Origin of the sequence: Companilactobacillus mishanensis (genome assembly GCF_003946505.1) — a bacterium.
Taxonomy (GTDB): Bacteria; Bacillota; Bacilli; order Lactobacillales; family Lactobacillaceae; genus Companilactobacillus; species Companilactobacillus mishanensis.
The window spans coordinates 57,672-115,342 of record NZ_RHON01000006.1; the positions used below are offsets into that span (position 1 = coordinate 57,672).

56 protein-coding genes are annotated in these 57,671 nt (G+C 37.4%); 30 read left to right on the plus strand and 26 right to left on the minus strand.

The features are described from left to right. Positions 1-84: 84 nt before the first annotated feature. A complete protein-coding gene (locus EKM63_RS08055) occupies positions 85-1,314 on the minus strand; it encodes an RNA-guided endonuclease InsQ/TnpB family protein (protein ID WP_125705616.1) in 1,230 nt (409 codons plus the stop codon). 194 nt (positions 1,315-1,508) lie between these two features. Between EKM63_RS08055 and EKM63_RS08060 the strand changes: the two genes are divergently transcribed. Beyond that, on the plus strand, positions 1,509-2,096 hold the full coding sequence (locus EKM63_RS08060) for a hypothetical protein (RefSeq protein ID WP_125705488.1): 588 nt from the start codon (positions 1,509-1,511) through the stop codon (positions 2,094-2,096). 99 nt (positions 2,097-2,195) lie between these two features. Further along, positions 2,196-2,849, plus strand: a complete 654-nt coding sequence (lepB, locus tag EKM63_RS08065) for a signal peptidase I (RefSeq protein WP_225418279.1) — start codon at positions 2,196-2,198, stop codon at positions 2,847-2,849. Between the two features lie 332 nt (positions 2,850-3,181). On the opposite strand, the gene EKM63_RS08070 is transcribed toward lepB, so the two are convergent. Together EKM63_RS08070 and EKM63_RS08075 are read right to left on the minus strand one after the other, a co-directional pair. Continuing rightward, a complete protein-coding gene (locus tag EKM63_RS08070) occupies positions 3,182-3,616 on the minus strand; it encodes a hypothetical protein (protein WP_125705490.1) in 435 nt (144 codons plus the stop codon). Between the two features lie 11 nt (positions 3,617-3,627). Next, positions 3,628-3,849, minus strand: coding sequence for a helix-turn-helix transcriptional regulator (locus EKM63_RS08075; protein WP_125705492.1), 222 nt, complete (start codon positions 3,847-3,849; stop codon positions 3,628-3,630). Positions 3,850-3,984: 135 nt separating this feature from the next. On the opposite strand from EKM63_RS08075, the gene EKM63_RS08080 reads away from it, so the two are divergent. The 3 genes from EKM63_RS08080 to EKM63_RS08090 all read left to right on the plus strand — a co-directional run bounded on the left by EKM63_RS08080 (position 3,985) and on the right by EKM63_RS08090 (position 9,034). After that, a complete protein-coding gene (locus EKM63_RS08080) occupies positions 3,985-6,138 on the plus strand; it encodes a M13 family metallopeptidase (RefSeq protein ID WP_125705494.1) in 2,154 nt (717 codons plus the stop codon). 106 nt (positions 6,139-6,244) lie between these two features. Then, positions 6,245-8,407: a M13 family metallopeptidase gene (locus EKM63_RS08085; protein ID WP_125705496.1), complete on the plus strand. Its 2,163-nt coding sequence runs from the start codon at positions 6,245-6,247 to the stop codon at positions 8,405-8,407. Between the two features lie 12 nt (positions 8,408-8,419). Continuing rightward, on the plus strand, positions 8,420-9,034 hold the full coding sequence (locus EKM63_RS08090; RefSeq protein ID WP_125705498.1) for a stage II sporulation protein M: 615 nt from the start codon (positions 8,420-8,422) through the stop codon (positions 9,032-9,034). Between the two features lie 28 nt (positions 9,035-9,062). Here the strand turns inward: EKM63_RS08090 and EKM63_RS11330 are convergent, their stop codons facing one another. Continuing rightward, complete coding sequence (locus EKM63_RS11330; RefSeq protein WP_153383829.1) at positions 9,063-9,215, minus strand: hypothetical protein; 153 nt, start codon at positions 9,213-9,215, stop codon at positions 9,063-9,065. A 503-nt stretch (positions 9,216-9,718) separates the two neighbouring features. Here EKM63_RS11330 and EKM63_RS08095 point away from each other — a divergent pair. The 7 genes from EKM63_RS08095 (at position 9,719) to EKM63_RS11335 (ending at position 16,309) form a co-directional block, all read left to right on the plus strand. Beyond that, on the plus strand, positions 9,719-11,008 hold the full coding sequence (locus EKM63_RS08095) for a cation:dicarboxylate symporter family transporter (RefSeq protein ID WP_191988657.1): 1,290 nt from the start codon (positions 9,719-9,721) through the stop codon (positions 11,006-11,008). 56 nt (positions 11,009-11,064) lie between these two features. Next, positions 11,065-11,514, plus strand: a complete 450-nt coding sequence (locus EKM63_RS08100; protein ID WP_125705503.1) for an ASCH domain-containing protein — start codon at positions 11,065-11,067, stop codon at positions 11,512-11,514. A gap of 637 nt (positions 11,515-12,151) precedes the next feature. Then, complete coding sequence (locus EKM63_RS08105; RefSeq protein ID WP_125705505.1) at positions 12,152-13,216, plus strand: C39 family peptidase; 1,065 nt, start codon at positions 12,152-12,154, stop codon at positions 13,214-13,216. A 25-nt stretch (positions 13,217-13,241) separates the two neighbouring features. Beyond that, the gene (locus EKM63_RS08110) at positions 13,242-14,666 is read left to right on the plus strand and encodes an NlpC/P60 family protein (protein ID WP_125705510.1); all 1,425 of its coding nucleotides are present in this window, start codon (positions 13,242-13,244) and stop codon (positions 14,664-14,666) included. A gap of 171 nt (positions 14,667-14,837) precedes the next feature. After that, positions 14,838-15,320 (plus strand): hypothetical protein, encoded by a 483-nt coding sequence (locus EKM63_RS08115; protein ID WP_125705512.1) that lies wholly within the window; start codon positions 14,838-14,840, stop codon positions 15,318-15,320. Next, positions 15,317-15,799, plus strand: a complete 483-nt coding sequence (locus EKM63_RS08120; protein ID WP_125705514.1) for a hypothetical protein — start codon at positions 15,317-15,319, stop codon at positions 15,797-15,799. The genes EKM63_RS08115 and EKM63_RS08120 overlap by 4 nt, the downstream gene beginning before the upstream one ends. A 333-nt stretch (positions 15,800-16,132) precedes the next feature. Continuing rightward, on the plus strand, positions 16,133-16,309 hold the full coding sequence (locus EKM63_RS11335; RefSeq protein WP_153494334.1) for a hypothetical protein: 177 nt from the start codon (positions 16,133-16,135) through the stop codon (positions 16,307-16,309). 70 nt (positions 16,310-16,379) lie between these two features. Here EKM63_RS11335 and EKM63_RS08125 read toward each other — a convergent pair whose 3' ends face one another. Next, a complete protein-coding gene (locus EKM63_RS08125) occupies positions 16,380-17,021 on the minus strand; it encodes an endonuclease III domain-containing protein (protein ID WP_125705516.1) in 642 nt (213 codons plus the stop codon). 57 nt (positions 17,022-17,078) lie between these two features. Here EKM63_RS08125 and EKM63_RS08130 point away from each other — a divergent pair, with 57 nt between their 5' ends. The 4 genes from EKM63_RS08130 to EKM63_RS08145 all read left to right on the plus strand — a co-directional run bounded on the left by EKM63_RS08130 (position 17,079) and on the right by EKM63_RS08145 (position 20,026). After that, entirely contained in the window at positions 17,079-17,414 is a 336-nt protein-coding gene (locus EKM63_RS08130; protein ID WP_125705518.1) for an iron chaperone, read from the plus strand. Between the two features lie 149 nt (positions 17,415-17,563). Further along, positions 17,564-17,827, plus strand: a complete 264-nt coding sequence (locus EKM63_RS08135; protein WP_125705520.1) for a hypothetical protein — start codon at positions 17,564-17,566, stop codon at positions 17,825-17,827. 163 nt (positions 17,828-17,990) lie between these two features. Further along, entirely contained in the window at positions 17,991-19,589 is a 1,599-nt protein-coding gene (locus tag EKM63_RS08140) for an Nramp family divalent metal transporter (protein ID WP_125705522.1), read from the plus strand. Then, the gene (locus EKM63_RS08145; protein ID WP_125705524.1) at positions 19,586-20,026 is read left to right on the plus strand and encodes a universal stress protein; all 441 of its coding nucleotides are present in this window, start codon (positions 19,586-19,588) and stop codon (positions 20,024-20,026) included. The genes EKM63_RS08140 and EKM63_RS08145 overlap by 4 nt, the downstream gene beginning before the upstream one ends. A gap of 194 nt (positions 20,027-20,220) precedes the next feature. Here EKM63_RS08145 and EKM63_RS08150 read toward each other — a convergent pair whose 3' ends face one another. From EKM63_RS08150 to EKM63_RS08160, 3 genes are all read right to left on the minus strand, one after another. Then, positions 20,221-21,087: a LysR family transcriptional regulator gene (locus tag EKM63_RS08150; protein WP_125705526.1), complete on the minus strand. Its 867-nt coding sequence runs from the start codon at positions 21,085-21,087 to the stop codon at positions 20,221-20,223. Between the two features lie 578 nt (positions 21,088-21,665). Next, positions 21,666-22,937 (minus strand): threonine ammonia-lyase IlvA, encoded by a 1,272-nt coding sequence (ilvA, locus tag EKM63_RS08155; RefSeq protein ID WP_125705528.1) that lies wholly within the window; start codon positions 22,935-22,937, stop codon positions 21,666-21,668. Between the two features lie 91 nt (positions 22,938-23,028). After that, positions 23,029-23,712, minus strand: coding sequence for an isocitrate lyase/phosphoenolpyruvate mutase family protein (locus EKM63_RS08160; protein WP_125705530.1), 684 nt, complete (start codon positions 23,710-23,712; stop codon positions 23,029-23,031). Between the two features lie 415 nt (positions 23,713-24,127). On the opposite strand from EKM63_RS08160, the gene ilvB reads away from it, so the two are divergent. From ilvB to EKM63_RS08190, 6 genes are all read left to right on the plus strand, one after another. Continuing rightward, the gene (gene ilvB, locus EKM63_RS08165; protein WP_125705532.1) at positions 24,128-25,834 is read left to right on the plus strand and encodes a biosynthetic-type acetolactate synthase large subunit; all 1,707 of its coding nucleotides are present in this window, start codon (positions 24,128-24,130) and stop codon (positions 25,832-25,834) included. 33 nt (positions 25,835-25,867) lie between these two features. Further along, on the plus strand, positions 25,868-26,890 hold the full coding sequence (ilvC, locus tag EKM63_RS08170; protein ID WP_125705534.1) for a ketol-acid reductoisomerase: 1,023 nt from the start codon (positions 25,868-25,870) through the stop codon (positions 26,888-26,890). Positions 26,891-26,989: 99 nt separating this feature from the next. Next, positions 26,990-27,772: an ABC transporter ATP-binding protein gene (locus EKM63_RS08175; RefSeq protein WP_125705536.1), complete on the plus strand. Its 783-nt coding sequence runs from the start codon at positions 26,990-26,992 to the stop codon at positions 27,770-27,772. 30 nt (positions 27,773-27,802) lie between these two features. Further along, positions 27,803-29,575 carry a dihydroxy-acid dehydratase gene (gene ilvD / locus EKM63_RS08180; RefSeq protein WP_125705538.1) on the plus strand — a complete coding sequence of 591 codons (1,773 nt, stop codon included), beginning with the start codon at positions 27,803-27,805 and terminating at the stop codon, positions 29,573-29,575. A 2-nt stretch (positions 29,576-29,577) separates the two neighbouring features. After that, positions 29,578-29,922 carry a metal-sulfur cluster assembly factor gene (locus EKM63_RS08185; RefSeq protein ID WP_125705540.1) on the plus strand — a complete coding sequence of 115 codons (345 nt, stop codon included), beginning with the start codon at positions 29,578-29,580 and terminating at the stop codon, positions 29,920-29,922. A 29-nt stretch (positions 29,923-29,951) separates the two neighbouring features. Further along, a complete protein-coding gene (locus tag EKM63_RS08190; RefSeq protein WP_125705541.1) occupies positions 29,952-30,932 on the plus strand; it encodes a bile acid:sodium symporter family protein in 981 nt (326 codons plus the stop codon). A gap of 34 nt (positions 30,933-30,966) precedes the next feature. Here the strand turns inward: EKM63_RS08190 and cls are convergent, their stop codons facing one another. From cls to EKM63_RS08245, 12 genes are all read right to left on the minus strand, one after another. Continuing rightward, complete coding sequence (gene cls / locus EKM63_RS08195; RefSeq protein WP_125705543.1) at positions 30,967-32,433, minus strand: cardiolipin synthase; 1,467 nt, start codon at positions 32,431-32,433, stop codon at positions 30,967-30,969. 102 nt (positions 32,434-32,535) lie between these two features. Continuing rightward, positions 32,536-33,315 (minus strand): tryptophan synthase subunit alpha, encoded by a 780-nt coding sequence (gene trpA / locus EKM63_RS08200; RefSeq protein WP_125705545.1) that lies wholly within the window; start codon positions 33,313-33,315, stop codon positions 32,536-32,538. Continuing rightward, positions 33,308-34,516 (minus strand): tryptophan synthase subunit beta, encoded by a 1,209-nt coding sequence (trpB, locus tag EKM63_RS08205; RefSeq protein WP_125705621.1) that lies wholly within the window; start codon positions 34,514-34,516, stop codon positions 33,308-33,310. Before trpB ends, trpA begins: the two co-directional genes overlap by 8 nt. An 18-nt stretch (positions 34,517-34,534) precedes the next feature. Then, positions 34,535-35,116 (minus strand): phosphoribosylanthranilate isomerase, encoded by a 582-nt coding sequence (locus EKM63_RS08210; protein ID WP_125705547.1) that lies wholly within the window; start codon positions 35,114-35,116, stop codon positions 34,535-34,537. 1 nt (position 35,117) lies between these two features. Beyond that, positions 35,118-35,897, minus strand: coding sequence for an indole-3-glycerol phosphate synthase TrpC (gene trpC / locus EKM63_RS08215; protein ID WP_125705549.1), 780 nt, complete (start codon positions 35,895-35,897; stop codon positions 35,118-35,120). Continuing rightward, entirely contained in the window at positions 35,894-36,913 is a 1,020-nt protein-coding gene (gene trpD / locus EKM63_RS08220; protein WP_125705551.1) for an anthranilate phosphoribosyltransferase, read from the minus strand. Before trpD ends, trpC begins: the two co-directional genes overlap by 4 nt. 496 nt (positions 36,914-37,409) lie before the next feature. Beyond that, complete coding sequence (locus EKM63_RS08225; protein WP_125705553.1) at positions 37,410-37,988, minus strand: anthranilate synthase component II; 579 nt, start codon at positions 37,986-37,988, stop codon at positions 37,410-37,412. Further along, a complete protein-coding gene (locus tag EKM63_RS08230; protein WP_125705554.1) occupies positions 37,985-39,448 on the minus strand; it encodes an anthranilate synthase component I family protein in 1,464 nt (487 codons plus the stop codon). The genes EKM63_RS08225 and EKM63_RS08230 overlap by 4 nt, the downstream gene beginning before the upstream one ends. Before the next feature lie 200 nt (positions 39,449-39,648). Continuing rightward, positions 39,649-39,786, minus strand: coding sequence for a hypothetical protein (locus tag EKM63_RS11340; protein ID WP_153494330.1), 138 nt, complete (start codon positions 39,784-39,786; stop codon positions 39,649-39,651). Positions 39,787-39,908: 122 nt separating this feature from the next. Further along, the gene (locus tag EKM63_RS08235) at positions 39,909-40,613 is read right to left on the minus strand and encodes a zinc metallopeptidase (protein WP_125705556.1); all 705 of its coding nucleotides are present in this window, start codon (positions 40,611-40,613) and stop codon (positions 39,909-39,911) included. Positions 40,614-40,615: 2 nt separating this feature from the next. After that, the gene (locus tag EKM63_RS08240) at positions 40,616-41,059 is read right to left on the minus strand and encodes a hypothetical protein (RefSeq protein WP_125705558.1); all 444 of its coding nucleotides are present in this window, start codon (positions 41,057-41,059) and stop codon (positions 40,616-40,618) included. A gap of 122 nt (positions 41,060-41,181) precedes the next feature. Further along, entirely contained in the window at positions 41,182-41,934 is a 753-nt protein-coding gene (locus EKM63_RS08245; RefSeq protein ID WP_125705560.1) for an alpha/beta hydrolase, read from the minus strand. A 74-nt stretch (positions 41,935-42,008) separates the two neighbouring features. Here EKM63_RS08245 and EKM63_RS08250 point away from each other — a divergent pair, with 74 nt between their 5' ends. The 4 genes from EKM63_RS08250 to EKM63_RS08265 all read left to right on the plus strand — a co-directional run bounded on the left by EKM63_RS08250 (position 42,009) and on the right by EKM63_RS08265 (position 45,464). Beyond that, a complete protein-coding gene (locus tag EKM63_RS08250) occupies positions 42,009-42,698 on the plus strand; it encodes a ribonuclease H family protein (RefSeq protein ID WP_153494329.1) in 690 nt (229 codons plus the stop codon). Between the two features lie 159 nt (positions 42,699-42,857). Beyond that, positions 42,858-43,229 carry a cupredoxin domain-containing protein gene (locus tag EKM63_RS08255; protein WP_153383004.1) on the plus strand — a complete coding sequence of 124 codons (372 nt, stop codon included), beginning with the start codon at positions 42,858-42,860 and terminating at the stop codon, positions 43,227-43,229. A 37-nt stretch (positions 43,230-43,266) separates the two neighbouring features. Then, positions 43,267-43,539 carry a cupredoxin domain-containing protein gene (locus tag EKM63_RS08260; RefSeq protein ID WP_125705566.1) on the plus strand — a complete coding sequence of 91 codons (273 nt, stop codon included), beginning with the start codon at positions 43,267-43,269 and terminating at the stop codon, positions 43,537-43,539. After that, positions 43,539-45,464 carry a copper-translocating P-type ATPase gene (locus EKM63_RS08265; RefSeq protein ID WP_125705567.1) on the plus strand — a complete coding sequence of 642 codons (1,926 nt, stop codon included), beginning with the start codon at positions 43,539-43,541 and terminating at the stop codon, positions 45,462-45,464. Before EKM63_RS08260 ends, EKM63_RS08265 begins: the two co-directional genes overlap by 1 nt. A 368-nt stretch (positions 45,465-45,832) precedes the next feature. Here EKM63_RS08265 and EKM63_RS08270 read toward each other — a convergent pair whose 3' ends face one another. Next, a complete protein-coding gene (locus EKM63_RS08270; protein ID WP_377768710.1) occupies positions 45,833-46,750 on the minus strand; it encodes a DUF1002 domain-containing protein in 918 nt (305 codons plus the stop codon). Between the two features lie 211 nt (positions 46,751-46,961). Here EKM63_RS08270 and EKM63_RS08275 point away from each other — a divergent pair, with 211 nt between their 5' ends. The 3 genes from EKM63_RS08275 (at position 46,962) to EKM63_RS08285 (ending at position 50,108) form a co-directional block, all read left to right on the plus strand. After that, positions 46,962-48,020, plus strand: coding sequence for a D-alanine--D-alanine ligase (locus EKM63_RS08275; RefSeq protein ID WP_125705623.1), 1,059 nt, complete (start codon positions 46,962-46,964; stop codon positions 48,018-48,020). Between the two features lie 98 nt (positions 48,021-48,118). Then, positions 48,119-49,276 carry an N-acetylglucosamine-6-phosphate deacetylase gene (nagA, locus tag EKM63_RS08280; RefSeq protein WP_125705571.1) on the plus strand — a complete coding sequence of 386 codons (1,158 nt, stop codon included), beginning with the start codon at positions 48,119-48,121 and terminating at the stop codon, positions 49,274-49,276. 91 nt (positions 49,277-49,367) lie between these two features. Further along, positions 49,368-50,108, plus strand: a complete 741-nt coding sequence (locus tag EKM63_RS08285) for a glycerophosphodiester phosphodiesterase family protein (RefSeq protein ID WP_125705573.1) — start codon at positions 49,368-49,370, stop codon at positions 50,106-50,108. A 124-nt stretch (positions 50,109-50,232) separates the two neighbouring features. Here EKM63_RS08285 and EKM63_RS08290 read toward each other — a convergent pair whose 3' ends face one another. From EKM63_RS08290 to EKM63_RS08310, 5 genes are all read right to left on the minus strand, one after another. Beyond that, entirely contained in the window at positions 50,233-50,568 is a 336-nt protein-coding gene (locus tag EKM63_RS08290; protein ID WP_125705575.1) for a hypothetical protein, read from the minus strand. Between the two features lie 99 nt (positions 50,569-50,667). Next, entirely contained in the window at positions 50,668-52,017 is a 1,350-nt protein-coding gene (locus EKM63_RS08295; protein WP_125705577.1) for an LPXTG cell wall anchor domain-containing protein, read from the minus strand. Positions 52,018-52,363: 346 nt separating this feature from the next. Next, positions 52,364-53,713, minus strand: a complete 1,350-nt coding sequence (locus EKM63_RS08300; protein ID WP_125705579.1) for a zinc ribbon domain-containing protein — start codon at positions 53,711-53,713, stop codon at positions 52,364-52,366. 284 nt (positions 53,714-53,997) lie between these two features. Beyond that, positions 53,998-55,947 (minus strand): ABC transporter ATP-binding protein/permease, encoded by a 1,950-nt coding sequence (locus EKM63_RS08305; protein ID WP_125705581.1) that lies wholly within the window; start codon positions 55,945-55,947, stop codon positions 53,998-54,000. Positions 55,948-56,008: 61 nt separating this feature from the next. Next, positions 56,009-56,761, minus strand: coding sequence for a tyrosine-protein phosphatase (locus EKM63_RS08310; RefSeq protein WP_125705583.1), 753 nt, complete (start codon positions 56,759-56,761; stop codon positions 56,009-56,011). Positions 56,762-56,823: 62 nt separating this feature from the next. Here EKM63_RS08310 and EKM63_RS08315 point away from each other — a divergent pair, with 62 nt between their 5' ends. Next, positions 56,824-57,588, plus strand: a complete 765-nt coding sequence (locus EKM63_RS08315; RefSeq protein ID WP_125705586.1) for a glycosyltransferase family 2 protein — start codon at positions 56,824-56,826, stop codon at positions 57,586-57,588. Positions 57,589-57,671: the final 83 nt, after the last annotated feature.

The following is a 57,671-nucleotide window of genomic DNA, read 5'->3' on the forward strand; positions in this document are numbered from 1 at the left end:
TAGATATACCGAAGTATTCTGGGTCTTACATAGCAATTACCAAGGTCTTTATAGTCCGCAAGTTGCCAAACGGACTGAACAATTTTATATGGCTTTAGCTAATATGTTTTTAGCCGCGTTGTGATCCCGAACATGATATTGATTACAGTTGGGGCAAGTCCACGTTCTATCAGAAAGAGTTAATTTTTCTTCACCTTTCATCAAGTAACCACAATGTGAGCATGTTTGAGTTGTGTTCTTTGGATCAACCGTAACAAAAGTTTTCCCATACACTTTCGCCTTGTATTCAAGCATTTGTAGGAAGGTTCTCCAACCAACATCACTGATGCTCATAGCTAAAGCATGATTTTTTAACAGGTTTTTACTTCTTAATTCTTCAGCTACTACCAAATCGTGGTTCTTGATGAGTGCAGTAGACGTTTCATGTAAGAAGTTATTTCGTCGATTACTAACTTTATTATTTAACTTAGCAACGAGTACTCGTTGCTCTTGATAGTTTTTTGAATCACGTAGAGAGCGATGTTCCTTCTTCGCCCTGAGCTGTTTTCTAGAAAGAATTCGTTGTTGCTTTGCAAGTTGTTTCTTATTTTTTCTGTAATATCTTGGGTTATCTACAACGTCTCCATCGGAAGTAGTTAGAAAATTTTCAGTATTAAGATCAATTCCAATGGGATTTCCTGTAATATTCAATGTCTGTACAAAAGGAGAGTCAGATGCCAATTGAAGTGAAATATAATAGTTTCCAATTGAGTCCCTAGATACAGATACTGTCCCAATGCGAATACCAGAATGTTCTACCATCAGTCGTGTATGACTTCCAGATATTCTGATACGACCAATCAGGGAAACATTCAGATGCTTGTTATCAACAAACTTGATGTTCCCATTGAACAAGGAGGGTGTTGAAACTTTTGATGAGTACCTGTTAGGTAACTGGAAACCACCAGAATACTGTTTCCTGTGAAATTTTGGAACGCCAGAAGAATGGACATTTCTAAACATTTTCCAAGCAGCTTTGTAACTTCTGATAGCCATACTTGTTACATCAGTTCCAACATTGAACTGGTGTAGCCAGGAGTGTAAGGCAAATAAGTATTTTGTGCTTTCCTTACGTTTTTTTAAATAGTCTATTCGGTTTTGTACTTGTTTGATGTACAGTTTACATTTACGAAGTTTATATAACTCTTTATCAATAGCAACCATTTCGTTGTAAGCAAACTTAGAACCATTGATGTTGTGTTCAATGATTTTTTTCTGCTTATCTGAAGGGTAACATCTAACTTTTAAGCCATAATGGTACTGGTATTCCATCATTGATTTACGCAAATTTCACCTTTTCTGATAAACAGTTTCGAATAAGTTACATTCAATATATATATCATAACAATATACGAACGTACGTTCAATAAAAATAAAAAAGAAGTAATACAAACTTTAGAAAGGAACTCTCATAAAAAGATAAGGAAACCTAGAATTTTAATGCTGGGTTTCCTTATCTTGAGACTCTTATGAAAAAATCATTGATTAGTGCATTTGCAGGATTATTAATTGCTTCAACTATCGGCGTTGTCACTCCAACTTTGGCAAAAGCTGATACAAGTACTAAAACACCACTGGCACAGACAACGATTACCGTGCCACTTTCAATAGATGGTGATCAATTTATCCACTTTATGATCAAAAAAGATATTCCGGTTTATTCTCCTAAAGGGATGGACTTGAAGATGTTCGCACCTGTCGGTAACAAATCTTATGACGTTTCGACTGATAACATTATCAAACAAGCTGACGGTTCGTACTTGTATCCGATCAACGATGGAAATCAGTATGTAAAATCAACTGACGTTGAGCAAGCTATGAATGGAGAAATTCCAACTAAATATATCGTTTCTAGTTTTGAAGATATCATTCATACTAAGAACTTGATTGGAATTCCTCTTTACGATAAAAATTTAAATATTATTGAATATGCTGCCTTACCAGCCGATTCATACTGGTATACAAACGGTAGTATTTTTAACCAAAACACAAATGAGCTATTCTATCGTGTATCTACGAATGAATATGTAAGTTCTGTTGATATTACTACAAAATAATTAATAAAAAATCCTTTCATTAATAATGAAAGGATTTTATTTTTTAGAGTATGATTATAGTAGAAATTAAATAATTGATTTACGTATGCGAGGGTACGGATGATGAATTCTACTAATAGCAGTGAAAAAGGGATTTTTAGACATAAACGATTAGTTCAAACTATGGTCATTATTGTCTTGATATTTTGTACAGTTTACTTTGGATTTCAGTATATATTTTCGAAAAATTCAATTTCTGGTCCATCAATGCAACCGAATTTTCAAACGGGTAATCGAGTTATTACAGTCCGTCATTCAGGGTTACAGCGTGGAGATATAGTTATTCTGCGTGCTCCTGACAAAAAGAATACATTGTATATCAAACGTATCGTGGGGATGCCGGGAGATAATATTGTTTCGCAGGATAATCGAATGTATATAAATGGGGAACGATATATTGAAAGTTATCTGAAGCAAGGCGGCAAGATGATGGAATCTAAGGACAGCATTTATTCTGATATGTCGTACAGTTATACTTATGATTTTTCTGTCAGGAAATTGGCGGAGTCTCAAGAATGGATCAACATTTATAACAAGCCTTATTTGGCTATGTTGAAGAAAACTGATCGGGTTCCCAAGGGTAGTTATTTTGTGATGGGCGATCATCGAACTATTTCGCGTGATAGTCGGTTGATTGGGTTTATTGATCGGGATGAGATTGTTGGTAGGGTTTCTTTGCGGTATTGGCCTTTGTCTCAGTTTACTGTTTATTAGAGGTTCACTGCCGTACTACGGTTAGGTTTGAGGAGGCGTGGTCGCTGCGAGCTGATCCAAAGCCAAAGTGCGGTCTTTGGATACAATTTTAATCTAGCGACGGCCTTTGCCGTCTCAAGATTAATTCCGCGGCTTTGCCTCCTCAATGCCCTACGTACTGGATAAAGCCCGACAACACACCGGTATTTTTTGTTTATGAGGTAGGTTGTTTTTTTGTGGTTGTATTTCATTTGCTAGTTCAAGGTCAAGTTCAAAAAAGTCCAAGATGCCTTTATCGAGTATTTCTACTCGGTTGGTATCTTGGACTTTTTATATTTTGCTCTTTGCTTAGACTAGTCTTTACTATGTTCAAAATTGTTATTCCGTACACTAAATATGAACATTACTACTGCAATTATGATTCCGAAAACTATCGATAATAATAATTTTTCGTGATTTAGGAAAAAGGTTATTAAGAGAAATACAATTCCAACCAAAATACTGGTTAGTAACATCTTGGTAGTTGATGTTTTGGGCCCTTTTTTCTTTGTTAAATTCATATTTATCATTACAGCTAATGCTACTACCCAAGCTGCTGTGATCGTTAACAGAATAATCAGTTCAACGGTTTCTGCACCAATATTGAAGTAAAAATCACTTAGTATTGCCAAAATTGATACTACGGAAGTTATGAAGAATATATATGTCATCATTTTCCCAACTAGGCTTTCGACATATTCATCGACTGTTCCGACACCTAATAATTTTTTAATCACCCATTTATACATATGTTCCACCCTCAGTCTTTATTTGTTATAGAGAATAGTTCATTGACGTCAACACCTAATACTTTAGCTATTTTTAGAGATAAAAGAATACTGGGATTAAACTTGTTCTTCTCGATCATTAAAATCGATTGACGAGTTACGTCAACAGCATCGGCCAAATCCTGTTGCGACAACTTCTTTTCTTTTCTAAAGTATTTAAGATTGTTGGTTAATTCGAAATCCTGATCAGTCATTTCAACACAACCTTTGTAGTTTTAATATAAATGTTTTTATCCCAAATGTAAACTATACTGTACATTTTATTATATAAATTTGTTAATAATTAATAGAACGAGCATAATTAGACTATTAAATTTTGGGGGCTACTTATGAAAAATAGGGGCGGAATACTTATTTGTACTACTGTTTTGACAATACTCTTGGGGATGAGTGCTGTTACAGAGAATGCGAAAGCTGATACTGTTGCGACTGCTGATCAATCGGTTCAAACGGAGCAAACAACTACTACAGCTTCCGTTAAGGATGATACAAATGTTGTTGTTACTGATTCACAACAAGCAAACTCAACTGATGTACCAACAAAAAATGATGATGCTTTAACAGTGCCTGCACCAGATGTTGACCAACAACCTGGTGGAGATTGGAGTGTTGACCCTTCAACTGCCGCTCCTCAAAATAATTTTTATTATTCTGTTAATAAGGATTGGCTTGACCAACATAAGAATGACAATGATGGTACCGATAATTTTTCAATAATAAATGACAAGACTGAAGATAATTACGAAAAAGATTTGTCAGATATTAGTAAAGGTGATAAAACTGCTGATGTTGCAACGAAACAAGCAGCTGATTACTATCAAAAATATTTAACGACAGTTGAATCTAAGAAAACTAATATTGATTCATTAAAAAAAGATATTCAACAAATTGATTCAATGAAAAATTATTCTGATTTGAACTCAAACATGGATGAACTGATCGATGGTAATTTCGATACTCCGTTTGCCATTTCTGTCACAACTAATTTGAAGGACAACTTAAAAAATAGACTGGCATTTAGTGCAGGAACCACAGATTATACTTTGCCTTTTCTAAGTTTGGATGATGATTCTATTGCATTCAGATCAAAATATTATGAAGAGATGCCAAAACTTTTCAAAATGTTGGGGTACGATGACGTTACCACGAAAGAAATATTAGATAATGCTTTAACATTTGACGATTTAATGTTCAGAAATGAGGATGCTCTATCAGGCGGTCAAGATAATAATCCGGAAGTTGTATCTATCAGTGATTTTGAAAATCATTTTAATAATGTTAATTTTACTGATTATATTAATAAATCATATCCAACTGCTAAAGATGTCGAAATTGATGATTCAACTTTTTACAGTCACTACAACAATGTTATGAGTGCTCCAAACTTTGAGAAAATGAAAGATTGGATGCTTGTTACCAATGTTTTAGATAATTATTATGTCTTCGGTAAAAAGGGTAAGGAAGCTGTCAAAGACTTGATTGCCGATGATCCTTCAACGGACACTGACGAAAATGATGCATTTGAGAATACAAGTAATAATTTCCAAACTGTAATGAGTAAATACTATGCTGGAACTCACGTAAGTGGAGAAACAAAGACTAGGATTGGAAGTTTAATTGATAATATTATTTCTACATACAAAGATAATATTAAAAGTAATTCATGGCTCAGTGATGACGGCAAATCTGAAGTATTAAACAAGTTATCAAAAATTACAGTCAGAATTGGTGGACCAACTGAGATTAAGACGGTTGATGACTATTCTTCATTAAGTTTCCCCAAATATGAAAGCATTTATGACTGGAATAAGGAAATTCAACTTTATCGAGCAAAAATTGGAAAGCAAGATTTTGATACAACGAACGAGAGAGGTATCTGGGAAATGCCTGTCTATCAAACAAATGCCTATTATGAACCAGCTGACAACAGTATCAATGTTCTAGCGGCAATTCTGCAGGAACCTTTCTATTCGGAAAATTATTCTGACAGTCAATTGTATGGTTCAATGGGTGCAATAATTGGTCACGAAATTTCTCATGGATTTGATAATAATGGCTCAAACTTCGATGCCAATGGAAACTATCGTGATACATGGGCAGCTGCGGATAGAGCTAAATTTGACGATTTGACTAAGAAATTAGTCGATGAATATGATGGTATTCAGTTCGATTCACTAGTCGAAAATGGTGAACAGACTCTGGGTGAGAACATCGCTGATAATGGTGGAGTAAATGTCGCCTTACAAGTAGCAAAATCATTACCTAATTTCAACGCGAAAGAATTCTTCTCTTCTTGGGCATCTAACTGGCGTATGATTTCAGGTCCAATTACTGAGATTAAATATGAAACAAATGAACATTCGATCGGACCACTAAGAGCAAATGTTGTTGTACAAAATATCCCTGATTTTTATACTGCATTTAATGTTAAACAAGGAGATGCAATGTGGTTAGATCCAAGTAAACGAGTACGTATTTGGTAGAAAAAAGTTTTGAAGATTAATTTCTTCAAAACTTTTTTTTATAATCTGATTTGTGAAAGGTGGCTATCTCGTGCATAATTAAATTATTAAAACTTGGGGGCGGCTTATGAAATATAGGGGCGGATTATTTATTTGTACGACTGTTTTGACGATTCTTTTGGGGATGAGTGCAGTCGCTGATAATGCAAAAGCAGACACTGTTGCGACTACTGATTCAACGGTTCAAACTGAACAAACTACTACAGTAAAACCAGATAAAGACGATACTAATGTTGATACGTTAGACCCACAACAAGTTAATACTAATGAGGATTCGGCAAAGGGAATTGATGATTCGTTAACAATTACTACTCCTGAAGTTGAACAAAAACCAGGTGGAGATTGGAAAGTTCATCCTTCAGAAGCCACTCCAAAAAATAATTTCTATTATTATGCTAATAAAGATTGGCTTGCAGAACATAAAGATGATGACGATGGAACTTCAGACGCATCGTTATTACAACTTCAAATTGCAAAAGATTTTGAAAATGATTTGTCCAATATCTCTGCGGGAAAGGAAACAGCTGATTCAGCAACTAAAAGTGCAGCTGATTACTACACCAAATATCTTGATACTGTAAATTCAAGTGATGTAAAAATTGATTCGTTCAAAGATGATATGAACAAGATTTATAATATGAAGGATTTTTCTGATTTTAATTCACAGCTTGGCGAGTTGATTGATGGAAAGTACAATTTGCCTTTCGATTTGGTGATAGGTGTCAATTATGCAAATAACTCCAAGAATAGACTTAATTTTGGCATGAAAGTCCCCAAGCAGATGATTCCTATGTTGGATTTGGATTCAGATAGTATTGCGTACAGATCGAAGTATTATGAGGATTTGCCGAAGCTGTTCAAGCTACTGGGTTATGACGAAGTTACATCGAAACATATTCTGGATAATGCACTGACATTTGATGACCTACTCTACAACAACTCTGACATCGAATCCATTGATGACCAGATGGCAAATCCAATTGTTATGGATATCAATGATTTTGAAAATCATTTTAAGAATGTAGATTTAGCTGACTATATCAAGAAGTCTTATCCAACTGCTACGGATGCTCAAATAACTGATAAATTATTTTTCGATAATTTCAATCAAATGATGAGCCAATCTTACTTTGAAAAAATGAAAGATTGGATGTTGGTCACAAACGTTTTTGACAATTATTATGTCTTTGGAAAACAAGGAAGAGATGCGGTCAAAGATTTACTTTTTGATGATCCTTCGAATGCATCAACTCCGAAAGATGATGCATACAATAGTACTTCCACATTATTTCAAACAGTAATGAGTATATATTATGGGAAGAAAAATATCAGCGAGAAGACTATTTCTCGAGTTGATAATGTTATAAAAAATATTGTTTCAGCCTATAAAGAACGAATCCAGAATAATTCATGGATGAGCGCTGAGGGTAAGACGAATGTTTTGAGGAAACTTTCCAAGATTCAAATCAACGTTGGTTATCCTAAGACAATTACGGCAATTGATGATTACAAATCTCTTGGCTTATCTAAAATGGACAACATTTACGATATGACAAAAGCTATAAATATGTATCGTTCTAAAGTTGCTAAGACAGACTTTGATACGTCAAATGAAAAAGGTATTTGGTTGATGCCAACGTATACTTTCAATGCTTTTTATAATCGTTCCTCCAATAGTATTAACGTCTTAGCTGGTATTTTGAAGGAACCTAATTATTCAGAGAATTATTCGGATAGCCAATTATATGGGAGCCTTGGTGTAATAATTGGGCATGAAATTTCTCATGCTTTTGATAACTCCGGCTCACACTATGACGAAAATGGAAACTACCGTGATACTTGGACAGATGAAGATCGCGCCAACTTTACTACTTTGGTTCAAAAGATGATCAATGAGTATGACGGAATTCCGTTCAATAGTATTATTGTCAATGGTATGCAGACCGTGGGCGAAAATATGGCTGATAATGGTGGGATGAATGTTTCACTTCAGGTTGCCAAATCATTACCAGACTTTGATGCAAAAGAATTTTTCACTGCTTGGGCAAAAGATTGGCCTATGGTTGATGGACCAATGATAGAGTTGAGATATTCATTCGATCCACATACAATTTCACCAATCAGAACAAATGTAGCTTTGCAAAATATCGACGACTTTTACACGACATACAACATCAAGCAAGGAGACCCAATGTGGTTGGATCCTAGTCAACGTGTAAATATTTGGTAAGAGGAGGCCCTTATGAAAGACTTACGTAGTTCAGTCTCGGCAACTTTGAAAAGCCGTGACCTCCATGTACTTGCATTGAAGTTTTTTGCGTTCTTTGTAGGTGTATCTTTAATTACATTTTTGGTATTATTAATTGTTCATCCATCTTTAAATTCAATTTTGACAGATATTTCAAAGTCAAAAAGTGGGACTGAAGATATGACTGGATTTGCATTGATGATCGAGTATTTTGTTAATAATGCGTTTAAAGTTAATTTTCAAATGTTCTATCTTTCGCTGATACTGGTTCCATTTATTTATCTGTTACCAATTATTCTGACTTCGGCATTAACCGGAGCAGTATTCTACTTTCCAATCGTGTTGCCAAAATTGTCGTTCGCAACATTGGCGGCGGGATTTTCCATCCATTGGATATTGGAGCTTTTGGGATATTGCATATTCATAGCTGCTTTATATCCATTTCAGAAAATTCTGAGAAAACAATTCTTTAATTTGTTTAAACATAAAGCATCTCTTTCAGCATTGAAAACACCAGCAATTAATTTGCTGACAGTCTATGTGTTTGCAGTAGTTCCAATCATGCTGGTTGCTGCAGCATTAGAAGCGTTTGTTTCTTCACGTTTATAAAGTAAAAAAGCTTTGAAGATTAATTTCTTCAAAGCTTTTTGTTTAAATCCTTCATCAGCTCATTAATGGAATCAAATTGTGTATGGTTGTTGTCGTAATACTCATTTCGGGCATTGTTATTGTCTGCCATTATTGTATCTAATTTTGAATTGATATTAGATGAATATTTCTTATCGGACATAATACCTCCTAGTTACTTTTTGGTTTGTCATAGTGAATCAAACAATACATTATCAAATAAAATACCGAGATTGCTAATCCATACAATTCAAATCCTTTAAAACATAAGAAGAAAAATGTTAAGAGAAGGAATATAGAAACCCCGGGAGCAAATCTGTGTTTTACTATTGGGAAATGTTCCATAAAGTATTTTCGATTAAATATGTAAATACAGGATAAGATAATAAAGACAACTAGCGGAAGCATTACGATGGTAAACTTTGAACCCAAAACTTGGAATGCCGTAATAAGTAAGGCAATATATACTATAAACTGTGAATAGTCTTTTAATGTCAGATCTCTCATAAGAACATCTCCTCTACAATTATTATGTTACTTATATTATATATGAATTAGAACTGGGTAACCGCTTTATTCAAATTAAAGCAATTCTAAATTTATTAAATTATACTAACTTTACCTGCAATTTTTGATATAATTGATAAAGCAAGTTTTTCTAAGGGGATGTACACATTGCAAAGGCGACGTTATTTTCGCATAAGTTTAGGATGGCAAATCATTATTGGTCTTGTTCTGGGTATTATTTTGGGACAAATTTTTTACCATAATAAAGCAGCTATTCAAATCATGCAGAACATCGGTACGATGTTTATTAGTTTGATTCAAATGATTGTTTTGCCAATCGTTATTTCATGTTTGACGGTTGGTATTGCAAATATGGGAGATATTAAAAAGCTTGGTAGAATTGGTGCCAAGACTTTGATCTATTTCGAAGTTATGACTACTTTGGCTATTATCATTGGTATTGTTGTTGCCAATGTTACTCATCCAGGTAGTTATATCAACATTCATGATCTACAGAGTTCAGATATTTCTCAATACACAAGTAGTGCCAAAACTGCTGAACAAGGTGGTATTTGGTCGGTCCTAATGGGTATTATCCCAACAAATATATTTGCATCAATGGGTAAAGGTGACATGTTGCCTGTTATCTTCTTCTCAGTATTCTTCGGTCTAGGAACCGCAGCTATTGGAGAACAAGGTAAAATCATCACTCAGTTTTTGGATGCAACCGCAAATGTTATGTTCAAAGTTACTAACTGGGTCATGAGAGTCGCTCCAATTGGTGTCTGCGCATTGATCGGTGTTACCGTTGGTGAGATGGGATTTGAAGCTCTCAAGCCATTAGGATTATTTATCGTGATTGCCTATGCAACTATGGCATTCTTCGTTTTCGTGATTATGGCAGTAGTTGGTCGTATGTTCCATGTTAAATTCTACGAACTATTCAGAATCATTGAAAATGAGGTTGTTCTCGCATTTACGACTGCTAGTTCTGAAGCAGCTTTGCCAAAGATGATGGAAAAAATGCAAAAATATGGTGCAACCAAAGGTATAGTTTCATTTGTTATCCCAACTGGATATACATTCAACCTTGATGGTTCCGCTATTTATCAGTCATTAGCCGCATTATTCTTAGCTCAGGCATATCACATCAACTTGTCGATCGGACAACAGATCACATTGATAGTTGTGTTGATGTTGACATCTAAAGGTATGGCTGGTGTTCCCGGTGCATCATTTGTTGTATTGTTAGCAACGATTTCGACCATCGGAGTACCAATGGCAGGATTAACGTTTATCGCCGGTATTGACCGTTTAGTGGATATGGGTCGTACAGCTGTTAACGTTGTCGGTAATTCACTAGCTACAATCATTATTGCCAAAAGTGAAAATGAATTTGATGAAGAAAAACGAGAAAAGTATGTCGCCTCGTATACACGTGGTGACTAAAATAAAAGCTTGGATTCCGTTGAGGATCCGAGCTTCTTTCAAAGGAGTTAAATAATATGAATTCAGAAGAATATTGGCAAAAGTTTTGTCAGGAAACGAATACAGATCCAAATTCCGTTCATGTATCTTGGTCATTTGGTTATGGTGAAGAAGTCGCAGATGAATTGTTAACATTAGTAAAACAGGGAGTGAAGAGGGCGACCACTTCTGCGTTTGATTTATATGAAAAAGATGACTACGTTCCTAAAGCTGGAGATTACAATATAATCCTCGATGGAAGAGGTAATCCTGGTTGTGTGACTCAAACAAAAGTTTCAGAAGTAGTTCCTTTTAAAAATGTAACTGCTGAGCATGCTTTTCTTGAAGGAGAAGGGGATAAGACTTTGGATTATTGGAGAAAAGTTCATACAGAATTTTTCAAAAAGGAATATTCTGCGGTGGGTAAGACATTCAATGATAATATTTCATGCCTGTGTGAATATTTTGAACTGAAATACATTGATTAGTTTTCGGTAATGGTTGGATATACGCATATGGCATGATATAATTCAGTTGTATTCATGCGAAAGAAAAAGACAAGCTACGTCAATAGCTTGCCTTTACACAGCCGTTTATAAAACGGTGACTTGTTAAGTGATGTAGACCCTAACTCGTCAAAGTTATTGAGGGTCTACTTTTTTAATTCCTGTATCAACGCTTTCCAAGCAGCAATCACTGATGTAATGGTTTTTAGGAATACTAATATTCCTAAAGTACAACCTATTACAAGAATGATCACTGCTGGTACCACATTCAGGATCGTAGTCATGCTTCTCCTTTCTCTTGGATGGTATTTATTGTTTCTCCTATTCAAATTTCTGATAGGCAACACCTCGATTAAGAACAAGCCACCGCTCTTTAAACTTCTGTATGCTGAAAAGCGTACCACATCACATGGTATATAGATATAAAAACATTTACAATGTATAAACTCGTACTTTATACAAACTATTCAAACCTTGATGCAAATTTTGCATCAAGGCTTTTTGTTTCAAAAAAATACCGGTGTAGACCAGAATTATATTGACGAATATCTTCTATACTATTACAGTTTAATTATGAATATTTTTATAAAACTTTAGGGAACTATATTATGGGGGAAATATGAAGAGAACAATTAAGTACGCAGTCAGTGCGGGAATCTTATTTTCACTCGGAATTTTTTCGATTCCTTCTATAGTACATGCTGATCAAGCTCAGCAGACTACTAGTGAATCTGGCGAAGTAACTAATGTGACTCCTGCAACTACGGATGTTGACGGGGTGTTCACGGTTGGTGACCAAACTGCACCTTTGACTGATGCAACTGGTGTATCAACTAGTAATCGTAGTCTGTCACCTGATAGTGCTTGGTACACTGATAAGTTGGCAACTTCCTCAACAGGTAATACTTATTACCGTGTTTCGACTGAGGAATATGTGAATTCAACGGCGGGTGTGTTTACAAGTAATGTCAGTAACTATGATGCAACGGCTTCAATCGTGTATAAGAAGGGTGCAAGTGTTCACACCTTTAATAATTATGGTGATAACGCTTCTTATACAGGTAATAATGTCGATACTGATACCACTTGGAAAATCGATAAGAAAGCTAATAAGAATGGAAAAAATTGGTATGAGATCGGTAATAATGTCTGGGTTCCTCAAGATTATTTGGTAGTTGAAAATGCTCCAGATATGAAGAGTGCTGACTGGATCAGTGGTGTTCCGATGATCTCTCAACGTCCAGAATTGCCAAATGGCTGTGAGATAACTGCAGTTACGATGATGCTTCAATATGGCGGTGCTAATGTTAACAAGATGCAATTGGCTCAAGAAATGCCAAGAAGCAGTGATCCTAATTATGGATATATCGGTCAACCTTGGGATAATACCGGGATAACGATTTTCCCATCAGCGTTGATGAACTTAGTCGAAAAATATGCTGGTAGTGCCAAGGATTTGACTGGTTCAAATCTTGATGCCATCAAGTATCAAATCAACATCGGCCATCCAGTTGTTACTTGGAACACGCTTCACGGTTTTCCATATCACGCACTTGTAGTTACGGGGTACGATTCACAGTATGTTTACTACAATGATTGTTGGACTAACCAAACGACACGAATGGATATCAATACCTTTGTTGCCAATTGGAATACACAATCACGCAGAGCAATTAGTTATTAATTTTATATAGGGGATGTAATTTAGGATGAAAAATAGACATAAAATTATTCTTTTTAGCAATTTAATTTTAGCTGGAATTTCAGTTGGACTTTTACAAAATAACGTGAAAGCTGATGCAACGGATACCGCAGTTAACACTGAAAATGTGCAACCAGTAGCAACGCAAGATGCCGCTACAACTAATTTAGAAGCAACGGAAGTTACTACTTCAAATACAGAAAATAATACTCAAGCAGCAACGAATGATCAGTCTGTTCAGACTCAAGCAAACACTGCTGAAGCAACTGATCAACCTATCACTTCACCTGTTGTTGATGGTGTTGTTACCACTGGAAACGAACAATCGAATCTTTACGATGCACAAGGTACTAGATTGACTGTCAGCTTGGCAGCAAATAGTGGCTGGGTCACTGATCAAAAGCTTTCTACTCAAGCAGGCTCACAATATTATCGTGTAAGTACAAATGCTTTCGTCAATGCTACTGACGTAACTTTGACATTTGGACATCCAAACAGTGGCGTCGTTCGTACTCAAGGTTGGGGTGCAAAGACTTATACTCGTACCGATACTGATTTCGTTGATTCAGGTGCCGCAAGTCTTGGTGCAAATACAAGTTGGCAATATGCTCGTACTGATGACTTGAACGGCCTTACATATTACATGGTCGGAAATAATGCTTGGATCAATTCTAACGATGCAACAACTGCACCACTTTACCAAAATCCAGCTGGCTGGCTACAAATTTCTAACACACAGATCCAACCAGAAGGTAACGTTGGTTATGACTTATACAGCGGCGTTGAAGGTATCAAAGTTTGGAAAGTAAGAAAGTATTTCGGACTTTCAAATAGCCATACAATTTATGATTCATCAGTTATCAGCCGAGTAAGAAATGTGCAAGCAAATGCTGGTTTGCCAGTAACAGGTGTTACTGATTTACCAACATGGCGTGCAATGGGATTCTCAGATGAGGACTGGTATGGAATCGATTCATACATTGCTCCATTACAAACAAATGCTAATAGTTCACGTTCAGATCACGTTGAAGCAATGATCAATCAAGCAACAAAATATATCGGCCAACCTTGGGTCTCTGGTGCTGCCAGCTCACCTTGGTACGGAGTTGATTGTTCAGGATTAGTTACCCAAGCAATGTACGCTTCAGGAATTAACCCATCACCAGTTGGATCAATCCAACATGCTCAACCAGGCCACGAATGGAATAGTCGTGACATGTGGACAGATGGGAGAATGCCACATATTCCTTCATCACAAAGACAACGTGGTGATTTAGTATTCTTCACAGATCCATCAACTGGAATTATCTGGCACGTAGGTATCTTGCTAGATGCTAATACCATGATTGATTCATGGCCAGGAACAGTTGGTAGATCATCAATTTACTCTAATAAAGGTAATATTGCTGGATTTGCTCGTGTATTTTCATAAAATTAATATACGGAAAAGAGTCACATCATTTGATGTGGCTCTTTTGTTACTGAAAAATATTGTTCTTATTTATAAATATTGTTATATTAAAAACATCGTGTTAATTTCGTAATTATTATTGGGGAATAATCGGGGAGAAAATAATATGAAAGTAATGTCTGGGGATATGGTATGACCAACAAGAAGAAATCAATAATTTCAGTGACAATTTTGGTGACTATTGTTTTAATAGGGTCCATTATATTTGGGATTGATAAATTCAAGAATCACCAGAAAGAAGAACGAATTCAACAAGAAAAATTTCATAAGAATGTTGAGAACAAAATAGTCGAAAATATCTGTAAAAAATTTACTGGAATTAAAAGTGTTACTTTCACAAACGTATCCACTAATCATTCTAATAGTGGTTATACATACTCTTTTTTTGTTAATAATGAGAATTCGGCCCATAAGAGGGAATATCTATGGGATTATATGGTGCTAGGCGATAAGACTTTGGCCAGTATGGGATATCCAAATAAGGGCAGTTTTGCATTTAGAAATACTAGTAATTCAGACAGTGATGTTCCACAAAAATATCTACGTTCAAATCCTTTGAAGAAATTTGATATAAGCAAGATAAAAATAAATTATAGATTGAGAGTAGATAAATGACCAACAATAAGAAAATGATTATCTCAGTTGAAATTTTGGTGGCCGTTATTATAGTCGGATCCGTTATATTTGGAATTTTTAAATTTCATCAACATCAAGTCGACCAAAGAATACAAGAGGAACAGTTTCATAGAGAATCAGAACGTAAGATTGTCAGACAAGTTGTTAGGGAATATGAAGGAATCGAGAGTGTGACATTTACTTTTGTAAGTCCAGAAGCATTTGGCGGTGGTTATACTTATTCATTTTATGTTAATGATGAAAAACCAAACAAAAATGGCGATACCCTGTGGAGCACAGACATTGATTACGATAAGACCATTGGTACTGAGAGCTTCCCAAGGAAGGGATCGTACGCTGATAAAAGCGATAAAGACCTTACTTGGGTCACCGAATCAAAGTACTTTCGCTCTAAGCCATTGAAAAAGGTTGATATTAGTAATGTGAAAATTCATTATAGAGTGAAGGCAGACAAATAATCAGCTGAACACTATGACGGCTAATAATAAAATAAATGATGATTACATCGAGAAATTTATTGTTGAACATGTTTCACTTGATCTTGAGCAATGCTTTTATATAATCTGATGTCTACATCAGTAATGTGTAATTACAAATGTATACTCAGTATATTGATTTAGATTTGTTGGACCACGTCGTGTCATGATTGAATCATTTTTTTGAATTATTTTAATATATAACAACAGAACTCGCCATAATTGATATTATTATGGTGGGTTCTTTTTAAAATCAAAATGTAAATATAATACAAAGTATTATTAAAAAACATCGATACTCAGAGGTATAAACTTATGAAAATGCCAGCAAATAACTTGAAACACCCAATGACTAAGAATGAATTGAATAAGGTTATAAAAAATATGCATGAATTTTCGTTTGATGATGAGAATAAAATCCGAGAAAACGTAAATGGAATTTTGGGTAATCCACAAGTATTTTCAATTGTTAAAAAACTTTCAAAAAAATGAAATGATTTTTTTTTATAAAAGGACCCACCAATTTAGAAAAACTGGTGTTGTTTTAAATTAGTATTCGATTCTACTTATTCGAATTAACATTCTCAGGCAATTCCAAAATATAGTCATCAAAAAAGTCAGATTTTGGTTTTCCAAACTCATCTAGCAAGGCGTGAAATTCACCGGCTTCATCAGGTGTGAAGTCGAAATCTTGTTCAACTTGATTCTTCAATTCCATATACTTAGGTTTTATATTGAAGGCTTTCATATTCTTGAATAGTCGCATTGTATAGTTATCAGCAACAAAAGTTGAACGATCAAAATAGTACAATAACAAGACATCGGCCGTTTCATTGCCGATGCCTTTTAACTTTAATAGTTGTTTGCGTAAATCTTTCGTTGAAAGCTTGGACCATTCATCAAAGTTATCTCGGTAGGCGGTCAACAATGATCTGACATAGATTGCTTTATTATGGAAGAAACCACTTGGTTGGATCAGTTCTTCCATTTCTTCCAGACTCAGATTCAACATTTTATCTAGTTGAAAACCGGTCTTATCCTGCAAATTCACTAAAGAACGATCAGCATTTTTCCAGTTAGTATTTTGTATCAACACCATTCCCGTCAGCATTTCCTCGGTACTATCAGCAGGCCACCAGTTTTGTCGCCCCAATTCTTTTTGAAGTATTTCGAATAATGTCCTTATGTTAATTGTTTTTGACAAGCTAAATCTCCTTAATATAGGTTACAATTAGTTTAATATTTAAAGTGAGGTTAAATTATGGATGCACTTCAAACATACATCAAACGTTTCGATGATGACAAGGATAAACAATTAGCTATTAAAATGAATGAAATTATTTCTGAAGTTTTACCTGATGCTGAAGTCCGTATTTCGTATGACTTAGTTGGTTATTTTCAACCAAAACAAATCTGTTTCTTCGGTATTCAAAGCAAACATATTGGATTCTATCCAACTACTAAACCAATTGCTGAGTTTGCGGATGAGATACAGTCATATTTGAGCGGAAAGACGACCTTACGTTTTCCAAAAAATGAAGATAAAATCCCCGCTGATCTCATCCAACGGATTGCGGTCTATAATCTCAACAATTAACCGCTTTCAATCAAATGCAAAATCCTCAAAAATAAATGTCTAATAATTAACAATTTCAAATGTAATATTAAAATTATGCTGATTTTGAACATTTGTTTGCCTTACTATGGTAGGATGTAAATTGAAATCAATAATGGTGGGGATAGGGTATGCAAATAGCATTAATTTTACTTGGTTCTATAATTGCTTTATTAATGGAAAAATACATTTTTGCGAATAATAAACGTGCTTGGTTAGGCGCTATTATTCCAATATCATCGATTATTCTTGTTACTTGGCTTTTAGTTTCTGCACGTATGACTTGGGGATTAGCTGATCTTATCATTGGCGCATTATTCGTGTTCTTCAATTTCATCTTTTGGAGTCAAGGGAACAGTCTTTATCACAGACGTAGAGTTAGAAATTCATACTAAAATATAAAATTACGATGCTGTCCAGAAATGGACAGCATTTTTTTGTTGCTACTGGGATATAAATTTAGTCATTTTTGGATAGTTAGGTTATCCTAACTAGATACTTTGCCTGTCTTAATATGGTGCTATTATGTGCTCGATTGAGAACAAAGGAGGTACCAAAATGAATAAGATCGAACAACCACGCAAACGTAAACTGATCGAATACGCCAATGGTCCTTCACTTGAAGAAATAAATAGCACGGTGGAGGTTCCAAAGGGAAAAGGTTTCGTAAAAACTCTTCTGGCATATTCGGGGCCAGGTGCTCTGATTGCGGTTGGATATATGGATCCTGGTAACTGGTCAACTTCAATTACCGGTGGTCAAAATTTTGAATATTTACTAATGTCTGTGATACTTATTTCTAGTTTAGTTGCCATGTTATTACAATATATGGCTGCTAAACTAGGAATTGTAACACAAATGGACCTTGCTCAAGCGATTCGTGCTAGAACGAGCAAACCATTAGGCATAACACTTTGGATCATGACAGAATTTGCTATTATGGCGACAGATATTGCCGAAGTAATTGGTGCGGCAATCGCCCTATATTTACTGTTTCATATTCCATTGGTAATCGCAGTATTCATTACTGTATTTGATGTTTTACTATTATTACTTTTAACAAAAATTGGTTTCAGAAAAATCGAAGCCATTGTTGTATGTCTTATTTTAGTTATTATTTTTGTCTTTGCTTACCAAGTTGCCTTGTCACAACCTAACTGGTTGGGTGTAATCAAAGGTATCGTTCCTAACGCAAAAACATTTTCTCAATCACCACATATCGGTGGTGAAACTCCATTAACAGGAGCCTTAGGTATCATCGGTGCGACAGTTATGCCACATAATTTATACTTACATTCAGCAATTTCTCAAACAAGAAAGATTGATCACAGCGACAAGAAACAAGTTGCTCAATCTGTAAAATTTGCTGCATGGGATTCAAATATTCAATTAACAGCAGCATTTTTCGTCAACGCTTTGTTACTAGTAATGGGTGTTGCAGTTTTCAAGAGCGGTGCAGTTAAAGATCCATCATTCTTCGGATTATTTGATGCTTTATCAAATACTTCAACTCTAAGCAATGGCTTGTTAGTAAGTGTAGCAAAGTCAGGTATTCTTTCAACATTGTTCGCCGTTGCCTTACTAGCTTCTGGTCAAAACTCAACTATCACTGGTACTTTGACCGGACAAGTAATCATGGAAGGTTTCGTACATATGCGGATGCCACTCTGGTTACGTCGATTAGTCACAAGAGTTATTTCTGTAATTCCAGTTTTAATTTGTGTATCTTTAACAAGTGGTAAGAGTGCGATCGATGAACATATTGCTTTGAACGACTTAATGAACAATTCACAAGTATTCTTAGCCTTCGCCTTACCATTCTCAATGTTGCCATTATTGTTGATGACCGACAGTGAGACCGAAATGGGTAAACAATTCAAGAACTCACTTTGGGTAAAATTACTCGGTTGGTTGTCAGTTATCGGATTAACTTATTTAAATATGATTGGCTTACCTGCACAAATAGAAGCATTCTTTGGTGATAATCCAAGCAAATCACAAATTGCTTTGGCAGATAATATTGCCTATGTCTTGATTGTCTTGGTAGTCTTGATGCTAGTTTGGACAGTCGTAGAGCTATATCGTGGCAATAAAAAATATGCTTCAAAAGTAAAAGAAGCTGAAGAAGAAAAATTAGTTGGGAGTGAACAGCAATGATCACAAAAACTTTCAATAATATTTTAGTGGCAGTCGATGACACAGCCGACGCACAACTTGCTTTTGACTATGCGATCCACCGTGCCAAGAATGAAGATGCCAAACTTAATATCGTCTCTATTTTAGAAGTAAATAATATCAATGCTTACGAGATTTTGGATAAAGAATTCATGGAGCAAAAGCGTGAACATTTGGAAGAACGAATCTTGGATTACGAAAAGGAAGCTAAGGATGCTGGTGTAAAAGACGTTTCCGGTGTAACTGCTGAAGGTGACGATGAAGCCGGCGAGATAATCGTTAAGAAAATTATTCCTGATGTTGATCCAGATTTGTTGATTGTTGGTTCTAAGACAAAACAGGGTTTGCCACGGTTGTTAGGCAGTCAGGCTAGTTATATGGTACGTTTTTCTCCTGTTTCTGTTTTGGTTGTAAGGTAGTGTTTTACTGCCGATTCCGAACTCAAATCGATTTGAGTTCTACATCTAAAGAGTAGTAGAAATGGTCATAATGGATCTTCTTTTGGAGGATTGGATACTGTTATGTCCTGAGATTTATGTATAGATAAATAAATTGATAATAGTAAAGGTAGTGTAAAATTTGTTTAATTTTACACTACCTTTTTTGGTTTTATTTAAATATCTGATTTCACTTGGTCCCATATTGCTTGTGCTGCCTTCGAAAGTCGTTGTCCTTTTAATCTTATTAAGGTCGAACCTGCTGTTACTCTTGGTTTCAGTGGAATGAATGTTAGGTCAGATTGGTTTGTGTTTATAATTCCATCAAGTGTCAGTGCATCGCCGACTCCTGCGGATACCATCAAGGACGCATTGTAGAGTAGATTATAGGTTGCCGCTACATGGATGTTCTCGTTCTCCAGTCCAAAAATTTGATGCAGATTTCTGACTCCGTTTTGTTGAGATATTATCAAATTAAGATGCTCAAGGTCAGACAATGTTATGTATTCTTTTTTTGCCAGTGGAGAACTATTGAGGGTTAAGACACCCCAACTACTTTCTCCCGGTAACTTAACAAAATCATAGTCAGTTTTGTCGAAAGGTTCCATCACGATTCCAAAATCGTAGACACCATTTTCCAACTTTTGCTTGATATTAATGGCATCAGTACTGATCATATTTACAAGAATATTGGGATGAATTTCTCGTAAATGGTGAATGGATTGAGCAACAGTGATAATCATCTTAGATTCAGCACTACCAATGTAGACCGAACCGCTGATATCCTTCTCTTTGTGAATGTTGTCCAAAGTTTTATCCGTCAGAGCAAGAATTTGTCTAGCTTGATCAGCTAAATATTGGCCTTCTTCAGTAAGTTGGATAGTACGACTACCACGTTCGAATAAGGTAATACCAAGCTCATCCTCCAAATCCTTAAGCTGCCGAGAAACAGTAGGTTGAGAAATATGCAGACGTTCAGAAGCTCGACTAATGTTTTGTTCTTGAACCACCATTAAGAAATAGCGAAGAATTCTCAATTCCATAATATAACCTCATTCATACATAATTTGAATAACTATGAATTCAGTATAAGTGCCAGACATGAAACCAGTCAAACAAATCAAATAATCAATCCGATGAATTACATAAAGATAGGATATTTAAAATATATCGGTTTGAGACCATTCCAATCGGCATTTGGGTATTAAATGGCAATATAAAATTTTTAGTTTCTTCTATTATATGGTCCAGTCAAAATGAATTATTTCATAGAGATAGGTAGTTGGGTTTTTAATTACATTTTGTAACGAATGAATTTTGAACAACCAAGGACGAATGTGATCATTTATGCCACAAATTTTGTATAAGAGTCGTCACCACAAAAACAGTGAGAATTCGAAACAACAAAAGAGGATGATTGAAAACTAGATGGAGTGGGGAAATAGATTTGGGCTCAGTGGTGATTTTTATCTTAGCAAACGAAGTGCGCTTAGCTCAAAGCGATGTCCACCACGCATCCTTAATTTTGTTGGCGTAGCCAACATTTTAGAAGGTTGCGCACGCGCCATAGGCGACGTACGTTCATTGATTACAGAAATCAATTCTCTTCCGGAATCGGAAGTTAAACCATCATCCGATACAAAGCCTGATTGTCCTGCAAGTTGATATAATCCGGATCAAAATCACGTAACCGCTCCAACAAAGAATCCAAATTACCAGCATCGCCCAATCGAACACCAACAAGAACCGGTCCATCACTACTGTTAACTTTCTTAGTATACTCAAACTTAGTAATGTCATCGTCCGGATTCAAAACAACATTAACAAACTCGCGTAAAGCACCAGCTCTTTGAGCAAAACTGACTACAAAGTAGTGTTGTAATCCTTGATATATCAGTGACTTTTCTTCGATTTCTTGCATGCGATTGATATCGTTATTTCCACCAGATACAACACATACGACAGTTTTTCCAGCCAACTGATCCTTATAAACTTCCAAGGCTGCGATACTCAAGGCTCCAGCGGGTTCGGCGACTAATGCCATTTTGCTATAAACATCCAAGATGGTCTTGCTGTCCAATCCTTCCGGTACTTGAACTAATCGATCCACGTATTCTTGGCAGGTATTATATGTCAATTGTCCGACTTTTCTGACGGCTGCTCCATCAACAAATGTATCGACTTTCTCCAAATTGACGGGATGTCCTAGTGAAAATGCTTTGGCCATTGAGCTGGCACCACTTGGTTCTACTCCGACAACAGTCGTGTCTGGACTGACTGCTTTAGTATGGGTACTTACTCCACTGATCAATCCGCCACCACCGACTGCAGCGAATAAGTAATCAACATCAAGATTTTTCTCCTCTGCATCTTTGAAAACTTCGACTGCCAACGTTCCTTGTCCCGCCATAGTGTGCAGATCGTTAAATGGAGCGATGAATGTTTGGTTGTTCTCTTCGCAGAATTCATTAGCTGCCGCATTTGCTTCGTCGAATGTGTCACCGGTCAACTTGATAGTTGCATTCTTTCCTCCAAAAAATTTTACTTGATCAACTTTTTGTTGTGGAGTGGTTGTTGGCATAAAGATTGTTGATGGGATATCCATTTTCGCACTGGTCCAAGCTACTCCTTGGGCATGATTTCCGGCGCTGGCACAAACAACTCCACGCTTTCTGGCATCTTCAGGAGTTTGGGAGATTGCGTAATAGGCTCCGCGGATCTTGAATGATCGGACTGCTTGAAGATCTTCACGTTTCAAGTAAACTTGGCAATTATATTTTTGTGATAGGTATTCGCTATGTTGGAGTGGAGTATGTTCCACGACTGGCTTGAGTACTTCGTAAGCTTTTTGAACTTCTTCTTCGGTTAAAACTGTTTTTGTAGTTGTTGTCATTGTTCTTTCCTCGTTTGTTTTTTTATTTGTGGTACAAAAAAAGGGTTATCCGCTCGTAAGCAGATAACCCTTTTGTCGACTAGATGTAAATCTAGCCCATGAATAGTTTCAAAATCATGTTTTGGCTGATTGTTCGTGCTGATTGGATCAGTCCGGTATAAACATGATACGTATCCAAGATAAATTTGGGATTAAGCTGTTGAGCTCCGTAGTAAGTAATATTCTCGTTATCAATGATTAGGCTAATCAAGACCGTTGTAGCGACGGCCTTAATAATGACAACATCTGCGTTTGAGATGTTGCTAATAATAATTTGGTCTATACCACTAATTTGAGCAATATCAATTCTTGCTTGGAGTTCATCAAGGCCATACTTAACAAAGCCATCTAATTTGACAATAACTTCAAAAGTTTCGTCAGAGATGGCTTTGTTTAGTGTATTTAAGGCATGGCCCAGTTGTTCTGCTGTGTCAAAGCCAGCATCAGTCACGACGACAGCATGGCATCCTGCTTCTTGTAGTGCATAAACACTGTTAGACAGAGTCCATGCGTTATCTGAAACACTGGCATCAGCGAGTACTTGCATATCCGTAACTGCAGCTAGACGTGAAACGTAGTCTAAGTATGCAGACATGCTTAATAGATCGGTATTGTAGCTGCCCAAAAGCTGAGCGGTTGCTAGTCGACTATCTAAGTACACTTTGTCAAAGCCTTCTGACTCTAAATGCTTGAGCATTAGCGCATTTGATGCGGCTGGTATGATGTGTGCTGGCATAATTCAACATCCCTTTCTTTAAACAAAAAGGCTCTTCGACTTGCGTCAAAGGGTCAGAACATTAAAATCCGTTCTAATTTGTTTTTAATTTCTCTTAACTTAACACTGTGAGCCCTCATGTCAACCGTTAATCGTGAATTTATTTGTTTTGAAAAATTATTTTATTTATTTTTAGACTAAAAAGCTACCTATATAGCGACTTGAAAACTGATGAATAATTTCACACAATTTCAAAAAACACGCTTGACATAATCAAACCTGACGTATAAATTTGTGGTCATCAACAAGCACGAAACGTTTTGTAATCAAAATCAATCGATTTTCTAATTAAAATACAAATAATCTAACTTGCTGAAATGACATTTAAATTCGATCAATCAATTAAATCGAATTGCTACGGAAGGGGGATCTATTTATGTTAGCAAAACAGTCGGACGGTGAACAAAAACGAATTAGCGGAGCTGAATCTTTGATTAAGTCGCTAAACGACCACGACGTCGAATTACTTTTCGGCTATCCAGGTGGGGCTGTTTTACCGATCTACGACACTATTTTCACATCTTCATTTACAAATATTTTGACCAGACATGAACAGGGTGCAGCACATGCAGCCGAAGGTTATGCCAAAGTTACGGGGAAGACGGGCGTCATTTTGGTCACAAGTGGACCAGGCGCATCTAATGCTATTACTGGAATCGCTGACGCAATGATGGATTCCGCTCCGATGGTTGTTTTGACAGGTCAGGTCGGAACTGGTGCCATTGGCACTCATGCATTTCAAGAGCTGGATGTAATCAGTATGACAAAGGCTGTTACCAAAGCTAATTTCCAAGTCACGCAAATTTCAGACTTAGCGAAAACTTTGGACAAAGCTTTTAAAATTGCACAATCAGGACGAAAAGGACCAGTACTTGTCGATCTTCCTAAAGACGTAATGGCTTCCATGACTTTCGAAGACAATCAACCTGCGTGTAGTGGAGTAGACGATTCAGAATTAACGGCTGAACAAAAAAATCAATTGAATGCTATTCTAGCTAAACTAAAATTGGCCAAGAAACCATTACTTTTGTTTGGAGCCGGAGTTGGAGCTTCTAATGCAGGAGAACTAGCTGCCGAATTTGCCCATAAATGGCAAATTCCAGTTGTCTCTACCTTGTTAGGGTTAGGAATTTTGAAAAATGATGATCCACTATTTTTAGGAATGGGTGGAATGCACGGATCTTATGCTTCCAATATGGCATTTCAAGAATGTGACTTTCTATTGAACGTCGGTTCGAGATTCGATGATCGTCTAGTTCCTAATGTTTCTAAATTTGCTCCAAATGCTGAAGTAGCACACGTTGACGTCGACACTAATGAAATCGACCGTATCGTTACAACGCAATACTCAGTTGTAGCAGATGCTAAGAAAGCATTGGAATATTTAAATAATGCACCAGTAGAAAAAACTTCATCACAATCGTGGCTGAAAAGAACTCAAGATAATAAAACAAAGCATACTTTCCACTATAGTAAAGATGACAATGTTTTAAAGCCACAAGAAGTGATTGAAGCAGTTGGTCGAGTCACAAATGGAGAAGCAACTGTCGTTACGGATGTTGGACAACATCAAATGTGGGTAGCACAATTCTATCCATTTAAACATCAACGCCAACTAGTTACTTCTGGAGGTCTTGGTACTATGGGCTTTGGCTTGCCAGCCGCTATTGGAGCAAAATACGCTGATCCAAAAAAAGATGTCGTATTATTCGTTGGTGACGGTGGGATTCAGATGACTAGTGAAGAATTAGAAGTATTAGCCGCTGAAAAGTTGAATATTAAAATCATTTTGCTTAACAATCGTGCCTTAGGCATGGTTAGACAATGGCAAGATGAATTCTATGACAAACGCCGTTCTCAAACAGTTTTCACACATCAACCAGATTTTGAAAAATTAGCCAGTGCATATGGCGTAGCATATTATGAATTAACTAAAAATGATGATTTAGATAGTAAATTAAATAAGCTTTTTGAAAAAAATGAACCAGCATTGATCCACGTTTCCATTCCCGAATTGGAGCAAGTTTATCCAATGATTGCTCCCGGTTCAGCCAATGACGAAATGATGGGATTAGATAAATAAAACAAATAATAAAATTACACGGAGGAACCACTTATGAAAGTAGAAATGTTATATGACAAGGACGTACAAACTAATTATCTAGAAGGAAAGACACTAGCTTTTGTTGGTTATGGCTCACAAGGTCATGCCCAAGCTAATAATTTGAGAGATTCAGGATACCACGTTGTTGTAGGTGTTCGTCCAGGTAAATCATTCGATAATGCAAAAACTGATGGATTCGAAGTTTATTCAGTTGCGAAAGCAGTTAAAAAAGCTGACTGGGTACAAATGTTGACGCCTGATGAAGTTATGTCAGATGTATATAAAGAATCAGTTGAACCTAATTTGAAACCTGGCGATGTTCTCGGATTCTCACATGGTTTCAACGTTCATTATAAGGAAATCGTTCCTCCAGCAGATGTTGATGTCGTAATGATGGCACCTAAAGGACCAGGTAACTTGTGTCGTCGTACTTATAAAGAAGGATTTGGTGTTCCAGCATTGTATGGTTATTTCCAAGATTATTCTGGACACGCTGAAGATTTATCAAAAGAATTTGCCAAAGGTAATGGTGCCGCAAGAGCTGGATTGTTGGAGACAACATTTAAAGAAGAGACTGAAGAAGATCTATTCGGTGAACAAAATGTTCTAATGGGTGGTGTTACAGCACTTATCGAAACTGGATTTGAAGTATTGACTGAAGCAGGTTATTCACCACAATTAGCTTACTTTGAAGTTGAACATGAAATGAAATTGATCTGTGACCTAATCTACGAAGGTGGTTTCAACAAGATGTACGCTGACTGTTCGAACACTTCTGAATATGGTTCATATGTTGTTGGACCAAAGGTTGTCGGACCAGAATCTAAGCAAGCTATGAAAGACGCTTTGGAAAATATCCAAAATGGAAAATTTGCTAAAGACTTTATGAAAGATTATCGTGCTGGCTTCCCAGAATTGTACAAACTCCGCGAACGTTCAGCTCACTCACTACTTTCAGAAGTTGGTGAAGGACTTCGTGAAAGAATGCCATTCGTTAAAGAAGCAGATAAATATAGTACCCCACAAAACGCATAATTTAATATTTGAATAATTAAAGAGGCCTGCCAGAAAAATGAGTCTTGGGTAGGCTTATTTAATTATTGCCAAATTAGCTAATTGGGAGGGGGTAGGCGAATGAATGACATTTTGAATTTTGATCATGTTTCAGTTCAACGTGGTAAGAGACAAATACTGAATGACATATCTTGGCGGGTCAAAGCTAAGGAAAATTGGGCAATTCTTGGCTTGAATGGAGCTGGTAAAACCACTCTTTTGAAAATGATTCACGGTGATCTTTGGCCTACTTCTGGTTCCTTGGAAGTTCTAGGTGGCAAGTTTGGTCACATTAGTATTCCAGAGCTGAAGACGAAAATTGGCTGGGTCAGCACGGCGTTACAAGATGAATTGCACCCTGGAGATATCGTTGATGAGATAGTACTTTCGGGAAAATTTGCCAGTATTGGTATCTATCAGGATTATTCAAAAGACGATATGGAACAGGCACGGCAATTGTTGTGTAATCTTGGTGGAGAAAAATTATTATCTAAGCCTTATGCAGTTTTATCACAGGGTGAAAGACAGCTAGTTTTGATTGCCAGAGCTTTAATGACGAAGCCACAATTATTAATTTTAGATGAGCCTTGTAATGGACTGGATCTGTTTGCTAGAGAAGAGCTACTGGAACGTATTCAACACATTGCAGAAAGCCCAGACAGTCCAGCTTTATTACTAGTCTCGCATTATACCGAAGAGATACTGCCTGTGTTCGATCACATCCTTTTATTAAGAGCAGGAAATGTTGTCGCCACAGGACAAAGAAACGATTTGTTATCAGAAGAGAATTTAACTAGTTTTTATCAGAAACCAATTGCTGTTCAAAAAATTGGTGCAACAAGAGTAGCAGTTTATCCAAAGTAGTTACAGAAATGAAGAAAAGAGGATGGGAAGATGAGCGATACATTAAATTTCAGTGTTAGCGGTAAAGATATGCAGAAACGAAGCGATGAAATCAAAGTCGGTGTCGATCGTGCACCTGGTCGTAGTTTGTTATACGCGACTGGACAAGTTAAAAATCCAGAGGATATGAAGAAGCCTTTCATTGCTATTTGTAACTCCTATATCGAGATTGTTCCTGGCCATGTTCATCTAAGAGAATTAGCTGACATCGCTAAAGAAGAGATCCGAAAGGCTGGAGGAATTCCATTTGAATTCAATACTATCGGTGTTGATGATGGGATTTCCATGGGACATATCGGAATGAGATATTCACTTCCTAGTCGTGAAATTATCGCTGATTCTGCTGAAACAGTTATCAATGCTCATTGGTTCGATGGTGTATTGTACATGCCAAATTGTGACAAGATCACTCCTGGTATGTTGATGGCGTCCGTAAGAACTAACGTCCCTTGTGCCTTTGTTTCTGGTGGTCCAATGAAAGCTGGCGTCGATCCGAATGGTAAAGCTGCCACATTATCTAGTGTTTTCGAAGCCGTTGGAGCTTTCAAAGATGGCAAGATGTCCAAAGATGATTTCATGGAATTGGAACGAAATGCTTGTCCAAGTTGTGGTTCGTGTTCAGGAATGTATACCGCAAATTCAATGAACTCATTAATGGAAGCCTTCGGATTGGCTTTGCCTTATAACGGGACTGCTTTGGCAGTTTCTGATCAAAGACGTGACTTGGTCAGAGCAGCAGCCAGACGTGTTATGGAAAATGTTAAAAACGATTTGAAACCACGTGACATCATGACTAAAGAAGCCTTCGACGATGCCTTCGCACTCGATATGGCCATGGGTGGTTCAACGAATACGGTTCTTCATGGATTGGCAATCGCTCATGAGGCTGGTGTTGATTATAGCGAAGAAGAAATCAATAAAATCGCTAAACGCACACCTCATTTGGCAAAAATTGCTCCATCATCTGCTTGGACAATGGAAGATGTTCATCAAGCTGGAGGGATTCCCGTTCTGATGAATGAGTTGATCGAAAAGGGTGTCTTCCATCCAGACCGAATGACAGTCACTGGTAAAACCATTCGTGAGAATGTTGCTGGTGCGGTAACTAAGAACCCTGAAGTTATTCGCCCATTGAATAATCCATATTCAGAACAAGGTGGACTTTCTATTTTATATGGAAATGTGGCCAGGCAAGGTTCTGTAATCAAGGTTGCTGGTGTCGATCCTGACATCCACAAGTTTGTTGGAAAAGCAGTTTGTTTTGATTCACATGATGACGCTGTTGAGGGTATCGATAATGGAACTGTCAAAGCTGGGGATGTTGTCGTTATCCGCTATGAAGGTCCTAAAGGTGGGCCCGGTATGCCAGAAATGTTGAATCCTACTTCAGATATTATCGGACGTGGCCTTGGACGTACGGTTGCCTTGATCACTGATGGAAGATTTTCAGGTGCTACTCATGGAATCTGTGTTGGACACGTTTCACCTGAAGCTGCCTCTGGTGGGGAAATCGGTTTGATCCATGATGGCGATAAAATCACCATCGATTTGACTAACAGAACGCTTGATGTTGACGTATCTGAAGCAGAATTTGCTGAACGTCGTAAAGATGTCAAACCATTTGAACCGAAGGTCCGTTTTGGATATTTAGCTAGATATCAATACTTAGTTACTTCCGCCAATACTGGTGGTGTCATGCTCGGTGCTGATGATTTATTTGGAAAAAAACAGGCTGCCGAAGAGCCAGCAGAGAGTGGTGACTGATCATGGTAGATGAAATGAAAAAAGTTACTACAGAAAATGATGTCGAAGACTTGCAAGACAGGATGCTTGCACAGTTGATGAAAGTTATCGATCCAGAATTGAAAGTTGATTTAGTAAATTTGGGTCTTATCTATGGACTCAGTTTAGAAGATAAAGTTTGTACCGTAAAAATGACTTTAACAACAATGGGATGTCCAATCTCGGCTGTTTTGGAAACTATGATTCAATCAGCACTTGAACAATTACCTGAAATTGATGAAGTAAAAATTGACTTAGTTTGGGAGCCAGCTTGGTCACCAGACAAAATGAGTCGTAATGCAAGGTATGCTTTAGGATATTATCGATAAAATAAAAAATTGAGAATGGAGTGATCACATTGGAAAAAGCAGAGAAACTTGGCAATTGGATAGGACGTTGGTTTACTATTCTAGTCGTCATTTGGGCTATCTTTAATTATTTATTACCACAAACGAGCCAGTGGGTCATTCCCAACACTTCGTATTTATTAGGCATAATCTTATTCGGAATGGGTTTGACGTTACGTGGTGAAGATTTCGCTAGAATTGTTAAACGTCCGCTGCCGGTAATTCTAGGAACCGTGGCACATTATGTCATCATGCCAACGATTGCTTGGTTGCTTTGTCAAATTTTCCATTTGACCGGTGCGACAGCTGTTGGTGTAATACTGGTTGGATCATGTCCTAGCGGAACATCATCCAGCGTTATGGCATATTTAGCAGGAGGGGATGTTGCCTTAGATGTTTCAATCGAAACACTTTCAACGTTATTGGCACCAATCGCTTTGCCTAGTTTGTTGATGCTCTTTGCCGGTCAATATGTATCGATTCCAACTACATCTCTATTCTTAAGTACAATAAGAATTGTTCTCGTGCCAATCATATTAGGCGTTCTGATTCACACCTTTTTTGGTAAGAAAGTTGATAATATCACTAAAGTATTGCCATTAGTATCTCAAACAGCAATCTTGTTGATCATCGGTGCTGTTATCTCAGCCAACCACGCTGAACTATTCACAGCTACAACTGCTTTAGTTATACCAGTAGTTATCCTTCATAATTTATCTGGCTATGGATTAGGATTTCTCTTTTCAAAATTGATCAGACTAAAAGACCCACAACGAAAGGCGATAACTTTCGAAGTAGGTATGCAGGATTCAAGTCTTGGCGCTACCTTGTCGATGATGTACTTTTCACCGGCAGCCGCAATTCCATCCACTATCTTTAGTGTTTGGCACAATATTTCTGGTTCAGTTCTATCTTCATATTGGAGATCGCATACTGAACGTAAGAGAAATAAAGGACTTGCTATGGCAGGAAATTTAAATAGTGTTAACTAAAAAAATCGACCTCATTATGGGGTCGATTTTGTGTTTATAGGATTGGTGAAAGTAGACGTGAGAAGCGTTGTTTGAAGTGCATCCAAACTCCCTGATTATCAATAACTTCTTGAGTGATCAAAATGGAATCTTCCATGTCTTTTTCAAATGAACGTTTAACTTTATGAGCTATTTTTGAATCATAGATAAAGGCATTTGCCTCAAAGTTTAATGAGTAACTACGGAAGTCGTGATTCATTGAACCGACTGAGCAAATTTTTTCATCAATTATTGAAGTTTTAGCGTGTAAGAAGCCTTTTTCATAACTGTAAATCTTGATTCCAAATTGAGTCAGCAAGTTTGAGTAATATTGGGTCGCACGATAGATGAACGGGTGGTCAGGCATACATGGAACCATTATCCTGACATCAACACCTGAACGTGATGCTATTGTCAAAGCGGTGAACATAGGGTCATCGGGTATCAAATAAGGAGTTTGGATCCAGACACTCTTTTTAGCGTTGACGATCATATCGATGAATCCATCTTTCAAAATTTCTTGTCGAGAATCAGGTCCATCTGACACGATTTGGATAGGTAAGTTAGCGTTAGTATTTGACTTATCAGCAGGGAAATATTTTTCTAGAAAGACTAGAGGTTTGATGCCATGATCAATCGAAGCATTCCAGTCCTGGAAAAATCTTTCTTGCATCAATAGTGTCGCGGTACCTTTGACACGAATGTGAGTATCACGCCAATAACCAAATTTCTTTGATTCGCCAACGTACTGGTCACCAACGTTGAATCCACCGATCCAACCAGTGATACCATCGAGAATTACTAATTTTCTATGCAAATGATAATTCAATCGAGTTTTGTAGATGACGTTTTTTGAAGTTATAAATGGTAGAACTTGTCCGCCAGCGTCAACAAATGGTTTGAACCACTTTTTGTTTGTGCCACCAGAACCCCATGGATCATAGAGAATTCTAACTTCGAGTCCTTCTTTGGCTTTCTCAGTCAATAGGTCCAAAAACTCTTGGCCAATATTACTCTTGATGAAGGCATAGTATTCGACGTGAATTGTTTCTTTAGCATTGCGTACATCTTCAAAAAGACGTTTGAATTTTTCTTTTCCATCATAATAAAGTTCAATCTCATTATGACGAGTTAGTGGTGTATCTTCTGTTTTGTCAAAAAAGCTGATGACGTGTCTGGCGTAATAAGTTTCATCAGTCCGCGAACCATTCTGCTTTTTAGATTTAGCATCAAGTTCCATTTTCTTCAATTGATGAAGTCCGATATGTTCCTGATTGCTGATATTAAATATTTTTTCTTGGGCGATTCCCCGACCAAAGAACGCGTAAATCAAAAAGCCAACTACAGGTAAAAGCATGAGAACAAGAATCCATGCCCAGGTAGTAACAATGTTACGTGGTCTATGGAAAACAGTGATTAGGGCCGACAATGTATTCAGAACCAAAATTGCAATGATAACCCAAATAATCCAAAGATCTATCATATTATTCTCCCCGTTTTCGTATGATTAACATACTAAAAAGTGTACTACAAATATTTATAAAATCTAATTTATAAAAATTATTTGTAGTACACTTTTTTCTTTTTAGGCTTTAACTGTAATAGCTTGTTTGATACCTTGAGCAAAATTTGCTAGGTCGTTTTGTAAAGTGGGCTTGCCTTCGTCGATCATTTTAACGACGGCACTTCCGATAATTATTCCGTCTGAGAATCCTGATAATTCTTCAGCTTGTTCAGGAGAATGAATACCAAATCCAATCGCTACCGGAACGTCTGTAACTTTCTTGATTCTATCTACAGTAGTAGAAAGTTGTTTTGAAAAGTCCTCTCGAACTCCGGTCACACCGAGTGAACTGACCATATAGATGAAGCCAGTAGAACTTTCAGCAATTGCCTCAATCCGGTCACCAGAAGTTGGAGCAACTAATGGAATGATGTCAACGTCGTGACTATTTGCAATGCCTTTTAGTTCACCTTGTTCTTCAAGTGAAAGGTCAGGGATTACTAATCCAAGTACGCCTAGAGATTGACACTTGGTGCAGAATTCTTCGTAACCATATTTGAAAGCAATATTCAAATAAGTTAAAAATACTAGCGGAACATCGGTACGTTCACGTATTTTTTTGACGATATCGAAAACCACGTCGGTGTTGACTCCGGCTTTGAATGCTCGCAAGTCGGCATCCTGGATAACTGGGCCATCAGCAACTGGGTCAGAGAATGGAATTCCTAGTTCGACGATGTCAGCACCATTTTCGGCTAATGTTACGACACTTTCTACAGTGGTATCAAAATCTGGATCATCAGCCACTATAAATGGAATAAAGGCTTTTTTATTTTCGAAAACTTCTTTTAATTTACTCATCAATATCTACCCCTCTATATTTAGCGATTGAAGCAACATCTTTATCACCACGACCAGATAGGGTACAGATGATGATTTGATCTTTGTTCATTGTTGGTGCAAGTTTCATAACGTAAGCGAGTGCGTGACAACTTTCAATAGCTGCGACGATTCCTTCAGTTTTAGCGATATATTCGAAGGCATTTACAGCTTCGTCGTCAGTTATACCGACGTATTTAGCACGTTTTAGTTCGGCTAATTGAGCATGTTCTGGACCGACGCCAGGGTAATCTAGTCCAGCTGAGATTGAATATACCTTATCTATTTGACCAAATTTATCTTGTAAGAAGAGTGACTTCATACCATGAAAAACACCGGTCGTTCCACGTTCAACGGTTGCGGCAGTTTGGTCGGTATCAACACCTTTACCAGCTGCTTCAGCACCGTACAACTTAACATCTTTGTCATCAATGAAATTAGCAAATGATCCAATGGCGTTACTACCACCACCAACACAAGCTACGACGGCATCAGGTAATTTTCCTTCTGCTTCGAGTATTTGAGCTTTAGCTTCTTTACTGATGACACTTTGGAAATCATGAACCATGCGAGGGAATGGATATGGACCAACGGCTGATCCCATTACATAGAATGTGTCGTCGATTCTTGTAGTCCACTCTTGAAGTGCAGCATTAACGGCATCTTTTAGGACCATTGAACCGGATGTAACGGGGTGAACTTTGGCACCTAATAGTTGCATACGATAGACGTTCAACTTTTGACGTTCAGTATCCATTTTTCCCATGAATACCTCACATTCCATTCCAAACAATGCGGCAATAGTGGCAGTGGCAACACCATGTTGGCCAGCACCGGTCTCGGCAATTAGTCTAGTTTTACCCATACGTTTTGCTAGAAGAGCTTGTCCAATAACATTGTTGATCTTGTGGGCACCAGTATGATTAAGGTCTTCACGTTTGAGATAAACTTTTGCTCCACCGAGATCTTTTGTCATTTTTTCTGCGTAATATAACAATGAAGGACGGTTGGCGTAGTTATTCAACAAGTCATGTAACTCTTTATTGAAATCAGGGTCATCTTTATATTTGTCATAGGCTTTTGCGACATTGTTCAATTCTGTCATTAATGTTTCAGGAATATACTGACCACCGAATTCACCGTAATGAGTTGAATCGGTAGTTTCTTTTTGCATTTCTTTCATCATAATTTCCTCTTTTTTCTATAGTTGATGTACAAGTTGTACGATTTTATTTATTTTAATAGGATCCTTACTACCATCTGTTTCAACTCCGCGAGATAGATCAACGAAGTCAGGTTCGGTAGTTTTAATTGCTTGCTCAATATTTAATGTGTCGAGTGCTCCAGCAATTATTAGCGGTTTATCCGTTTTTATTCTTAACTTATCCCACTGGATGGGTTTTCCATTTCCAGAACCGCTGTCGATCATAAGGTAGTCTGCAGTGGTTGAAGTAGGGAGGTTATCAGGTTTGTAGACTTTAATTACCGGGATATTTTTATCTTGAAGTAGCTTGATTGTGTCAGGTGTTTCGTTTCCATGAAGTTGAATCATTGAAACAGCTCCACTATTAATTACCTTCAACATTTCATCTAATGATGCATTGACGAAAACTCCAACGCTTTTAATAGAAGAATCTAGTTCTTTTCTCATTTTCAAAGCTTGCTCAAGATTTATTTGGTGACGACCGGGAGCAAAGATGAATCCGGCTAAATCGGGTTTAGCTTCGTTAACTGCTTTGATATCGTCTAATGTCATCAGTCCACAAATTTTAATTTTTGTCATATTAAGCACTCTTAAATTTTTTGATTATCGCTGCTTTGTCATCAGCTCTCATAAATGTTTCGCCAATCAAGACTCCGTTGACGTTAGCCGCTTTGAGTCGTCTGATGTCATCAGTAGTTTTGATACCACTTTCAGTGATGAAAGGGATATTTGCTGGAACTTGGTCACGAAGATTTAAACTGTTATTCAAATCGACCGTGAAATCTTTCAAGTTTCGATTATTAACACCGATGATTTTAGCACCAGCTGAGAGGGCTATGTCTAATTCATCTTGGTTATGTACTTCAACTAATGCTGCCAAACCGAGTTGCTCAGCAAGTTGTAAGTATTCGACAAGTTTTTCTTTTGGAAGGATTGCTACTATTAAAAGAATTAAGCTGGCTCCAGATATTTTTGCTTGGTAGATCATGTATGGATCGATAGTAAAATCTTTTCTTAAAACAGGAACGTTAACTTTTTGCGTAATTTCATGTAGGTAGGTTAGATTACCTTGAAAAAACTTTGGTTCCGTCAAAACTGAGATTGCATCGATGCCTGCATTGTCGTAATCAGTTGCTATTTCCAGGTAGGGAAAGTCTTTTGCAATCAGTCCTTTAGAAGGAGAAGCTTTTTTTACTTCGCCGATAAAATGAAGACCTGGTTTTAAAAATCTATCGATTACTTTCTGAGGATTTTTGTTAGGAATTAGGTCGGCTTGTCGTTTTAATTCTGATAATGGTTCCTGCGCTTTTTCTTCTTTAACGCGATCTTGGGTGGCCTTTACGAGTTTGTCTAAAATCAAGCTGCTACACCTGCAACTGTCAATTTGACAAAGTCATTTAATTTTTGAATTGCTAAACCGTTGTCGATAGCGTTTCTTGCGATATCAATTGCATCTTCTAAATTGATCTCTGGTTTAGCTGTATGAATTGCCAAAGCTGAATTGAGTAAGATAACATCACGTTTGGCACCTTGTTTGCCGTTTAATACATCTAATGTGATTTGAGCATTTTCCTCAGGAGTTCCACCGATAACTTCTGATTTGTCAGCACGTTTTAATCCAAATTGTTCAGGAGTGATTTCATATTTTGTAAACTTACCATTATGAACTTCCATGATAGTAGTTGGTGCTGATATAGAAGCTTCATCGAATCCGTCTTGTCCATGGATGACCATGGCGTTTTTAACACCGATCTGATCGAGAACTTTTGCCATTGGTTCAACTAAGTTTTCGTCATAAACACCAAGTACTTGGCTAGTTGCATGTGCTGGGTTTGCTAGAGGTCCGAGGACGTTGAAGAGTGTTCTGATACCTAATTCTTTTCTAACGGGTGCAACGTATTTCATTGCTTTGTGATATTCCTGTGCGAATAGGAAACAAATTCCAATTTCATTTAGGATGGCTTCACTTTGTTTTGGATCCAAATTGATTTGAACTCCAAGTGACTCAAGTACATCTGCAGCACCACTCTTCGATGAAGCAGCGCGATTACCATGTTTTGCGACTGGGATTCCGGTTGCTGCAACTACTAAAGCTGAAGTTGTTGAAATATTGAATGAATTGGAATGGTCGCCACCGGTACCAACAATTTCAAGTACGGGTTCGTCGGCATCAAATTCAAGTGCATGTGCTCTCATTGCATCTGCGGCTCCGGCGATTTCTTCAACTGTTTCTTTTTTTACACTTAATGCGGTAAGGAAACTTGAGATTTGAATTGATGTTGTTTTGCCTGTCATAATTTCGTCGATTACTTTGTTTGTTTCGTCAAATGTTAAATCTGAACCTTCTGTTAATTTCTTAATTGCGTTTTCGATCATGATTGGATCCTCCAAATTAATTTATGTTTATCTATATAAATTCAATTTGAAAACTGCCATCGTATTAGTTTGAACATTATAAGTAACCTCCTGAGAATAAAAAAAATCCGTCCATAAACGCATAGCGTTTAAGGACGGATCATTATTCCGCGGTGCCACCTTAATTTAATAGACTACTTGATTGATAGAGTATTACAAATATGATGATGCTCTAACAGTCAAATTAGTCCATTACTCTTAGCAGAGAGCTAACACTCTCCCGACAACTTACGTATGCCTAACGTTTCTCTGTACTCGATATCTTTCGAGAGAACCCTCGATGGTCCATTTAATTATCTGCGTTCGATTGCCATTCTCAGCACCGGCAACTCTCTGGGCGTGCACGATAATCTTGATCTCCATCTCATCGGTTTATGGACGAATTCATTTGTTGTTGACAACATTAAAACTAAATCTTCTAGTTGTCAACAATAAATTAAGAATTATGTTAATTTAATTAGATTTTTGCCAGATAGTTTTCGATGATCTGCTTGCCAACTGCAGGATCGGTCATGATTGATTCTGGATGAAATTGAACTCCGTAAACTTGTTTTTCCTCATCACCGACAGCCATTATTTCACCGTCTGAAGTTTCAGCAGTTACTTTTAAATTATTAGGCACGGATTTTGGGTCGACAACAAGTGAATGATATCTAGCCGCTTCAAACTCATTTGGGCAGTTGTCGAAGAGGCTGCTTTTTTCTGTCAATGATACTTCTGAAGGGCGACCGTGCATTAAGACAGGAGCATGAATTACATCAGCACCATAAATTTCAGCGATGGCTTGATGACCTAAGCAGACACCAAGTATGGGAACTTTTCCAAGAAAATATTTGATTTCAGAAATCATTTCTCCGGCGTCTTCTGGTCTGCCAGGTCCGGGTGAAAATACTAAACCAGTTGGATTTAATGCAGCCAATTCCTCGGCATTCATCTCATCATTTTTTATAACCGTGATAGGTTCGTCAGTTAACGTGCCAATCAATTGATATAAGTTGTATGTGAAGCTGTCGTAATTATCAACAATATAAATCATGATAGGACCTCCGAAGTGTTTGTTTTATTTAGTGAATCGACAACTGATCTAGCTTTGTTATTGAATTCTTGGTATTCATTTTTAGCGATACTGTCGGCAACGATGCCGGCACCGGAGTGAACGATTAGGTTTTCTTTTTGACGGTAAGCAAGTCGAATTCCGATACAGAAATCTAAATCACCAGAGTAATCGAAATATCCTAAACATCCACCATAGATTCCACGTTTACGGTTTTCTAATTCACTGATTATGCGCATGGCACTGATTTTTGGTGCACCAGATAATGTGCCAGCTGGCATTAATGATTCAACAATGTCGACACTTGATTTTGTAGGGTCAGCAATACTTTCGACTGTAGAACCCATGTGCATAACGTTGCTGAAACGCAATAGCTTTCTAGTTCTTGTAACCTTTACCGTACCGAATTTGCTGACGCGGCCGAGGTCATTTCTTCCTAGGTCGATCAACATGTTGTGTTCTGCTAATTCTTTTGTACTGTGGGTTAACTCGTAAGCGAATTTCTGATCTTCTTCAGGGGTTTTTCCACGGCGTCTCGTACCAGCCAAAGGATAAGTGAATAATTCGTTATTATGTTTTGAAATTAGAGTCTCTGGTGATGAACCAACTGTCTCAAAGTCACCATGTCTGAAGAAAAATTGATAAGGTGATGGACTGTCGTGAAATAGATCCTTCGTAACCGGGAAGAGACTTCCATGCATAGTTGTGTGTTGAGGATTTGATAGGATCAATTGGAAAATATCACCATCTTTGATGTGAACTTTTGTGTCTGCAACTTTGTCAGCAAATTCTTCCTGATTGAATTGCAACTGTAAAGGAGCATCCATTTTGAATTTGGAGGTATCAGTTGGTTCTTGGAAATCTAATATTCTGTTTTTGAGTTCTTCTAACTCTGCAATAGTCTGATCGTAAAGTGAATCAATCAAGCTAGTAGGTACAACTTTAGAAAGAGTCATCGTATCTGTTTTGTGATTATAGGCGATGACGTTGTTGATCAACAACAAGTCTGCATCATTTAGCTCATAAGGGTCGTCAATAGTTTGTGGTAAAGTTGGATTCGCAAATCTTGCATAGTCATAACTGAAATAGCCAGCTAACCCACCAAGAAAAGGTGGTAAACTCTGAAATTTAGCTGTTTTATTTTTGGCTAGGATATTTTCGAGATATGGCTTTAAAGCAGTTTCTTGAGTTTCAACTGTATCATCTTTTTCAATTGTCAAAATACCGTCTCTGTAAGTGATAGTTTCATCTGGGTTAATTCCGATAAAACTGTATCCATCTTCATCAGGCTTTGGTTTACCTGTAAAGAGAAAGCAAGTTGCAACATTGCTGTTCAAATACTTAGTTAATCCAATTGGATCAAAGTTCTCCAGTTTAAAATCAACAGTTATTGGTGCTGCCGGAAAATCATGGCTGATTTTTTTAATTTGTGTAATATTCATAATATTTTTCCTTTCAAATTTTTAATTCATTTTGATTGAAAGGTTGTGCCATCGCTTGATTTCCATAATTTCCTCCAAAAAAAAATCCGCCCAAAACTTCGAATGAAGTTAAGGACGGATATACCGCGGTGCCACCTTAATTTGAAGATAGTTTTACACAAATAAATGTTTAAACTGTCTTCACTCTTAGCAAGAAGCTATCACTTCTCTGACAACTGACGTATGTCTGAACGTTTCTTCATACTATGGCAAAGCCATTTCAGAAGAACCCTTGGTGGTCCATTTAACTGCTTGCTTTCGGTTGCATTCTCATCAACAGCAACTTTCTGTGCGTGCACAACAATCTTGATCTCCACCTCATCGGTTTTGGGCGAATTGTTTAATTGGCAATAACAATAATCGTAAATATTAACTTTGTCAACAAAAAAATCATCCTTGTCTAAAGGATGATTTTAGTTGATCAATTTCTGTTATTACCGAAAATTAAAATTAAACGTAACAGTTGTAACGCTGTTGAAAGTACTGCAGCAACATAAGTAAGCGCCGCTGCGAATAATACTTGTTTAACCATCGGAACCTCAGTACTATCAAGTAATGGGCCTGATGCTAGGATGCTAACAGCACGTCTAGAAGCATTAAATTCCACAGGCAATGTTACTACTTGGAACAATACAACTAACGCAAAGAGCCAAATACCAATCGTAATCAAAGTATGATTCATTCCTAAAACCATACCTGCGATAATTAATGGAAATGAAGCATTTGATCCTAAGTTAACAGCAGGAACGAGTGCTGCACGCATTCTCATTGGAACGTAGTTATGCTGATCTTGAATTGCGTGTCCACATTCGTGGGCAGCAACACCAATTGCGGCAACAGAAGTTGAATCATAAGTTGAATCTGAAAGATTCAAAGTTTTGTCACCAGGATTATAGTTATCGGTCAAATTACCTGAAACTTGTTTGATTTGGATGTTTTGTAGTCCAGCATTATCAAGAATAAATCTAGCAGCTTCAGCACCACTAGTACCCTCATGACTGGTAACTTGATCGTATTTCTTGAAGTTGTGGTTTACATACCAGGACGCCCACATACTGATAACTATACCAATAATTACCAGGATAAAGGTCGGGTCCAGAAAACCATTAAGTCCATATCCGGTCATATTTATTTCCTCTTCAGTTTATTATTTGTAAATTCATATCCAGAATCTGTGAAGAATTTGACGACCCTCGATTCGTCTTCTTTCATATCAAGAATATTCAGCTTAATTTGGTCATTTACAAAGACGTATAAACGCTGAATTATCTCCAAACTCATTTTCTTGGAAATATTATCATCAAATTTAGTGAAAATTGTAGCTGAACTATTATTAAAGTCAATAGACTTTAGGGCAATCAAGGCAGAAATTTCATGAGATTGTTTATCTTCAACAAACCAATATACAGCTCGGTCACTCATAGTTTCTTTGGCTGTTTGACTGATAAAGTTAGTAGTCTCCGCAATGTTTTTGTCGAGAAACTCACTAGCAATTTTTAGTTTGAAGTGGGATGGAAATTCCCATGTGAAATTCTCTGTGATGAATGGACGGTACGACTTTAATTTGATCATTTTCTACACTTTCATTTTTCTTCCTGTAAAGGTTTTTCCTCACAAATATAGTATATATAATGATATGACAAATTGCGAAATATTAATAATGATTTGTTTTCCAGAATAAAAAATAACGCTGATCAGTCAGCGTTATGGTTGGCGTAAATAAATAAGTTAACTTTCTTTAAAATATCTGAATCATCATGCATCAATGAATGCTCTGCTTCAGAACCAGTGACCGGCATGTCGATGAATTCTTTAACTCGAGGTTTTAGGATATAATTGATTGACTTTGCAGATGTGACAGAAATATATTTATCACTATTTGAGTAATCTTCCACATTTCCATAAACATTCAAGACGTGTAAATTAGGTGAAACATTATTACGATTTAAGAAAATTCTGAAATAAGTGGGGCTCATAAAAGCAGGTTTGCCGGTTGTATTCAGTTGATTGATATTTGGTAGATCGTTCAATCCCAAAACACCATTAAATGGTCCAGCAATCAGGACAAGATGATTTAATTTAGGCATAAAAGGGTGTCGTTTTTCATTGAGATTGACCAGTACCAAGGCGACAGAACCAAGAGAATGACCAACGGCGTCATAATCAGTAAACCTGTACTTTGAACGCAAGTCAAATAGAAGTCGAGATAACCAATAAGCAATTTGGTTACCGCCGACATATTTGTTTTGGAAAACCACTTGGATAATTGGCTGTTTATCGTCAGTCCAAGTTCCCTCATAGGTTATTTTCCCACGCCAATTAATTATAGCTTTGAGAAAGTCGGATCTTCCATTATACTTTAATCCTGATTTAACCATTTTCTCAGTCGTATAGTCCCCACCACGAAATCCGTGGATATACAAAACTGGTCGCTGATTTTTCTTCATCTTCTCACCCTAACAACAGTATATTATATAATTTAAATGAGTAAAAAAATAGTAATTCAAATGAGGTATTAATTTTGCAAAAATATTATGCGGTACGACGTGGTAAAAATCCAGGGATATATCGAACTTGGCCTGAATGTAAAAAACAGGTCGATGGCTTTACTGGTGCACGCTATAAGAGTTTTACAACTGAGGCAGAAGCTGTTGAATTCTTAAATGGAAAAGATAGTTATACGCCTAAAACAAAAGCTAAAACTGCAAAGGTATCTGAAAATTTAGATGATTTTGACGTTGTTGTCTACACAGATGGTGGATCACGTAATCATGGTAACGTGAAGGGTGGTCACGTGAAAACAACGGATACCGCAGCCTGGGCATATCATATCAATCATAATAATGAGAAATTCGAAGGAACCGATGGAGAATTTGGTGCCACAAATAATCGAATGGAAATTATGGCTCTGATCGAAAGTATCAAACGATTGAACGATTTAGGCCTTGTCGATGAAAAGATAATCTTTATCTTGGATTCTCAATATGTCTTGAATGCCATAACTAAAGGTTGGTTGAATGGTTGGAAACGCCGTGGATACAAGAAGGCAGACGGTCAAGTTCCGGTAAACGTAGAACTTTGGAAGGAATTAGATTCGTTGTTGCCAACTATTAAAAATAAAACTTTCAGCTGGACTAAGGGCCATGCGCAAAATGAAGGAAATAATCGTGTCGACTCTTTATTAAATGAAACTATGGATAAAATGAAATAGCCTAGATCCGCTGATGAATAAACTCATCAGTGGATTTTTTTGTTTAGGGGATTCCCTACAAAAGTAAAAATGATTGTATTTCCGTTGACAAATGTAGACGGCAAGAATATTATTTAAGCATAGATTACAAATGTAAACGAAAGAAATGGGGGATAAATTTTGACAAAAATATTGGTGCTAGTCGTAGGAATAGTGTTGATAGGATTCATCGTTTGGTGGTTCTTCGGCAAGCATGAAGCGGCTGAGGTTTCTGCCGATTTAGCTAATGACAAACAAAGTATTGACGTAGAAGTTAATGGTGGTTATTCACCTGAAACAGTCGTCTTGAAAAAAGATGTTCCGGCTGTTCTAAACTTTACTAGAAAAGATAAATCCAGTTGCTTGGATCGAGTAGTTTTTTCAGATTTCGGAATCAACCGAGCTTTACCGATCAACGAAAAAGAAGAAATCAAAATTGATACCAGCAAACCTGGCGAATATCAATGGGCCTGTGGAATGGATATGTTCCATGGCAAATTGATCATCAAATAAAATAATATAAAAATTAAATTTTAAGAGGATAAATATTATGAGTGAAAACGTACAAGAAGTAAAAGTTGAAGTTGCGGGTGGATACAAACCAGATGTCGTAAATCTTAAAAAAGGTGTTCCAGCAAAGATTTCATTTACGAGAACTAATGATCAAGGTTGTCTCGACGTCGTTCATTCTAAAGAATTAGGATTTGAAGAGGACTTGCCTATCGATGTTACAAAAACCGTTGACGTACCAACAGACAAGGCTGGTGAATTTAGTTTTAGTTGCGGTATGGACATGTTCTTTGGTAAGGTCGTGATTTCATAATGACAATAACCAAACGTTTCTGGATTTCATTGATTTTTTCACTACCCATGCTAGCCAACATGATTTTAATGCCATTTGGTTGGATGTTACCTGGAGGAGATTGGACACAACTTTCCTTGACGACGGTGATCATAGTGATTTCCGCTGGACCTTTCTGGCAGAGTGCCTGGGCTTCATTTACGAAGCATCATTCTAATATGGATACGTTAGTGGCAATTGGTACACTTGTTGCTTATGTCTACAGTATTTATGCGATGGCAACACATCAGCCAGTATTCTTCGAGAGTGCAGCCTTCGTAACAACATTCGTACTACTCGGACAAGTTTTCGAGGAACGAATGAGAAATAATGCTTCGGAAGCTGTTGAAAAATTGGTTGACCTTCAAGCCAAAGAAGCTGAAGTAATGCGTGATGGAAAACTAGTTAAAATTCCTCTAGCCGAGGTCGTTGTTGGAGATATTATCCGAGTAAAGCCTGGTGAAAAAATTGCCGTCGATGGTGAGATCACAGAAGGAACTTCAACGATCGATGAATCAATGGTCACTGGTGAAAGTATGCCAGTCGAGAAGAAGACTGGTGACAAAGTTATCGGATCAACTATTAACAGCAACGGAACTTTCATGTTCAAAGCTGAAAAAGTCGGCGATGACACAATGCTTTCTCAAATTGTTGAACTGGTTAAGAAAGCACAAAATAGTCACGCTCCAATTCAAAATTTAACAGATAAAGTTTCAGATATTTTTGTGCCAACAGTTTTAATCATCGCAATTTTGACCTTCATGGTTTGGTACGTATTTTTGGGTGCATCAGTCGCTAGTTCTCTTATTTTCGCCGTTGCGGTCGTAGTTATTGCTTGTCCATGTGCGCTTGGATTGGCAACACCAACTGCACTAATGGTCGGAACTGGACGCTCAGCCAAGATGGGTATTTTGATCAAAAACGGTGAAGTTTTGGAAGCCGTTAATGATGTTAAAACAGTTGTCTTCGATAAGACAGGTACTATCACAGTTGGTAAACCTGAAGTTACAGATATTGTTGGGGATGAAAAATCAGTTCTTACATATGCAACTGGTTTGGAGCAATCTTCAGAACATCCATTAGCTTCGGCAATCGTTAAAAAAGCTGAAAATGAAAAGATTTCTGTACCAAAAGTTTCTAATTTCCAAGCTATCGAGGGTAAGGGTGTTGAGGCCTTAGTTGATGGTAAAAAGGCATTTGTTGGTAATGACAAATTGTTAGCTGATGTTGAAATCGATGATAAGCTAAAGCAACAAGTCATTGAACTTCAAGAACAAGCTAAGACAGTTGTCTTTGTTGGAGTAGAAAACAAAGTTGTCGGACTTATCGCAATTCAAGACGCACCAAAAGATACTTCAAGAGAAGCAATTGCAGACTTGAAAGCTCGTGGTTTGAAGACAGTTATGTTGACTGGAGATAATCAATTAGTTGCTGAAGCAATCGCTGAACAAGTTGGTATCGATCAAGTTATTGCCGATGTTTTACCAAGTGATAAAGCCGATCACGTTAAAGCATTACAACAAGATGGAAAAGTTGCTTTCGTTGGTGACGGAATCAATGACGCACCTGCATTGACCGTAGCGGATGTCGGAATCGCTATGGGATCAGGTACAGATATCGCCATCGAATCTGGTGGAATCGTGCTAGTTAAGAATGATTTGAGGGATGTTGATAAAGCTCTTGCCTTGAGTAAGAAAACTTTCAACCGAATCAAGTTGAATTTGTTCTGGGCATTCTTCTACAACGTGCTTGGTATTCCTATTGCTGCTGGTATTTTCTATGGAATCGGTTTGTCGTTGAGTCCTGAGTTAGCTGGTTTGGCAATGGCATTTAGTTCCTTATCAGTTGTTACAAGTTCAATGTTGCTTAACAAAGCTAAGATTACAAGTAAGGCGAGATTGGCTTAGGATGCCGATTCCGAAAGAAAAACGATTTTGAGGGCTGGAACGTGGTGGACCCACTTTAAACTAATTGCAAAATGCGCAATCATTTCAAAGCTGGGTCTTTATCTAAGTGTACTTCGTACACTAAGAAAAACGTCACCACTGAGCCCAAATCGTTTTTCTTTCTACATCTAAATAGTGGCTCGTCAACTTATAATACTGTATGTGTGTATGTGTGTATGTGTGTATGTGTGTATGTGTGTATGTGTGTATGTGTGTATTTGTGTTATAAATATGTTTATTGATAAAAAGTATAAATTTTAATAATCAAAAAGGTGGTCACTAACTTTAATCGAGTTTGTGACCACCTTTATTTTTTGAGTACGGTGTTATTAGTTAAACAATCCTTTAAAGAATGAAACTATGTTGTCCCAAATCTTTTGGGCAAAGTTTCTGTTTTCTTGGGTGTTTAATTTGTTGAAAATATTTTTGGCTGAACTTTGGATATCGCTACTTAGTTTTTGTGCTTGTTGTTTGAAATTAGAATTCTTTAGGGCTCCTGAATCTCTGATTTCTACCATCAAGTTGATGATTTGTGTTTTTTGATTGTTGTTGATGATATTTTGTAGATTATTTTGTTGCAAGTTGTTATTCACGATATTTGTAATTTCTGTTTTTGAAACGTTTGTACCTTGTTTTGCTAAATCTGCTTTCATTCCGGCAACGGCGTTATTTAACTGTTGATCGGTGTAGCCATCTGTTCCTTTATTTGCTTGTGTGATGCCACTTAATACTCCCATTTCATCTTGGGCTGCATTAACTTGGCTTTGATTCAAGCTGTTACCTGTGCTGGCATATGCGGCATAGATTCCGGCTAAAGCACCTGAGCCATCGATTGGTGTAGCTGATGTTACATAGATATTAGCGTTACTGATACCAGCTGTTAAAGCAGCGTTTCTGTATTGATCAGAAGTAATAGTTGTAATGTTATTGCTTCCTTTGTAATTTACGATCGATACGTTGATACCTGAACCTGAAGATGTTGGCTCGATCAATGCTGATGACCAAACTCCAGAGTTACTGTTGAAGTTGCTACCACTTGGGTTTAGATATTTAACTAATGTATCACCTGTGACAGTTACTGTTTTGTAGTTGCTGTCGTTTATCTGTGAAGATAAGGCGTTGATAGTTCCTTGCTTCTGGTCAGACGTTAGGGATGTTCCCAGTGTCATTACTGGTTGATCCAAAGAGTCCGCCTGAGCGTTATTTGCTGAGGCAGAAAAGATACCAACAGCAAGTAAAGATACAATACTAAATACGATTAATTTTAACTTTTTCAAGGTTAAACCCTCCTTACAGGATATTAAACCAAACAATTATGAATTATTCGAGAAAATTTCAAATTGTAACACCAATATCGTATCACTTGAATAGTGATTTTTGAATATTTGTGCTATTCTATAGTTTCTAGGAAATCGCTTAAATATGAAAAATCATAAAGAAAGTATAGGTGAACAACCAATGAAAATTGTTGTCCTCTCAGGTGGTAGAAGTACCGAAAGAAACGTTTCTCTATCTTCAGGTGTGAAGATTACTAATGCTCTCAGAAGCAAGGGCTATGAAGTAGCTTATATCGACTCATTCTTGGGTATTGATGTGAAAGAAGACCAAATCGATTCTCTTTTTACAACAAAGCCAGAAGATGAATCTAATTTGATCATCGATGATAAAGTTTTGACTGATGAAAAAATAAACGCACTTCGTACTGACGGTACTATCGGACTACTAGGTAAGAACGTCCTTAAGGTTTGTGAACACGCCGACATCGTATACTTAGGATTACATGGTGAAGACGGTGAAAACGGTAAGATCCAAGCTGTATTAGATATTTACGATATTAGATATACAGGAAGTGGCACATTATCATCAGCCATTTCGATGGATAAGAAATACTCAAAAGAAGTATTCGTCCAAAACAAGATCAAGACTGCTGCATTTAAAGTTACTAAGACAAGCAAGATCACTCCAGACGAAATCCCATTCGGTTTTCCAATGGTAGTTAAACCATCAAATGGTGGTTCAAGTGTTGGTACACATATCATTAACGATGATTCAGAATTGCAAGCTATGGTTGCCGATGCATTGAGATTCGATAGTGAAGCTTTGCTTGAAGAATATATCAAGGGTAGAGAATTTTCAGTTGCTATCGTTGATGGTCAAGTATTACCAGCGATTGAAATTGTCGTGGATACTGGTTGGTATGACTTCCAACACAAGTTTACTGATAATGATGTGACTCATTTCGTTACACCACCAGAAGACTTGGATGAAGATATTCATTTGGCAATGCAAGAATTAGCTTTGAAGACTTTCGAAGCCTTGAGCATGAGTAGTTATGGCCGTATCGACTTCTTGTTACGTGACCGCGATATTTATGTCATGGAAGGTAACACATTGCCAGGTATGACACCTCGTTCATTGATGCCACGTGAGGCTGAAGCTGCTGGTATTGGCTACGCTGACCTTTGCGAAAAGATCATTAAGAGTAAAATGAGATTGTATGACGAATCAGAAAAATAAAAATCAAGCTGCCATGCAGCTTTTTTTTGTGGAAAATTTCTCAAATTGTGGTATAGACCACTATTAATTGTTATAATAAAACCATTGGAGGACTGAAAATGACATATTACATTCATGCTAAGAAATTCTTTTTGCCTAACACTACTGAAAAGGGAGGCTATCTAGAGGTTACTGATGATGGTAAGTTCGGTAGTTTCTTCCCAGAAGATGAGAAGCCTGCTGGTAAGATCGTTGATTATTCTGACAAAATGATCGCACCTGGATTGGTTGATACTCATATTCATGGTCTATTGGGCCACGATGTTATGGATAATGATTGGGACAAAATCAATGACATGTCTAAAGGACTTTTGGAAGCCGGTGTTACTTCATGGCTACCAACAACACTTACAGCTTCAAGAGAACAATTAAATGATGTATGTAAAACTATCGGTGATAATTATAAAAAAGCCGAAGGTGCTAAGATCCAAGGTATTTACTTTGAAGGACCTTTCTTCACAGAAGAACATAAAGGTGCTCAAAATCCTAAATACTTTACTGATCCAGATGCTGATGAATTTGCTGAATGGCAAGAATCAGCTCACGGTATGATCAGAAAAATTGCAATTGCTCCTGAAAGAAAAGGTGCGGTTGAATTTACTAAAGCTGTTGCATCTGACACAGTTGCCGTTGCTTTAGGTCACAGTTCAGCTACTTTTGAACAAGCTAAGGCTTGTGTTGAAGCTGGAGCCTCAGTATTTACACATACATATAATGGTATGAGTGGTTTGAGCCATCACCAACCTGGTATGGTCGGTGCTGCTATGACAATGAACTGGGTCGATGATGAATTGATCTGTGACGGTCACCACGTGCTTGCACCTGCTGCCGAAACTTTGATCGACAAGAAGACACCAGAACATATCGCTTTGATCACTGATTGTATGCGTGCTGGTTTGATGCCAGATGGCGACTACGTACTTGGTGAATTACCTGTTATCGTTGAAGGCGGAACAGCTAAACTTAAATCAGTTCCACATAACTTGGCCGGGAGTATCTTATTACTTAAAGATGCTATCAAGAACGTTGTTGACTGGAACATTGCTACAGATGAAGAAGCAATCATCATGGGCTCATACGTACCTGCAAAGAGTTGTAAGATTGCTAATGACTGTGGTGCAATTTACCCAGGACGTGACGCTGACTTTATCGTCTTGAATTCAGATATGTCATTATCAGAAACTTATCTTGACGGTGAATCAAGATACCAAGCTTAATTTAAAATTTGAAATTAAATAAGAGCAACCCATTTGGATTGCTCTTTTTCTATCTAGTTTTATACTAATAGTATGTTACTCGGAGGATATTATGGAAAAAAAGATTTTTGCACATCGAGGAATACCAACGTTAGCGCCAGAGAATACCATGCCAGCTTTCAACGAATTGGTAAAGAATGGTATTAAATGGTTAGAGACCGATCTTAGCATTACTGCGGATGAAGAAGTTTTCATAATTCATGACGACAAACTGGATAGAACCACTGATAAATCAGGATCAATCGAGACTGTCGACAGTTCTGTAGTCAAACAAGCTGATGCAGGTTCTTGGTATGCTGACAAGTTTACTGGTACCAAAGTTCCAACTTTGGATGAATTGATAGACTTTCTAAATGAGAACAATATCAATGCCAACATTGAATTAAAAGGCGTTGTTGGGGATGACGCTGATAGATTGGCCGATATCCTAGTCGGGAAGTTTTCGCAATCATTAGAGAAATTAGATTTTGAGAATAAGCTGATTATTTCTAGTTTCAATCCTATTATGTTGGAAAAACTATATCGTTTGAGACCAGAGCTGGATTATGCAGTACTATTTGAACACCAGGATATCCGAGAGGATTGGAATTTAACGATGCAAGCATGTCACGCTAAAATCATTCATCCTGATGATAAAGATCTGACGAAAGAAAAAATAAATATGTTTAAGAAATACGATTATCAAGTCAATGTATGGACTGTTGACGATAAAGAACGTGCTAAGCAATTATTTGATTGGGGTGTTGATGGAATTTTTACCAACAAAGCTGATCAAATGAAAGATTTAATCTAGACAATAGAAAGTGGAGACTGACAGGATCAGTCTCCACTTCTTTTTTTATAATGAAAGTCTAGTTCATTTTGCCCAGAGGCAGCCATAAAGTCAATCAATCAAATTGAAAAACTTTAAATTGAATCTATAGTGACTTTTCATGTCTTATACCTAACCAAACCAGCGCAATGGAGAAAACTAACAAGTTCAAACCAATGATGACTTCGGAGATGTACAAGATATTATCCATGTTAAAAAGGTAATAACCGCTGTCTGTAGATTGCATATCATGATGCAATGCTACAGGTATTATTTGTTGCGAACTGCTAATACTGGCGGTTTGACTATTTAGCGAGGGATCGAGACCAAGCACGTCGTTCGTTGTTTTTGTATCAACTGAAGCGGCTTTTATCTCAGTAGGATCACTTAGCAAAGTTAGCATAGTCAAAGCTAAAATAAACACTAATATAATTCTACTCATATTATTATTTCGAGTGAGATGCCTATTGAATACAAAGGACTTGGCCATTCCAATCAACCCCAATATTGAAATTCAAAACAATGAATCCCATTCATAAATCTAGTTTTCTTTTCTGCGTTTAATTCCTACAAGTGCTAAGACGCTGGCAAATGCAGCCATGATAGCTCCAGCAACAGTTAATGGTTTTTCAACCTCGTTGCCTGTTTGAGGGAATTTAGCTGCTGAGCTTGCAGCGGCTTTTAGACCGCTGGATGCTCCAGCAACTGCTGCGCCTGCAGCTGCCCCACCGGCAGATCCTTTGTCTGTGGATGATGCGTCAGCTGCAGGTTTCTCACCAGCAGGTTTGGAACCTTCAGCAGCTCCAGAAGTTGAACCTTCACCAGGTTTTTCAGTAGGTGTTTCTGTAGATGGCTTTTCAGTTCCAGTTGTTGTACCACCAGTAGCAGGAGGAGTTGTGGATGTTGTTCCACCGCCAGCAGCGCCTGAGTCAGTAGCACCAGTAGCAGGAGGAGTTGTAGAAGTTGTACCGCCACCAGCAGCACCACCACCAGTTGTACCTGTGTCAGTAGTATCAGTAGGAGTGCCGGTACCAGCAGTAGCATCTGGAGAATCTGTACCAGAAGCACCGCCAGCAGCTGCAGTATCTGTAGGTGTATCTACACTTGATCCAGTGTCTGCAGGAGAAGTTGCGGCTGATCCACTAGATGTACTGTCTGATGGAGTTGTAGCGGGAGCTGTTGTTGCTGTACCAGTTGCGGGTGCAGTAGTGTCAGTCGTTGAGGTTGCTGGCGCAGTTGTTGAAGTAGCATCTGTACCGGAGCCTGCTGCAGGAGCCGTAGTATCAGTCGTAGTTGCTGGTGCTGTTGCAGTACCAGTAGCTGTTCCAGAACCGCCGGCATCAGTAGTTGTAGTTGGAGCAGTTGTCGTAGTTGCAGGAGCTGTTGTAGATGTATCTGTTGGTGCAGTTGTTGAAGTAGCGGGAGCTGTAGTGTCAGTAGTTGTAGCAGGTGCAGTTGTTGTAGTTGCAGGAGCCGTAGTAGAAGTATCTGTAGCAGCAGGTGCAGTCGTTGAAGTAGCAGGAGCTGTAGCATCAGTAGTTGTAGCAGGTGCAGTTGTTGTGGTTGCAGGAGCCGTAGTAGAAGTATCAGTAGTAGCGGGTGCAGTCGTTGAAGCGGCAGGAGCTGTAGTCGTATCAGTAGCAGCAGGAGTTGCTGTTGCTGTAGGTGTTGTTGTTGTATCAGCAGCTGTCGGAGCAGTCGCTGTAGTTGTAGCCGGAGCAGTTGTCGTATCTGTAGTTGTTGGGTCTGTTGTTGCGGCATGAACCTCTCTGGCCGTTACCGCTAATCCAATTGATCCTGCCGCAACGGCAGCAATCAATAATTTAGCAGCACTGTTGAAAGGAACCTTCGTATTCTCAAGCGTAAATGTTTTCGTGTTGTAATTTTTCATATTGTGTATCTCACTTTCAACTAACTAAATAATTTTATTGTTTTATAATTTTTTGAATTTAAGAAATAATAATAAAGAGTGAAAGTTAAAAAGGTGAGTAAAAATGTGATTAAATCTACTTTTTAACTTTCTAACTGGTAATTATATGCAGAAAGTCTAAAGAGTAAACAAAAGTGTATATACTAAATAATTCTAAATAAAATTAAAATATTTATTATGAAATTCATTTATAGATTTTGGTAATAATCAACTGTGGGCGTGTGTCTTGAACACCGTTATATAAAATTGAATGAGAGTATAAAAAAAGACCGATTAGACAATCTAATCGGTCATATGTGCGTTATGATTACTTCTTATTTTTGGGACGTAGCATGTAAGACATCAACCAAGATAAGACAGATGTTCCTAGTAAGACATAGAAACTATAGCCAAATTTTACGACGTTCATATCGGTTGCAACTCCGGTAACTTGCGATACATCGACTATACCAGTGATGAAAATTGCATAAACTGCCACGTAAATAATTGTAGATAATATAGAAAAAATTCTAATTGTTCTAATGCTTCCACGACTTCTGAAGTTTGCCATGATCAAAACTATTATAGGTGACAGGAAGCAAATAAATCTAATTGCTGAAGATAAATTAGTTATCAAAGCTGTTTGTGTTACAACGTTGGCTGAGCTATTTGCCGCAGAGCCAATCATAGTTGAAAGTGAATAACCATTGACGATTGTTCCAAAACAAGTTGCGATGAAACCAACGATTGAAGAAATTATTATTAATTTTTGGACGATATTTCGTCTGTGAGTAGATACTTTTTTCTCAGTAGTTGCTTGTTTTTCCTTAGGCTGTTCACGGCGATGATGCTTGCTTGTACCAGGGATTTCTTCAATAGGTTGAAGATCTGGTCCCAGTTCAGGACCAAGATCAGGAATTTCACCATTTCCTTGATATGGTGGCTCATAAGGTTTGTAGGTATTTTGCTTTTGGGGATTCTGTGGAGCTTGTTGTGCATCTTCCTTGTCAGTTTTACTTCGCTTGAATCGCTTGTTGAGTTTAACTTCATTACCGTGAACGATTTGAGAAGTTAAGAACCAGGCAATTAGAAAGGCGACCAACAATATCCAAGAATACTGTTTTTTGATAAAGAATAGAGCAACAACCAGAACAACTGCAATAATATCAAGATAGATGTTATTTTTCAGGAATTTCCACATATTTTGTAACAATCCGTCTTCTTCATCATCGTCAGATTCTGCTTTTGCGTTGTCAGTTTTTGGAGCTGTATTTTGCGCTTTTACATTTTCACGTGAATTAGGCGTTGGAATAGGACGTTCAGTATTTATAGGATCATCCATTGGGTCCAGTCTGACACTTTGTTGTGATTCCTTCTTTTGAGCTGGAGCCTGCTGTAGGCCACTATCACGGAAGTCATAAACACGAGTTTTGTCGTCGACTTCAGGTTCATCGTGGTTATCTGTAGCTGGCTTTTGAGCAGCTTTTTCTTGCTTTTCTTGTTCCTCTAATTCATTTTCAATATCAGAAAGGGACTTGATAGAATCATCTTTTTTAGGTTCCTCAGGTTTTACATTAGGTTGTGAAGCAAAATTAATATCTTTTTTTAGGGGCAATCCACAGTTCTCACAAAAGTTTTGTGAAGGACTGATTTCGTGACCACAGTTAGGACATACCATTTACATTCCTCCATTTAAATCTATACGCTACTAATTATACAAGACTAAAAAATTAATAACAGAAAATAGAGCAAAGTTCACAGAAAAGTCAAAAACAAGAGTGCAAAACTCGGCGTTAAACTCCCGAGCATAGCCTAGGTAGAGGAATCGCTGACAAAGTCAGCAATTTCACTACCGTAGCTAAGCACAGGGAGTTGCCGAGGTTTGCACGTTTACGCTATAAAGAAAAGAAGCGTTTTACTTTAGAAAAAAAAAGCCCAGAATTATCTAGGCTTTAGTTTAAACTATTCATCAGTCAAGGAATCTCGAGGATCCAACTTAGCTGCGCGATGGGAAGGAGCAAGCGCAGCAATCAAACTAATGATCACACTCACTGCAATTCCGAAAAATGCATTTCCCGGAGAAATACTAATAATTGAAGCCTTAAAGGCATTTTGAGTGATTGAGTTTGCAGCAAATTGCACGATATAAGCAATTATTACCGCAAATGTACCAGATACCAATCCAATCAAGAATGATTCAGAAATAAACATATTTCGGATATCTTTCTTTCTAGCACCAATGGCACGCAGGATACCAATTTCATGGGTACGTTCAGAAACACTGATATAGAGTACAACGATGATCATGATTGCTGAAACTATCAATGAAATTCCAGCAATTGAAGCCAGCACTTCAAAAGCAAGTTTCAAGTAAGTGTTTAAGGTATCGATTATTGCACCAACACCAGTGATTGTATAAGCACTAACTTTTTTACCCTTGCTATCAGTTGTTTTGAGTGACTTTACTCTGCTTTGAATATCAGTGACGTTCAAAGTACTGTTAGCAGTCAATGTGACAAAATTAGGCTCGATTTCAACATTATAATTTGCGGACGCATCACGCAATGTGTCATATGTTATTGCGGTCGAGCCAGTTTTGATAACACCGGAAATAGTTAATTTCTTCTTTACTTCAACTGGAGTTTTGTTGGAGTCTTCAGAAGGTATATAAATCGTCAAAGTTTTACCAATCAGTTTTTTGTAATTCTTATCCAAACGATTGGCGTCTGATTTAAGTAGAATTATTTTATTTTTACCAGGCTTATTACCAGCGACTATGTCACCAGTCTTTTCAGTAGCATTCCAAGTTTGAAAGTAGGGTACGGCAATGTGCTTCTTGTTGTAATGTACCTTAGGAGCCTGCGCAAAATAGGCCTTTTCTATTTTTTCCACGTTAGGAATCTTGGCAAATTTATTGATGTCGGAATTTGTCATTGTAATATTTGATGTATCAGTTGCACTGTTTATTTGACTAGTTGCGACGTTTTTTGTGACCTGAATAGCATTAGGATTGACCTGATCTGACATTTGTTTATTGATGTAATTAGTGATTCCTGAGCCGAGTCCGAGCATAAAGATAACTGCGAAAATACCAACAGCCGCACCAAGAATGATCAGAATATTCCGGCCTTTGGTATAAAGCATGTGTTCCCAAGCAAGTCGGAAAGTCGAGCCAAAGCTCAAATGGGTGATACTGCTATCACGTCTAGATGGACGTACTGGATAATTAGGGCGAATTCTTGTGTCAGAATCAACGACACCATTTGCCAAGTGGACGATCCGAGTACCGTAATTTGCAACTGTCTGTGAGTGAGTTACTGCAATCACGAGTTTCCCCTCTTGGGCAATTTGATTAAGCAATCGCAATACTTCTTCGGTATTTTGTGCATCCAAGGCACCAGTTGGTTCATCAGCGATGATAATATCTGGGTCGTTAGCTAGGGCACGAGCAATTGCAACACGTTGTTTTTGACCACCAGAAAGCTGATTGGGATGTTTGGTCAGATGTTCGGTCAATCCAACTTTTTGTAGCAACATTTTGGCACGTTCCACTCTAGCTGACTTGCTTAAAGCAGACATTTCCAATGGTACTAAAACATTTTCTAAAACAGTTAAGTGACTGATTAGATGGAAACTTTGGAAAACAAATCCAACAGTATGACTTCGATAATTGTCGAGTGCTTTGCTAGAGCCACTTTTAAGTGATTTTCCGTCAACGTAAATTTCACCTTTGAATTGCGAATCAAGTCCACCGATGGTGTTTAGTAATGTAGTTTTACCGCCACCTGATTCACCTAGGATCGAGACAAATTCACCGCGATCTAAGCTTAGATTTATTCCTCTTAAAACTGGAAATTGTTTCTTACCCAGATAAAAGGATTTTTGAACATTTTTAAGCTCAAGAAAACTCATAGATATCCCCATTCCTAAAATGAAATTATTTTAAAGCAATGAATAAATTATATAGTTTTTATTAATCCAAGTAAATTTCTTTTAGTTTTTCCAATTGTTCAGGACTTACGCCCAATGCTTCATTAAGATAGTTTTCGAAGGTACCGTAATAATGTTCGATAGCCTCAATCACAGAACTGATACTCTGGACATCGGCCTTAGTCATATTCATTTTATTGATAGTTTGATCGCCGTTTTCATCGTTCAAAGTATCTTCAATCACATCAGCGTCTTCATACATCAAGTTGGTCAGTAGATAATCTTGAGTAATAGTCTCCATATCGACTCCAAGCGCCTTTAAAATCAAGATAGCTCCGATTCCAGTGCGATCCTTTCCAGCAGCACAGTGAAAGAGAACAGACTGATCAGGTTCAGTGTTTTCTAACAGTAATTCGAATAAAAGTGAGTAAGATTGTTGAGCATGCTTATCAAGAACAACACTTTGGTAAATCAAACCAAGATACGAATCTTCATTGTCAGGGAGAACTCGAGCTAATTTTTCACCATTACCACGCAGGGGATAAACAGGGTCAGGATATACTTTGTAAAAATCAGAAGTTTTGTCTGGCCACATCTTTTGTTCATTCATTGAACGAAAATCAACCACATATTTCAAACCATAATCTTTTAAGTAGTCCATAGTTTTCGGAGTTAAATTACTGATATCGCCAGAACGAAGTAGTTTTTGATACTTAAGCCTTTTTCCAGAGACAGTCGGGTAGCCACCAAGTTCTCGTAAGTTGATGGCACCGTTTAAGTTTAAAATTCGTTTCATGTTTTCCTCCTTTTATTGCTTATGCTAGGTCGTTAGAAGTAAAATGCTATTAAGGTGATTTAATGTTAAATAAAAAGCTATCGATAATTATATCAGCGTACAATGTTGAGAGTTATATTTCTAAAACAATCGAATCATTGGCTGGTCAGACAAATGCCAATTTCAATGTCATAGCTGTAGATGACTGTTCAACCGACAATACACTCAAGGTGCTACGTGACTTTGAAGATCAATATGATTGGTTGACGGTAGTTTGTCATGCTCAAAACGCTGGAGTCTCTGCAGCGAGAAATACCGGTATTCAATCAGCCGATGGAGAGTTGATTACGTTTATCGATGGTGATGATTGGGTCGAACCAAACTATGTTGACTTTTTTCTAAAAAAATATGAAAAATATCCTGAATTGGATTTAGTAACATGCGGATATTATGTAGATATGCCAAATGGCAAGAGTAAAGCAAAGTCAGATAAACAACATCATGAGTTTGCTGACAGGGATGAAGCTATCAAGCAAATTATCAAGATGAACGGCTCCGTGATGGGCTATACCTGGAATAAAGTTTATCGTCGCGACATTATTGTCGATAACAAGCTCAATTTTTTGACTGACCTAGATTTGATGGAAGATCAAGTTTTTAACGTTGAGTATGCTACTGTTGCTGATGGATTTTATCTTGATGACCTGCCACTTTATCATTATGTTTCCCGCAAGAAGAGTATCACTCATAAGTTTGATATTGATAATGTGCTTAATGTCGGTTTAGCTACTATGCGAACTTACAAGACTATTCATCAGAATTCTAAGGATGAGAGGGAAGAGATATAGCATTAACTTCCGTCTCCAGAGCAGAACAATATACTTCGGCTGTGCGGACCGGGGCAAGCCTTGGTCTTGCCCCTCGGTTTTTA

Bases quoted from the DNA above. Each gene is read 5' to 3' on its own strand.
- EKM63_RS08100 (WP_125705503.1), top strand. From the start codon at position 11,065: ATGAATTCAGAAGAATATTGGCAAAAGTTTTGTCAGGAAACGAATACA.
- cls (WP_125705543.1), bottom strand. From the start codon at position 32,433: ATGATAGATCTTTGGATTATTTGGGTTATCATTGCAATTTTGGTTCTG.
- EKM63_RS08095 (WP_191988657.1), top strand. From the start codon at position 9,719: ATGTACACATTGCAAAGGCGACGTTATTTTCGCATAAGTTTAGGATGG.
- EKM63_RS08245 (WP_125705560.1), bottom strand. From the start codon at position 41,934: ATGAAGAAAAATCAGCGACCAGTTTTGTATATCCACGGATTTCGTGGT.
- ilvA (WP_125705528.1), bottom strand. From the start codon at position 22,937: ATGACAACAACTACAAAAACAGTTTTAACCGAAGAAGAAGTTCAAAAA.
- nagA (WP_125705571.1), top strand. From the start codon at position 48,119: ATGACATATTACATTCATGCTAAGAAATTCTTTTTGCCTAACACTACT.
- EKM63_RS08135 (WP_125705520.1), top strand. From the start codon at position 17,564: ATGCAAATAGCATTAATTTTACTTGGTTCTATAATTGCTTTATTAATG.
- EKM63_RS08090 (WP_125705498.1), top strand. From the start codon at position 8,420: ATGAAAGACTTACGTAGTTCAGTCTCGGCAACTTTGAAAAGCCGTGAC.
- EKM63_RS08295 (WP_125705577.1), bottom strand. From the start codon at position 52,017: ATGAAAAATTACAACACGAAAACATTTACGCTTGAGAATACGAAGGTT.
- EKM63_RS08240 (WP_125705558.1), bottom strand. From the start codon at position 41,059: ATGATCAAATTAAAGTCGTACCGTCCATTCATCACAGAGAATTTCACA.
- EKM63_RS08260 (WP_125705566.1), top strand. From the start codon at position 43,267: ATGAGTGAAAACGTACAAGAAGTAAAAGTTGAAGTTGCGGGTGGATAC.
- EKM63_RS11335 (WP_153494334.1), top strand. From the start codon at position 16,133: ATGAAAATGCCAGCAAATAACTTGAAACACCCAATGACTAAGAATGAA.
- EKM63_RS08115 (WP_125705512.1), top strand. From the start codon at position 14,838: ATGACCAACAAGAAGAAATCAATAATTTCAGTGACAATTTTGGTGACT.
- trpB (WP_125705621.1), bottom strand. From the start codon at position 34,516: ATGAAAGAAATGCAAAAAGAAACTACCGATTCAACTCATTACGGTGAA.
- ilvC (WP_125705534.1), top strand. From the start codon at position 25,868: ATGAAAGTAGAAATGTTATATGACAAGGACGTACAAACTAATTATCTA.
- EKM63_RS08085 (WP_125705496.1), top strand. From the start codon at position 6,245: ATGAAATATAGGGGCGGATTATTTATTTGTACGACTGTTTTGACGATT.
- EKM63_RS08080 (WP_125705494.1), top strand. From the start codon at position 3,985: ATGAAAAATAGGGGCGGAATACTTATTTGTACTACTGTTTTGACAATA.
- EKM63_RS08315 (WP_125705586.1), top strand. From the start codon at position 56,824: ATGTTAAATAAAAAGCTATCGATAATTATATCAGCGTACAATGTTGAG.
- EKM63_RS08120 (WP_125705514.1), top strand. From the start codon at position 15,317: ATGACCAACAATAAGAAAATGATTATCTCAGTTGAAATTTTGGTGGCC.
- lepB (WP_225418279.1), top strand. From the start codon at position 2,196: ATGATGAATTCTACTAATAGCAGTGAAAAAGGGATTTTTAGACATAAA.
- EKM63_RS08285 (WP_125705573.1), top strand. From the start codon at position 49,368: ATGGAAAAAAAGATTTTTGCACATCGAGGAATACCAACGTTAGCGCCA.
- EKM63_RS08265 (WP_125705567.1), top strand. From the start codon at position 43,539: ATGACAATAACCAAACGTTTCTGGATTTCATTGATTTTTTCACTACCC.
- EKM63_RS08235 (WP_125705556.1), bottom strand. From the start codon at position 40,613: ATGACCGGATATGGACTTAATGGTTTTCTGGACCCGACCTTTATCCTG.
- EKM63_RS08150 (WP_125705526.1), bottom strand. From the start codon at position 21,087: ATGGAATTGAGAATTCTTCGCTATTTCTTAATGGTGGTTCAAGAACAA.
- EKM63_RS08290 (WP_125705575.1), bottom strand. From the start codon at position 50,568: ATGAGTAGAATTATATTAGTGTTTATTTTAGCTTTGACTATGCTAACT.
- EKM63_RS08075 (WP_125705492.1), bottom strand. From the start codon at position 3,849: ATGACTGATCAGGATTTCGAATTAACCAACAATCTTAAATACTTTAGA.
- EKM63_RS08275 (WP_125705623.1), top strand. From the start codon at position 46,962: ATGAAAATTGTTGTCCTCTCAGGTGGTAGAAGTACCGAAAGAAACGTT.
- EKM63_RS08305 (WP_125705581.1), bottom strand. From the start codon at position 55,947: ATGAGTTTTCTTGAGCTTAAAAATGTTCAAAAATCCTTTTATCTGGGT.
- EKM63_RS08130 (WP_125705518.1), top strand. From the start codon at position 17,079: ATGGATGCACTTCAAACATACATCAAACGTTTCGATGATGACAAGGAT.
- EKM63_RS08145 (WP_125705524.1), top strand. From the start codon at position 19,586: ATGATCACAAAAACTTTCAATAATATTTTAGTGGCAGTCGATGACACA.
- EKM63_RS08185 (WP_125705540.1), top strand. From the start codon at position 29,578: ATGGTAGATGAAATGAAAAAAGTTACTACAGAAAATGATGTCGAAGAC.
- ilvB (WP_125705532.1), top strand. From the start codon at position 24,128: ATGTTAGCAAAACAGTCGGACGGTGAACAAAAACGAATTAGCGGAGCT.
- ilvD (WP_125705538.1), top strand. From the start codon at position 27,803: ATGAGCGATACATTAAATTTCAGTGTTAGCGGTAAAGATATGCAGAAA.
- EKM63_RS08310 (WP_125705583.1), bottom strand. From the start codon at position 56,761: ATGAAACGAATTTTAAACTTAAACGGTGCCATCAACTTACGAGAACTT.
- EKM63_RS08225 (WP_125705553.1), bottom strand. From the start codon at position 37,988: ATGATTTATATTGTTGATAATTACGACAGCTTCACATACAACTTATAT.
- EKM63_RS08230 (WP_125705554.1), bottom strand. From the start codon at position 39,448: ATGAATATTACACAAATTAAAAAAATCAGCCATGATTTTCCGGCAGCA.
- EKM63_RS08140 (WP_125705522.1), top strand. From the start codon at position 17,991: ATGAATAAGATCGAACAACCACGCAAACGTAAACTGATCGAATACGCC.
- EKM63_RS08070 (WP_125705490.1), bottom strand. From the start codon at position 3,616: ATGTATAAATGGGTGATTAAAAAATTATTAGGTGTCGGAACAGTCGAT.
- EKM63_RS11330 (WP_153383829.1), bottom strand. From the start codon at position 9,215: ATGTCCGATAAGAAATATTCATCTAATATCAATTCAAAATTAGATACA.
- EKM63_RS08160 (WP_125705530.1), bottom strand. From the start codon at position 23,712: ATGCCAGCACACATCATACCAGCCGCATCAAATGCGCTAATGCTCAAG.
- EKM63_RS08105 (WP_125705505.1), top strand. From the start codon at position 12,152: ATGAAGAGAACAATTAAGTACGCAGTCAGTGCGGGAATCTTATTTTCA.
- EKM63_RS08300 (WP_125705579.1), bottom strand. From the start codon at position 53,713: ATGGTATGTCCTAACTGTGGTCACGAAATCAGTCCTTCACAAAACTTT.
- EKM63_RS08175 (WP_125705536.1), top strand. From the start codon at position 26,990: ATGAATGACATTTTGAATTTTGATCATGTTTCAGTTCAACGTGGTAAG.
- EKM63_RS08060 (WP_125705488.1), top strand. From the start codon at position 1,509: ATGAAAAAATCATTGATTAGTGCATTTGCAGGATTATTAATTGCTTCA.
- EKM63_RS08210 (WP_125705547.1), bottom strand. From the start codon at position 35,116: ATGACAAAAATTAAAATTTGTGGACTGATGACATTAGACGATATCAAA.
- EKM63_RS08110 (WP_125705510.1), top strand. From the start codon at position 13,242: ATGAAAAATAGACATAAAATTATTCTTTTTAGCAATTTAATTTTAGCT.
- trpD (WP_125705551.1), bottom strand. From the start codon at position 36,913: ATGATCGAAAACGCAATTAAGAAATTAACAGAAGGTTCAGATTTAACA.
- EKM63_RS08055 (WP_125705616.1), bottom strand. From the start codon at position 1,314: ATGATGGAATACCAGTACCATTATGGCTTAAAAGTTAGATGTTACCCT.
- trpA (WP_125705545.1), bottom strand. From the start codon at position 33,315: ATGAGTAAATTAAAAGAAGTTTTCGAAAATAAAAAAGCCTTTATTCCA.